51 protein-coding genes and 2 tRNA genes (2 of these 53 only partly in view) are annotated in these 57671 nt (G+C 45.5%); 24 read left to right on the top strand and 29 right to left on the bottom strand.

Going from position 1 to position 57671, the window contains the following annotated elements:
* The 8 genes from NL647_RS17515 to citC form a co-directional block, all read right to left on the bottom strand.
* On the bottom strand, nt 1-17 hold the beginning of the coding sequence (locus tag NL647_RS17515) for a lytic polysaccharide monooxygenase (RefSeq protein WP_253650539.1). Its footprint begins 1495 nt before the window's first position; only the first 17 of its 1512 coding nucleotides appear in the window; it begins with the start codon at nt 15-17; the stop codon falls past the left edge of the window.
* 479 nt (nt 18-496) lie between these two features.
* Nucleotides 497-1324 carry a DUF5718 family protein gene (locus NL647_RS17520; protein WP_253650455.1) on the bottom strand — a complete coding sequence of 276 codons (828 nt, stop codon included), beginning with the start codon at nt 1322-1324 and terminating at the stop codon, nt 497-499.
* Nucleotides 1325-1342: 18 nt separating this feature from the next.
* The gene (gene citG / locus NL647_RS17525) at nt 1343-2302 is read right to left on the bottom strand and encodes a triphosphoribosyl-dephospho-CoA synthase CitG (RefSeq protein WP_253650456.1); all 960 of its coding nucleotides are present in this window, start codon (nt 2300-2302) and stop codon (nt 1343-1345) included.
* On the bottom strand, nt 2283-2819 hold the full coding sequence (gene citX / locus NL647_RS17530; protein ID WP_009702086.1) for a citrate lyase holo-[acyl-carrier protein] synthase: 537 nt from the start codon (nt 2817-2819) through the stop codon (nt 2283-2285). Before citX ends, citG begins: the two co-directional genes overlap by 20 nt.
* Nucleotides 2816-4288 carry a citrate lyase subunit alpha gene (gene citF, locus NL647_RS17535; RefSeq protein WP_253650540.1) on the bottom strand — a complete coding sequence of 491 codons (1473 nt, stop codon included), beginning with the start codon at nt 4286-4288 and terminating at the stop codon, nt 2816-2818. Before citF ends, citX begins: the two co-directional genes overlap by 4 nt.
* Nucleotides 4289-4342: 54 nt before the next feature.
* On the bottom strand, nt 4343-5218 hold the full coding sequence (gene citE, locus NL647_RS17540) for a citrate (pro-3S)-lyase subunit beta (RefSeq protein WP_253650457.1): 876 nt from the start codon (nt 5216-5218) through the stop codon (nt 4343-4345).
* The gene (gene citD / locus NL647_RS17545; protein WP_017190258.1) at nt 5215-5511 is read right to left on the bottom strand and encodes a citrate lyase acyl carrier protein; all 297 of its coding nucleotides are present in this window, start codon (nt 5509-5511) and stop codon (nt 5215-5217) included. The genes citE and citD overlap by 4 nt, the downstream gene beginning before the upstream one ends.
* 41 nt (nt 5512-5552) lie before the next feature.
* Complete coding sequence (gene citC, locus NL647_RS17550) at nt 5553-6611, bottom strand: [citrate (pro-3S)-lyase] ligase (protein WP_367618296.1); 1059 nt, start codon at nt 6609-6611, stop codon at nt 5553-5555.
* Between the two features lie 264 nt (nt 6612-6875).
* Here citC and NL647_RS17555 point away from each other — a divergent pair, with 264 nt between their 5' ends.
* The 6 genes from NL647_RS17555 to NL647_RS17580 all read left to right on the top strand — a co-directional run bounded on the left by NL647_RS17555 (nt 6876) and on the right by NL647_RS17580 (nt 14114).
* Nucleotides 6876-8219, top strand: a complete 1344-nt coding sequence (locus NL647_RS17555) for a 2-hydroxycarboxylate transporter family protein (RefSeq protein ID WP_017190260.1) — start codon at nt 6876-6878, stop codon at nt 8217-8219.
* Nucleotides 8220-8287: 68 nt separating this feature from the next.
* Nucleotides 8288-8539 carry an OadG family protein gene (locus NL647_RS17560; RefSeq protein ID WP_253650459.1) on the top strand — a complete coding sequence of 84 codons (252 nt, stop codon included), beginning with the start codon at nt 8288-8290 and terminating at the stop codon, nt 8537-8539.
* Nucleotides 8540-8550: 11 nt separating this feature from the next.
* Nucleotides 8551-10362 (top strand): sodium-extruding oxaloacetate decarboxylase subunit alpha, encoded by a 1812-nt coding sequence (oadA, locus tag NL647_RS17565; RefSeq protein ID WP_253650460.1) that lies wholly within the window; start codon nt 8551-8553, stop codon nt 10360-10362.
* Nucleotides 10363-10377: 15 nt separating this feature from the next.
* Entirely contained in the window at nt 10378-11679 is a 1302-nt protein-coding gene (locus NL647_RS17570) for a sodium ion-translocating decarboxylase subunit beta (RefSeq protein WP_253650461.1), read from the top strand.
* 112 nt (nt 11680-11791) lie between these two features.
* Entirely contained in the window at nt 11792-13447 is a 1656-nt protein-coding gene (locus NL647_RS17575) for a sensor histidine kinase (RefSeq protein WP_029788091.1), read from the top strand.
* Nucleotides 13434-14114 carry a response regulator gene (locus NL647_RS17580; protein ID WP_005445452.1) on the top strand — a complete coding sequence of 227 codons (681 nt, stop codon included), beginning with the start codon at nt 13434-13436 and terminating at the stop codon, nt 14112-14114. The genes NL647_RS17575 and NL647_RS17580 overlap by 14 nt, the downstream gene beginning before the upstream one ends.
* 81 nt (nt 14115-14195) lie before the next feature.
* Here the strand turns inward: NL647_RS17580 and NL647_RS17585 are convergent, their stop codons facing one another.
* Nucleotides 14196-14465: a hypothetical protein gene (locus NL647_RS17585; RefSeq protein WP_005445453.1), complete on the bottom strand. Its 270-nt coding sequence runs from the start codon at nt 14463-14465 to the stop codon at nt 14196-14198.
* A 555-nt stretch (nt 14466-15020) separates the two neighbouring features.
* On the opposite strand from NL647_RS17585, the gene NL647_RS17590 reads away from it, so the two are divergent.
* Entirely contained in the window at nt 15021-15380 is a 360-nt protein-coding gene (locus NL647_RS17590) for a hypothetical protein (RefSeq protein WP_049535930.1), read from the top strand.
* Between the two features lie 121 nt (nt 15381-15501).
* On the opposite strand, the gene NL647_RS17595 is transcribed toward NL647_RS17590, so the two are convergent.
* Complete coding sequence (locus NL647_RS17595; RefSeq protein ID WP_253650462.1) at nt 15502-16245, bottom strand: hypothetical protein; 744 nt, start codon at nt 16243-16245, stop codon at nt 15502-15504.
* A 615-nt stretch (nt 16246-16860) separates the two neighbouring features.
* Between NL647_RS17595 and NL647_RS17600 the strand changes: the two genes are divergently transcribed.
* Nucleotides 16861-17658 carry a DoxX family protein gene (locus NL647_RS17600; RefSeq protein WP_047516903.1) on the top strand — a complete coding sequence of 266 codons (798 nt, stop codon included), beginning with the start codon at nt 16861-16863 and terminating at the stop codon, nt 17656-17658.
* Between the two features lie 100 nt (nt 17659-17758).
* On the opposite strand, the gene NL647_RS17605 is transcribed toward NL647_RS17600, so the two are convergent.
* The gene (locus tag NL647_RS17605; RefSeq protein WP_009697438.1) at nt 17759-19393 is read right to left on the bottom strand and encodes an ABC transporter substrate-binding protein; all 1635 of its coding nucleotides are present in this window, start codon (nt 19391-19393) and stop codon (nt 17759-17761) included.
* Nucleotides 19394-19760: 367 nt separating this feature from the next.
* Between NL647_RS17605 and NL647_RS17610 the strand changes: the two genes are divergently transcribed.
* Together NL647_RS17610 and NL647_RS17615 are read left to right on the top strand one after the other, a co-directional pair.
* Nucleotides 19761-20870, top strand: a complete 1110-nt coding sequence (locus NL647_RS17610; RefSeq protein WP_253650463.1) for a major royal jelly family protein — start codon at nt 19761-19763, stop codon at nt 20868-20870.
* 112 nt (nt 20871-20982) lie between these two features.
* On the top strand, nt 20983-21348 hold the full coding sequence (locus NL647_RS17615; RefSeq protein WP_005445460.1) for a cupin domain-containing protein: 366 nt from the start codon (nt 20983-20985) through the stop codon (nt 21346-21348).
* 125 nt (nt 21349-21473) lie between these two features.
* On the opposite strand, the gene NL647_RS17620 is transcribed toward NL647_RS17615, so the two are convergent.
* Both NL647_RS17620 and NL647_RS17625 read right to left on the bottom strand, forming a co-directional pair.
* On the bottom strand, nt 21474-21902 hold the full coding sequence (locus tag NL647_RS17620) for an NUDIX hydrolase (protein ID WP_005445461.1): 429 nt from the start codon (nt 21900-21902) through the stop codon (nt 21474-21476).
* Between the two features lie 95 nt (nt 21903-21997).
* Nucleotides 21998-22378 (bottom strand): hypothetical protein, encoded by a 381-nt coding sequence (locus NL647_RS17625; protein WP_017190266.1) that lies wholly within the window; start codon nt 22376-22378, stop codon nt 21998-22000.
* 278 nt (nt 22379-22656) lie between these two features.
* Between NL647_RS17625 and NL647_RS17630 the strand changes: the two genes are divergently transcribed.
* Nucleotides 22657-22995 carry a YceK/YidQ family lipoprotein gene (locus NL647_RS17630; protein ID WP_017190267.1) on the top strand — a complete coding sequence of 113 codons (339 nt, stop codon included), beginning with the start codon at nt 22657-22659 and terminating at the stop codon, nt 22993-22995.
* A gap of 107 nt (nt 22996-23102) precedes the next feature.
* Nucleotides 23103-23825, top strand: coding sequence for a peptidase (locus tag NL647_RS17635; protein WP_017190268.1), 723 nt, complete (start codon nt 23103-23105; stop codon nt 23823-23825).
* Nucleotides 23826-23941: 116 nt separating this feature from the next.
* Here NL647_RS17635 and NL647_RS17640 read toward each other — a convergent pair whose 3' ends face one another.
* The 9 genes from NL647_RS17640 to hppD all read right to left on the bottom strand — a co-directional run bounded on the left by NL647_RS17640 (nt 23942) and on the right by hppD (nt 30903).
* Complete coding sequence (locus tag NL647_RS17640) at nt 23942-24406, bottom strand: hypothetical protein (RefSeq protein WP_253650464.1); 465 nt, start codon at nt 24404-24406, stop codon at nt 23942-23944.
* 834 nt (nt 24407-25240) lie between these two features.
* Nucleotides 25241-25317: transfer RNA gene (locus NL647_RS17645), tRNA-Val, on the bottom strand.
* 46 nt (nt 25318-25363) lie between these two features.
* Nucleotides 25364-25440, bottom strand: a tRNA-Val gene (locus NL647_RS17650).
* 179 nt (nt 25441-25619) lie between these two features.
* Nucleotides 25620-25958, bottom strand: coding sequence for a hypothetical protein (locus tag NL647_RS17655; RefSeq protein WP_009697431.1), 339 nt, complete (start codon nt 25956-25958; stop codon nt 25620-25622).
* Between the two features lie 153 nt (nt 25959-26111).
* Complete coding sequence (locus NL647_RS17660) at nt 26112-26774, bottom strand: DUF2726 domain-containing protein (RefSeq protein WP_009701558.1); 663 nt, start codon at nt 26772-26774, stop codon at nt 26112-26114.
* A gap of 196 nt (nt 26775-26970) precedes the next feature.
* Nucleotides 26971-27639 carry a maleylacetoacetate isomerase gene (gene maiA, locus NL647_RS17665; RefSeq protein ID WP_253650465.1) on the bottom strand — a complete coding sequence of 223 codons (669 nt, stop codon included), beginning with the start codon at nt 27637-27639 and terminating at the stop codon, nt 26971-26973.
* A gap of 20 nt (nt 27640-27659) precedes the next feature.
* Nucleotides 27660-28697, bottom strand: coding sequence for a fumarylacetoacetate hydrolase family protein (locus tag NL647_RS17670; protein ID WP_253650466.1), 1038 nt, complete (start codon nt 28695-28697; stop codon nt 27660-27662).
* Nucleotides 28698-28706: 9 nt separating this feature from the next.
* Nucleotides 28707-29837: a homogentisate 1,2-dioxygenase gene (locus NL647_RS17675; RefSeq protein ID WP_253650467.1), complete on the bottom strand. Its 1131-nt coding sequence runs from the start codon at nt 29835-29837 to the stop codon at nt 28707-28709.
* Nucleotides 29830-30903 carry a 4-hydroxyphenylpyruvate dioxygenase gene (gene hppD / locus NL647_RS17680; RefSeq protein ID WP_005445472.1) on the bottom strand — a complete coding sequence of 358 codons (1074 nt, stop codon included), beginning with the start codon at nt 30901-30903 and terminating at the stop codon, nt 29830-29832. Before hppD ends, NL647_RS17675 begins: the two co-directional genes overlap by 8 nt.
* A 388-nt stretch (nt 30904-31291) precedes the next feature.
* Between hppD and NL647_RS17685 the strand changes: the two genes are divergently transcribed.
* The 9 genes from NL647_RS17685 to NL647_RS17725 all read left to right on the top strand — a co-directional run bounded on the left by NL647_RS17685 (nt 31292) and on the right by NL647_RS17725 (nt 45404).
* Nucleotides 31292-31756 (top strand): TetR family transcriptional regulator, encoded by a 465-nt coding sequence (locus NL647_RS17685; protein ID WP_017818044.1) that lies wholly within the window; start codon nt 31292-31294, stop codon nt 31754-31756.
* 682 nt (nt 31757-32438) lie between these two features.
* Nucleotides 32439-33545 (top strand): M20/M25/M40 family metallo-hydrolase, encoded by a 1107-nt coding sequence (locus NL647_RS17690; RefSeq protein ID WP_005427839.1) that lies wholly within the window; start codon nt 32439-32441, stop codon nt 33543-33545.
* 324 nt (nt 33546-33869) lie between these two features.
* Complete coding sequence (locus tag NL647_RS17695; RefSeq protein WP_049535919.1) at nt 33870-35480, top strand: peptide ABC transporter substrate-binding protein; 1611 nt, start codon at nt 33870-33872, stop codon at nt 35478-35480.
* A gap of 164 nt (nt 35481-35644) precedes the next feature.
* Nucleotides 35645-36565 (top strand): oligopeptide ABC transporter permease OppB, encoded by a 921-nt coding sequence (gene oppB, locus NL647_RS17700; protein WP_009705956.1) that lies wholly within the window; start codon nt 35645-35647, stop codon nt 36563-36565.
* 9 nt (nt 36566-36574) lie between these two features.
* Entirely contained in the window at nt 36575-37507 is a 933-nt protein-coding gene (locus NL647_RS17705) for an ABC transporter permease subunit (protein WP_009697423.1), read from the top strand.
* A gap of 9 nt (nt 37508-37516) precedes the next feature.
* A complete protein-coding gene (locus NL647_RS17710) occupies nt 37517-38500 on the top strand; it encodes an ABC transporter ATP-binding protein (protein WP_253650468.1) in 984 nt (327 codons plus the stop codon).
* Nucleotides 38501-38509: 9 nt separating this feature from the next.
* On the top strand, nt 38510-39505 hold the full coding sequence (locus NL647_RS17715) for an ABC transporter ATP-binding protein (protein WP_253650469.1): 996 nt from the start codon (nt 38510-38512) through the stop codon (nt 39503-39505).
* Nucleotides 39502-41298 (top strand): aminopeptidase P family protein, encoded by a 1797-nt coding sequence (locus NL647_RS17720; protein WP_253650470.1) that lies wholly within the window; start codon nt 39502-39504, stop codon nt 41296-41298. The genes NL647_RS17715 and NL647_RS17720 overlap by 4 nt, the downstream gene beginning before the upstream one ends.
* Nucleotides 41299-41693: 395 nt before the next feature.
* On the top strand, nt 41694-45404 hold the full coding sequence (locus tag NL647_RS17725; RefSeq protein ID WP_253650541.1) for a M66 family metalloprotease: 3711 nt from the start codon (nt 41694-41696) through the stop codon (nt 45402-45404).
* 115 nt (nt 45405-45519) lie between these two features.
* Here NL647_RS17725 and NL647_RS17730 read toward each other — a convergent pair whose 3' ends face one another.
* Complete coding sequence (locus NL647_RS17730) at nt 45520-47964, bottom strand: collagenase (protein ID WP_253650471.1); 2445 nt, start codon at nt 47962-47964, stop codon at nt 45520-45522.
* Nucleotides 47965-48459: 495 nt separating this feature from the next.
* On the opposite strand from NL647_RS17730, the gene NL647_RS17735 reads away from it, so the two are divergent.
* On the top strand, nt 48460-48954 hold the full coding sequence (locus tag NL647_RS17735) for a beta/gamma crystallin-related protein (RefSeq protein ID WP_230544367.1): 495 nt from the start codon (nt 48460-48462) through the stop codon (nt 48952-48954).
* Between the two features lie 74 nt (nt 48955-49028).
* On the opposite strand, the gene NL647_RS17740 is transcribed toward NL647_RS17735, so the two are convergent.
* The 5 genes from NL647_RS17740 to NL647_RS17760 form a co-directional block, all read right to left on the bottom strand.
* On the bottom strand, nt 49029-50288 hold the full coding sequence (locus NL647_RS17740) for a HAMP domain-containing sensor histidine kinase (protein ID WP_253650472.1): 1260 nt from the start codon (nt 50286-50288) through the stop codon (nt 49029-49031).
* Nucleotides 50285-50974: a response regulator transcription factor gene (locus NL647_RS17745; protein WP_253650473.1), complete on the bottom strand. Its 690-nt coding sequence runs from the start codon at nt 50972-50974 to the stop codon at nt 50285-50287. The genes NL647_RS17740 and NL647_RS17745 overlap by 4 nt, the downstream gene beginning before the upstream one ends.
* A gap of 53 nt (nt 50975-51027) precedes the next feature.
* Nucleotides 51028-51510 (bottom strand): winged helix-turn-helix domain-containing protein, encoded by a 483-nt coding sequence (locus NL647_RS17750; protein WP_253650474.1) that lies wholly within the window; start codon nt 51508-51510, stop codon nt 51028-51030.
* Nucleotides 51511-51725: 215 nt separating this feature from the next.
* Complete coding sequence (locus NL647_RS17755; RefSeq protein WP_253650475.1) at nt 51726-54815, bottom strand: multidrug efflux RND transporter permease subunit; 3090 nt, start codon at nt 54813-54815, stop codon at nt 51726-51728.
* A 5-nt stretch (nt 54816-54820) separates the two neighbouring features.
* Nucleotides 54821-55960 (bottom strand): efflux RND transporter periplasmic adaptor subunit, encoded by a 1140-nt coding sequence (locus NL647_RS17760; RefSeq protein WP_239969709.1) that lies wholly within the window; start codon nt 55958-55960, stop codon nt 54821-54823.
* A 224-nt stretch (nt 55961-56184) separates the two neighbouring features.
* Here NL647_RS17760 and NL647_RS17765 point away from each other — a divergent pair, with 224 nt between their 5' ends.
* Together NL647_RS17765 and NL647_RS17770 are read left to right on the top strand one after the other, a co-directional pair.
* Nucleotides 56185-56613, top strand: coding sequence for a hypothetical protein (locus tag NL647_RS17765; RefSeq protein WP_239969710.1), 429 nt, complete (start codon nt 56185-56187; stop codon nt 56611-56613).
* Between the two features lie 9 nt (nt 56614-56622).
* Nucleotides 56623-57297 (top strand): Crp/Fnr family transcriptional regulator, encoded by a 675-nt coding sequence (locus NL647_RS17770; RefSeq protein WP_009705946.1) that lies wholly within the window; start codon nt 56623-56625, stop codon nt 57295-57297.
* 68 nt (nt 57298-57365) lie between these two features.
* Here the strand turns inward: NL647_RS17770 and tsgA are convergent, their stop codons facing one another.
* On the bottom strand, nt 57366-57671 hold the final stretch of the coding sequence (gene tsgA, locus NL647_RS17775) for an MFS transporter TsgA (RefSeq protein ID WP_038890380.1). 861 nt of this gene lie beyond the right edge of the window; the window shows 306 of its 1167 coding nt (coding positions 862-1167); its start codon lies off the right edge, out of view; it ends in the stop codon at nt 57366-57368.

The following is a 57671-nucleotide window of genomic DNA, read 5'->3' on the forward strand; positions in this document are numbered from 1 at the left end:
TTTTCACTCTCTACCATTTTATTATGCAAGTCAGCCACAGCGGATACTTTATAACCACTGTCACCTATTGCGTGTTTATAGTTTTAATCTGGAAACAGTTAAAAAGAATATACGTAAATTTTATCAATGAAAGTTTTGAGGTTATTGATAGGAATTAACATCACAATTTTAAATACCCTGACATTAACTAACCGAATTATCACCAAAGCAATATAACCCTATTTTTCATAAACTTATAAGGATATAAAATTTCAAAACATATTTATAATTAGAGTAATTACGTTATTAAACAAACTTATAATAAACATTAAATGCACTTAACGAATCTGTGATTCACTGTCCACTTTTAAAACTTGAGCAAAATACATTAAATATCAATAAGACAAACACTAATATAAATATTATATATATATCACTCCTTTTATTTCATTCAGCGAATAAGACATTAAAAAGCCCGCTAATTTGCGGGCTTTTTTTGTTCTCTATTGGCTTAAACTTAAAGCACTCTTTGACTCACATAAGAAAAGCCTGTCGCTTCATACTGCGACTTCTGTACCATGCCGAGCACATCTTTTGGTTGGTATAGGTGGCTGTCATACACAACAACCACACTTTCATCGCCTCTTTCCAAGAAATTCTGCTCACCATATTCGGTGTAGCGCGTTGCACCCACTGCGACCACTAGCTGGCTTGGGAGATTTGCTTGTTTGAGTAATGCGTGAATGTTTTCCATCGGACCGCGCTCCACTTGATGATTCATCTGATCACGTATCCAATCCAGCAGATCCGCATAGAAATAGGAGTATTCGTTTACCGCGCAATCTTCCCCGTAGGCGAATACCTGCTCTCCTCGCTTATGAAAGCTCGCGATTCTAAATCTGCCGATATCGCTATCAGGAGTGAGTCGTTCTAGTTCAATAAGTTGCGATGCCAAGCCTTTTGACGCTGCACCCCAATTTTTCTTCTCACTGATTTTATTCGCATCAGGGCGTCGAATCGAACAATCATTAAATGCGCCAAAATGCGTCGGCGTGAGCTGTAAGACCTGACCACCTTCATAAGAAACATCACAGATCAGAGCGAGCTCTGGTTCAATTTGTAAGTTCAAAATATCATTTGGCAACTTGGTCGTATCGGCACTTATTGGATATGTCGACAAATACGGATGTTCGATAAAAGGCACATAAATGGGGAACAATGCTTGGGGCTTGTTAGCGTTCACATCTCCGTAGAGAGCAAAGTCATCAGCCTCACCAGCTTGTTGCAGGTGACCTGCGAAGTTTCCCGCGATACCTAAGATCATCGCATCTTCAAAATTGTGCATACGTTTACTTGTTCCTAATTATTCGTCGTTATTCGTGATGATATGTCTCGTCAAATCATCAATTTCTGCCAGCAACCAAGTCAGCGCGAGCAAATCTGCGCTGCCGCCCGGACTCAGGTTTTTTTCAATAAGCTGGCGGTCAAAATCCAGTAGCTGCTCTTCAAGGTTTGGATTATGCCAACCACCACTCTCAATAAGCTTCGATGCTATGTTCTTCACATAACGCAAACCATGCATCCCACCACGAGATACCACGTTGGTATCTTGATTGTGCACCATTAGCGTGAGCAACGCTTGCCATAATGCTTGTTCTGCGGACGCGCCTTCATACAGCGCTTGTTGGTATGCAGGCAAACTGTAAGTCATGATCGTTTGATAGCCAGACGCCGCCTCACCTCTTGCTCCAGTTAAACCAAATTCTCGATACAGCCGCTCACCATGAGTTTCCTTTTTAGAGTCGGTATTTTTCAGCTCTTGAAATACCATTGACGCACAGCTGCGCTTGATAACTTGGCTAATGTGCAAAGAATCGACCGCAATGCCTTTGCCTTTTAACCAGCCGATCGCACCACACACCAGTCCAAGTCCAAAGATCATCCCTTTGTGCGTATTCACACCACCAGTCGCGGCAAACATTGCGCGTTCAGCTTGAATTCCAACCGGACGCAACACATCCAGTAATGTCTCTGCCGAGTGCGTTGCATGCGCAAGACCAGCGTTAAGAAAGCCATTGAGAAAAGGACGAATTGCACTCGCGCTGGCTTCAAACAGCGGCACATTCATATCTGAGTGAGCACCGTTGCTAATAAGGTCAACAAGCCCCGGTTTTGGGGACAAGTGCACTTCCACCAGCATCGCGTGATACGCTAACTCAGAAACCAAAGAGAACAGATTCACCTTTACAGCAGAGCGATGCGCAACGCTTGGAACACGCTCGATATTTTGGTCGAGCAACAGTTTAAGAGCAACATTCGTCATAACACACCATCGACTCTATGTGAGAAACCAAGGTTTGAAGATCATGTTTACGCGAGCGCGCGCAAATCACGGCATCTTGTTCGCAAATAAGGCATTTTCTTCGCGTCATCCCTTGCCCTTTTCTTGAGATGATCTTTCCATCGACATCAATCACATCTAAATCCATTAACCGACCGAGACGATGGTTATTCTCTATCTCAATCATGGCTCGTTTGAGCGCCATGGCATTCGGTGCTTGGACCGCAAAAATTGCTTCTGGACCTGTGACTTGTCGCAGCAATTGTCGTCCTGCCATTGACCAGCCTTTTTCGAGACAAGTGGCTTGAATCGCTTGCACACCCTGTTCGAAGATTCGCTCCGTGCACTCCGTCATTTTCTGCGGACCTGGCATATTGACGGTAAACGACAGCAAAGGAAGGGAGTGGCGTTTTAACCACTCACCTTGTCGTTTCACACGAGCTTCTTTGTTGCTCAAGACATCATCGAGACCAACTTTCAGCCCATAGCGAATGCTCATTCAGCTTTGACCTTTCTGATGACATCAATCACAGAACCATCGCGATAACGTACATAACCCACCACTTGATCGTCATATTCAATTGGTTCCGCTTTGCCCGTTAATGATTGCGCTCTCGCAACCAAGGCTTCCATATCAAGCACAGGCAGTCCGGCGCTCAACAAACGCTCTTTTACTTCTGGGCGTCGAGGATTCACGGCAATACCATGGTCGGTCACCAACACATCTATCGATTGACCCGGCGTTACCACGTTTAACACTTGCTCTACGACAGTTGGAATACGACCACGCACGAGCGGAGCCACAATCACGGCAAGGTTTGCGCCTGCCGCTGCGTCGCAGTGACCACCAGACGCGCCACGAATCACGCCATCAGACCCCGTGATAACGTTGACATTGAAGTTCACATCAATTTCAAGCGCGCTGAGAATGACCACGTCTAGACGATCAACCACTGCGCCTTTGGAAGATGGGTTAGCGTATTCATTTGCTGAGATTTCAATATGGTTTGGGTTTCGAGCAAGTGAGTCCGCTGCACCAGAGTCAAAACACTGCACGTCGATTAGATTTCGGATCAGCCCTTTCTCGTGCATAGAGACCATGGTTGAGGTAATGCCACCCAGCCCAAACTCAGCGGTAATGCCTCGTTTTTCCATACTATTTTCTAGAAAACGGGTGACGGCAAGCGACGCACCACCAGACCCAGTTTGTAAGCTAAAGTCTTGCTTAAAGTAACCAGAATTAATAATCACATCGGCAGCACGTTTTGCAATAAGCAGTTCACGTGGGTTACTGGTAAGACGCGTTTCACCGCCACCAATTTTGCTCGCATCACCGACTTCTTCGACTTCGACTACGGCATCCACCAAATCTTGTGTGATTGATGCTGGGTGATTTGGATAACCGACGATAGATTCAGTAAGCATGACCACTTTACGCGCGTGTTGAGTATCGATTTTGGCGTAACCCAAAGAGCCGCAGCGAGATTTGCCGTTCATGCCATTTGCATTGCCAAACTCATCGCAACAAGGCACACCGATGAACGCCACATCGATGTTTAGCTCGCCTGATTTAATCAAGTGCACACGTCCTCCATGGGAGTGAATATGCACAGGTTCTTTGAGCAAACCATGAGAAATGGCTTCACCAAGCTCACCGCGAATACCTGATGTGTAAATCTTACTCACTACGCCGTTTTTGATGTGCTCAACAACCGGCGAATGAATACCCGTTAAAGAGCTTGAAGCCAGTGTCAGATCTTTATATCCCATCTGAGCGATAGTATCTAACACCAAGTTAACCACCTTATCGCCACCTCGAAACGCGTGATGGAAAGAGATCGTCATACCGTCTTTAAGCCCAGAATCTAAAATGGCGGAACGCAGATCTGACTTTAGCTTTCTCGACTTTTTAGAGTTTGAATCTTTGAGATGAGGCGTTAACGCATTTGCCTCTGAAAACAGTGACAACGTCTCTGGCAGCAATGCTGGTTTGATGGATTCCATTTGTTTCATGTTCGTGCCCTACTCTTTAATTCCAGATTGCGCTTTTTGTAACGTCCAACGAGCTCGCTCGATAATTGGTCCATCGACCATTTTTCCGTTAAGTGAAACCACACCAAGCCCTTGCTCTTGCGCTTCTTCTGCTGCCTCGATAACTTGAATCGCGTAATCCACCTCTTTTTGAGTCGGTGCAAATACGTTGTGAAGTAGCTCGATTTGCCTTGGGTTAATCAGCGATTTTCCGTCGAAACCTAACGACTTGATGTGTTCCGCTTCGTTGAGGAATCCTTGCTCGTTATTAGCGTCGGAATAAACGGTATCGAACGCCATAATGCCCGCAGCACGCGCAGCTTGCAGAATAGAACAACGGGCGAACAGCAACTCTGTCCCTTCTGGGCTACGTTGCGTTTTTAAGTCCCTGACATAATCTTCAGCACCCAGTGCAATGCCAATTAAACGCGAAGACGATTGAGCAATTTCGATGGCGTTATTCACACCTTGCGCACTTTCGATTGCCGCCATCATTTTAGTGCTGCCAACTTCTCTGCCACATACACGTTCGATGTCTTCAATGCAGCGCTCCATTTCTTGCACATCTTCTGCACTGTCTGTTTTTGGTAGACGAACCACATTGACTCCCGCACGCACAACGGCATGCAGATCTTTCAAACCAAACTCAGACTCTAGTGGGTTCACACGGACTACTGTTTCAATATCTTGATACAAAGGATGTTGCAGCGCGTTAAACACCAACATACGGGCGGTGTCTTTTTCTCTCAGCGCCACAGAGTCTTCCAAATCAAACATGATCGCATCAGGCTGATAAATGAAGGTATCACTTAACATGGCGGCGTTTGCCCCTGGAACAAACAACATGCTACGGCGTAACTTACTCATGATAATTTGCTCCATTGAATGTCATTGCTGTCTGCCGCGCGCATGACTGCAGCCTGAACGCGAGCCTTAATAACACAATCTAGTGCGCCTTTGTCTTCCACTTCTAACGTTGCGGAAGTCACGCCCATCGAATTGAGCACACCATGAATCAACGCTTCGATGGCTTTGCCAAACTGCTTTTTCACTGTGCTATCAAGAGAAATGTCGATATCACCTTCTGGATTGGGTGAGATACGAACTTGCAAGTCACTGGATTCCAGCGTCCCTGCAAAAGCGGGTTTTATTATTTTCATTGAAAGACCTTTAACACCTTGGTTAAAAATTAATTGGGCTGTTAAGCAGCCACTGTTTCTTGGGTAAGACACGGTAAAGCGTCCGTGTGCCTTTGTAGGTAGTCGATAGAGGTTGAGGGTAAAAAGTGAACCAGTTGATCCAATTGCCCTTTCTGCAAGAGTTTTCGCACCGTTGACGCTGAAATCGTGGTGCCAGACGCACACTTACGCTCTATTTCAATAACGCTGATTGGTGCGCCGTTGAGATCCTTGGTGGTTAATCTGTGTTTCATTTGTTGGTTGTAATAATGAGTCACAACACAGTCTGGCTCTGTCCCAACAAATCGGTGTGTAATGCCTAATGCTGGCGCAATATGCTGACGATATAAATTTAGATCAATAGCGGTATGACAATAATCAATCAATCGCTTCTCTTTAATAAAGTAAGTAGGAAACGTTGCTTTAGAAATTATATATTTTGAACCATGATGAATCGTAAGATTAGGAATATGTTTAGTGCCACTTTCAATCATGTTCAAACGATCGTGATAAGCAAAACCTTTACCTTCCTCGCTGACGACAAATAAATGTAGCCAATCACATTGTGACGCCGCCGTTTCAATTAAGTATTGATGCCCTAAAGTAAACGGGTTTGCATTCATCACAATGCTGCCTATTTTATCTCCTTCTTTCTTTTTCTTTCTTAATGAACGTACAAAGTTTCTTAAATTGGTCTGACTATTTTCCATCAAGACTAATTTATCGTCCGCAAAAGAAATGGGGAAAAAACCAGATTCACGAAACCTTTGCATATTCTGAGGCTTGGTAAACAAGAACAGATCAAAGCGCCCCATTTCATAAGCCATCGCGGTCAACTCAGTCATTAATCGCAGAGAAAATCCAGTACCTTGTAAGGCAGGATCAATCGCAATAGATTTTAGTGTTGAACCAGCAAGACCACCGCAAGCAATGATTTGACCTTGAGACTTCGCCACCACAAATCGCTCTACATCAGCGTCAACATCCAAATCATAACAAGTTAGAAACTCGGTAATAGCACCAAACTTCTCGTATTGATTTCGGTTCACTCGGCTAAATGCGTAGGTGTCAAACATGATCATCATCCTCTTTCGTGTTGCCGCCATCATGCGTCACTTGAATTTGAAAAATGATGATCCGTATCGACTATTTTCTTCTACTAAACGTCATTTATGAATTTAATGAATTTAATTACTTAACTATCTGTAAATTAAGTGATTGGATAATTAAAAACTTTAAATTCATAAGTGTGTATATATTCCACAAAGTAAAATGATCACACTCACAGTTAGCTTTTTCATTCAAATTTAAATTACGCCATGTTAAATCAACACGGAATAATAATGATGAACGAAAAGACCCTTTCAATAACTGAAACAAGAAGCCCGGGATTAGACTTATTATCTCAAGTCCGAATCTTTGGCTTACCATTACCGCTATATGCATTTATGTTCGCGGTCATGTTAATTGCACATATGACAGACACCATCCCTGATAATATTGTCGGCGGTTTTGGTTTTATGTTTGTTGTTGGTGCGCTATTTGGCGAACTGGGTAAACGCCTGCCTATTTTTAACAAATACATTGGCGGTGCGCCTGTCATGATCTTCCTTGTCGCAGCTTGGTTTGTTCATGCAGGTTTACTAACCCAAAACGAAATTGACACTGTTACTGCAGTCATGAAGAAGACCGATTTCCTCGACTTGTTCATTGCCGTTCTGATCACTGGCTCGATTTTGGCGGTTAACCGTAAGCTACTGCTTAAATCATTAGTTGGTTACATTCCGACCATTCTTGCAGCCGTTGCAGGTGCTTCAATTCTCGGCATTCTTGGCGGAATGATGTTTGGCATTTCTATCGACAAAATCATGATGCTTTACGTACTGCCTATCATGGGTGGCGGTAACGGTGCAGGTGCGATTCCACTTTCTGAAATCTATGAGTCAGTCACCGGTGGCTCGAAAGAACAGTACTACTCGGTTGCAATTGCAATTTTAACCATCGCCAACATTGTAGCGATTGTCGCAGCAGCCGTTCTAAACAGCATTGGTGAAAAAGTACCGTCTTTGACTGGTAATGGCGAGCTATTGCGTAAGTCTAATTTCGATGTTGAAGAGAGCGAAGCACCAAAAATCACTCCCCGTGAAATCGCGATTGGCTTGATGATGGCGGCATGTATTTACACCTTCTCATCCGCCCTTTCTAAAGAAATACTGCCAGGTTTTGGTGACGTAAAAATCCACACTTTCGCTTACATGGTCATCATCGTTGCGATTGTTAACGCCTGTGGTATCTGCTCTGAAGAAGTGAAAGAAGGCGCAAAACGCTTGTCTTCATTCTTCTCAAAACAATTGCTTTGGGTGCTCATGGTGGGCGTTGGTATCGCTTATACCGACCTTGGCGAAATCATGAATGCACTAACCTTCACGAACTTAATCATCGCAACACTGATCGTTGCTGGCGCAATCATTGGTGCCTCTGTCGGTGGTTGGTTAATGGGCTTTTACCCAATCGAGTCTTCAATCACTGCAGGTCTATGTATGGCAAACCGTGGTGGCTCTGGTGACCTTGAAGTTCTTGCTGCTTCAAACCGCATGAGCTTGCTGTCTTACGCGCAAATCTCATCTCGTCTTGGTGGCGGTATTGTACTGGTCATCGCAAGTGTCGTGTTTGGCATGTTGGGCGGTTAATCCCCTTCTTATTTTGTCAAAGAGCAAAGTCTTCCTTTGCTCTTTGTTTTGTCCAATGGGAGATATTAATGGAAGTTAATTTATTCGCCGAAGGCTTAAACCTCATGACTCTGGGTATGGGTTTTGTCTTCACTTTTCTTGTTTTCTTGGTCTTTGCTGTCAAAGCCATGTCTCGCTTTTTGGGGCGCTTTCATGTCGAACCAACTCCCCCTCCGCAAAAGAAAGTGTATGCTGCCAAACCATCAAACGATGATAACCAACTCGTCGCTGTGATTGCTGCCGCTATTCATCATCAAAAAATCAAACAAAGCTCGCTATAAGAGGAATTCGAATGTCTGAGTCTACTAAACGCATTGGCATCACTGACGTTGTATTACGTGATGCCCACCAGTCGTTATTTGCCACCCGTTTACGCATCGACGATATGCTGCCAATCGCCCAACAGTTAGATGACATCGGCTATTGGTCACTTGAGTGTTGGGGTGGCGCTACGTTTGATAGTTGCATTCGTTTTCTAGGGGAAGATCCTTGGGAAAGACTGCGAGAACTCAAAAAAGCGATGCCAAAAACGCCGTTGCAAATGTTGCTTCGAGGTCAAAATCTATTGGGTTATCGCCATTACGCTGACGACGTCGTTGATAAGTTCATTGAGCGCTCCGTGGTAAACGGCATGGATGTATTCCGTGTATTTGATGCGATGAACGATCCACGAAACATGCAACAAGCGATTGCTGCGGTGAAAAAACAAGGCGCACACGCTCAAGGTACACTCTGTTACACCACTAGCCCTGTTCATAACCTACAAACCTGGGTCGACATCGCACAACAATTGAGTGAACTTGGCGTTGATTCGATCGCAATCAAAGACATGGCGGGCATCCTGACGCCAACCTTAGCCAGTGAGCTGGTTTCAACATTAAAACAGCAAGTGGATGTCGACCTTCACCTGCATTGCCACTCGACCGCTGGCATGGCTGATATGACGTTAATGAAAGCCATTGAAGCTGGTGTTGATCGTGTGGACACTGCGATTTCTTCCATGAGCGGCACTTACGGTCACCCAGCAACAGAATCTCTGGTTGCATCACTTCAAAACACTGAATACGACACAGGTTTGGACATTTCAGCGCTGGAAGCTGTCGCTGCATACTTTAGAGAAGTACGTAAAAAATACGCCGCTTTTGAAGGTCAGTTAAAAGGCTCAGACTCTCGCATAATCGTAGCGCAAGTCCCTGGCGGAATGTTAACCAACATGGAAAGTCAGTTGAAACAGCAAAACGCCGCAGACAAGCTTGATGCCGTGTTAGAAGAGATCCCGAAAGTCAGAAAAGAGCTGGGGTATCTGCCGCTTGTCACGCCAACGTCGCAAATTGTCGGCACACAGTCTGTCATCAATGTCCTTATGGGTGAGCGCTACAAAACCATTACCAAAGAAACCGCTGGTGTCTTGAGAGGCGAGTACGGCAAAACGCCTGCCCCTGTCGACACGGAACTGCAACAGCGTGTGTTAGAAGGTTCAGAACCAATTACTTGCCGCCCTGCCGATAAGTTGGAGCCAGAACTGGAGCACCTGACCACAGAAGTGACCACTCAAGCAAAAGCGCAAAACATTCCGCTCTCCGGCAGCGCCATTGATGATGTACTTACTATCGCGCTTTTCCCACAAGTGGGTTGGAAGTTCCTAGAAAACCGCAACAACCCAGACGCCTTTGAACCCGCACCTTGCAATGAAGCAACAAGAGCAACAGCCCAAGCAAAAACTAACACCAATCCAGAGAAACAAACCATGAATGCTACCTCAGAAAGCGGTGTTTACACCATTACCGTCAACAACCAAAGCTATGTCGTTCAGGTTGACGCAGGTGGCGATATTCAAGCCGTGTCAGCCCCCCAACCTGCACCATCAAAGCCAGTGACAACCGCTCAAGATGCCGAGCCGATGAACGCCCCACTTGCGGGTAACATTTGGAAGATCCACACCAAGCCTGGTGATGAAGTTGAAGAAGGCGATGTGCTACTGATTCTTGAAGCGATGAAGATGGAAACAGAAGTTCGCGCACCACGTTCCGGAAAAATCGCCAGCATTGATGTGTCTGAAGGCGACGCAGTAGATGTAGGCGAACCTTTACTTCAACTGGCGTAACGAGGCATTAGTCACATGGAAAATGTCTTAGCGTTAGTGAATGACTTTGGTTTGTTCCACCTCGAATGGGGACAAGCCATCATGCTTATTGTTGGCTTGATTCTGCTTTATCTCGCCATTGTTAAACAGTTCGAGCCTTTGTTGTTGGTGCCAATCGGTTTTGGTGGGATTCTTGCTAACCTACCTGATGCAGGCTTAGCCTTGTCTGCGGTAGAAAACGCGCTCCATGCTGCAAAACCAGAGGTAATCTCAGCATTTGGCTCTGTGTTGAACATTGCGACGGACTCCGCTGCCGAAGTAAAAACGGCACTTGCAACGGCGACACCAACTCAACTTGCCAATATCCACTTACTCGCGGAAGAGTATCAATACTCAGATGGCATGCTGCACCTATTTTACAGCATTGCAATTGCATCTGGCGCTGGTCCTTTGGTGATATTCATGGGCGTAGGCGCAATGACGGACTTTGGTCCATTGTTAGCCAACCCTAAAACCTTGCTTCTTGGTGCGGCAGCTCAGTTTGGTATCTTCGCAACTGTGCTCGGCGCTCTGGGTTTGAGCTCTATGGGTTTGATGGATTTCAGTGTCGCGCAAGCCGCTGCTGTGGGCATCATTGGTGGCGCAGATGGTCCAACGGCGATTTACGTATCTAGCTTGCTCGCACCAGAGTTACTGGGTGCTATCGCTGTAGCAGCTTACTCTTATATGGCACTTGTACCTTTGATTCAGCCGCCAATCATGCGTGCGCTGACCACAGAATCAGAACGCCAAATCACGATGCAGCAATTGCGTAAAGTAAGCAAGTTAGAAAAGATTTGCTTCCCTTTGCTCCTGTTGATTCTGATTGCCATGTTGCTTCCTTCGGCGACACCGCTACTAGGTATGTTCTGCTTTGGTAACTTAATGCGTGAATGTGGCGTAGTTGAACGTTTATCGGATACTGCTCAAAACGCATTGATCAACGTCGTCACCATCTTTTTGGGTCTTTCTGTGGGTTCCAAGTTGGTTGCCGATAAATTCTTACAGCCGCAAACCATCGGTATTCTCGCACTTGGCATCGTCGCGTTTTGTATTGGCACAATGGCAGGTGTATTGATGGCAAAACTGATGAACCGTTTCACGAGTGAAAAAGTGAATCCACTGATTGGCTCTGCGGGTGTCTCTGCGGTTCCGATGGCAGCAAGGGTGTCAAACAAAGTGGGTCTAGAAGCAAATGCACAGAATTTCCTACTGATGCACGCGATGGGACCAAACGTAGCCGGTGTTATTGGCTCGGCGGTTGCAGCAGGCGTGATGATCAAATATGTGATCGGTTAGACAGTTACACAAGGAACGAGGCTCGATTGGTTATCTTCAATAGATCTCGATCAGGTCTCTTCCTTGTTTCATTTGATAATTTACCCTTCAATCAATAAGAAGCTTACCATTCATGCCAGACCGAACATTTCACGACTACCTCTGCCGTAACCTCTCTTTTAGACAGCGTGTATGGGCGCTGCTTTTTGTGGTTGTTTCGTTTCAATTGCTCCTTATCGGTGGTTATTTCCACCACATCCTTTCTGATACGTTAAACCACCAGGTCAGTGCGCGCGCAGTCATACAAGCTCGTGAAATTGCCAGCGACCCTCAACTGATCGAAGCGGTCTCTTTACGAGATACAGCGCGGGTGCAAAAACAAATTAAGCGCCTACAAGGGATTTCCGATGCCAACTTCATCGTCGTCGGCGATAGTAAGGGCATTCGCTTAGCGCATCCAGACATCAAAAAAGTTGGCTACCCGATGCAAGGTGGAGACAACATACGCGCCCTTCAACAAGGATTGCACTACTACTCAATACGAGAAGGCAGCTTAGGTTTTGCGATACGTGGAAAATCTCCCATTATTTCCTCAACCGGCGAGATCATTGGTGTTGTTTCAGTGGGCTACTTACTGGATACCGTTAGTAATTTACTGCTCCTCTACTCCACGCCGTTTTTCTTTGCCTTATTGATCATTCTAGTTTGCTCATCTTTGGGCGCTTGGTTCTTCTCTCGTCATATCAAAAGTCAGATGTATGGCATGGAACCAGAAGAGATCGCCCTCTCCCTCCGCGTGCAAAACTCGGTGTTTGAAGCGGTTTACGAGGGCATTATTGCGGTCGACAAACAAGGTCGTATCTTGTCGGCAAACCAGAGGGGACTTAAGATTTTGGGAATTGCGCGTAATCTTTCCCACCTCCAAGGTCGAATGGTCAACGAATACGTCACCCCTGCTGACTTTTTCTTGGGAGCAAAGATGGGAGAAGACTCGGAGGAGTCACAGAGACAGCATCAAGTGATTACCTGTAATGGCGAAACCTTGGTCGCGACTCGTGTAAAAATTTGGGAAGACAACCAACACTCTGGCTGGGTCATCAGCTTCAGACCACGCAATGACTTAAGCACGCTTACATCGCAACTTAACCAAGTTCAGCAGCAAACCGACAATTTACGAGTATTGAGCCACGAATACGCAAATAAGCTTTCTACAGTGAGTGGGCTGATTCAAATCGGCGCGTACGAAGAGGCGCTCAGTGCCATAAGGCAAGAAACAGAAACACATCAAAAGCTGATTGATTTCATTTCTCGTACGTTCAACTCCAAAGTGATTGCGGGTCTGTTATTAGGCAAATACAGCCGAGCAAAAGAACTTGGTCTCGCTCTCCATTTTGATCCGTACTGCCACCTGAGCGGTACACCAACCAAACTTACTGATGATGAGTTAGCCGCCATCATAGGTAACCTACTCGACAATGCTTATGAAGCAACGTTGAAAAACCCTGACAGCAACAAATGCATCTCGATACTAATTTCTGACGCCAACGAAACGGAATTGGTGGTCGAGGTTGCTGACAATGGCACTGGAATACCCGATGAAATCGCAGAATCCCTATTTGATAAAGGGATCACCAGCAAATCGCAACCGGGACACGGTATTGGCTTGTATTTAGTCCACCAGCTTGTCAATAACGCTGGCGGTGCAATCCTTGTCGACGATGCCGAACCAACCGGAACAATCTTTTCTTTATTTATTCCTAACGAGAGTTTGAAAGATGGAAATTTATGACGTTTTGATAGTAGAAGATGAATCCAATATCGCGGACTTTCATTCTTACTATCTTCAGCAAACACAACGTTTCAGACCTATCGGAATTGCAAAAAGTATCGCTGAAGCCAGAAAGATGATTCAGTTACTGAAGCCAAAACTGGTCTTATTGGACAACTACTTGCCTGACGGCAAAGGTATCGATTTATTGAAAGACATAACCGCTGCCAAGCAGTCACCAGATGTTATTTTTATCACCGCCGCCAATGACATGGAAACAGTAAGAGAAGGCGTAAGGTGTGGCGTGTTCGACTATCTGCTAAAACCGATCTCTTATGATCGCTTAACCGATTCTTTAGAGCGCTATCTGAAGTACACCAGTTCGTTAAAAGCAAATGACAACATCAATCAACGCCACGTCGACGAACTGTTTAACTTTCAATCCAAATCATCACACATGCAAGCCTTACCCAAGGGGATCGATGAGCTCACGCTCGATAAAGTCACGAATGCCTTTGATGATGGCGAAATTATTTACACGGCAGAGTCTCTAGGCAATGAAGTCGGCATCAGCAAAACAACAGCAAGGCGTTATCTTGAGTTTTTAGCCGCAAAAGGGTTTCTACTTGCTGTGATTCAACATGGTAAAGTTGGTCGCCCTGAAAGGGTTTATCAAAAGAAAATGTAACCTCCCCTTTGCTTAGGAAGAACGCTTTGAAACCCTACGATTCAAAGCGTTCCCTAAACGTCGTTGAAGCAACAACGTAAATCACAAGGTCAGATCCGCGGAGATAATTTCTGTGCCGTCGGAGACTTCCAATCGTTCAAGATTATCACTGTGCGCCTTGCATAATGGCACCACGAAAACCTTACGCTCTTCCCCGTCTTTTCTAACCAGAACACCATAATCATGCTCTGCGGTACAGTTGGCTTCGCAGCAAAGGCGATGCTTAACGGTGCTAAAGTGGCGCCAGTACGCTAGCCACTCTAGTTTTGCTTTTTCCGTAATTAGCTCATCAGATATCTTACTTACTATCATACTCATACCATTTGTTTAGTAGACAGAAGCATTACACCGGATCATCGAGTTTGAGTTTCTAAGCGCGTTCAAAGAAAAGCGCAGATTTAATGCATGATTTAATTTCTATGGTTTTTATTCTCTTTACGCTCCCAAAGGGCACTCTTTGCAAATATAAGGGCCTTGGCTTGTATACTTTGTTGCCGATTCTTGATTTAGAATGACTAGATCTTTAAATCGCCGCGCGTCTACAAACCAAGTCATTTTCGCTGAACCTAGCATCTCGAGGTTACTTGGGTATAGAACACCGATTAAAAACAAAGCGTATTCAAATGTTGATTTCAAAAAAGATCACTAAAAACAATAATATCAACAATGATTTTGTCGATATGCAAAATCTAAGATTCAAATAATAGCAAGTGAAATTTAGTTCAATAAAAATAAATAAAGCAAAATCCAATCAGTGTTATATCTATGGTAAATAAAACATAGAGAATGGCTTATTGACACAAATGTAACAATATGTTTCCATAAAAACATCAAGTTCAACTTTTCATCAAAAGGTGCCTGATAGCCATGGAAAAACTAAGTAAAGAAGAGCTTAATGCGATTGCAACAAGAATGCTGCAAGACCTTATTATGTGTCGGATGCTTGATTTCCCCGAGCAAGGAAAAACAGCAAAGGAAATATCATTACTAACGAGGATCGATATATTCTCTGCATTTAGCATGCTCAACAAGCTAATCGATTGTGGTTTGATAGAAGAAAATAAATATCGGGATGACATTTATTATCGAGCGATCAATATTCCCGAATATTTTCACGTAAGTGTGCATCCCAATATTATTCTTGATTATGCAACAAGAAAAACAGAGCACATAAAGTTCTCTGGCACTTCAAAGCGATTATACAAAAAGCACTATATTTCTGACTGATACGAAGGCTAGTCGTTATCCTAGCAACAACAAAAATGAAGGCTTACCGTGGCAAGCCTTCATCTTGATGATGTTTAGATGAATATTGATTTAAGAGACGTGGTATCGAAAGGACTAACGGCTAGGAGCTAGAGCTAGAGCTAGAGCTAGAGCTAGAAGCCATTTTGTTAATGTAAACGTCCGGCATCAAACAAGACGTGATGTCTGAGTTTTCGTACTCAACACTGTTCATTAGCTTTCCGCCTTGTAGATCAACGTTCTTCACTCCCATTTGTTTAAGGTCGTTGAGTGAGTAGTACCAACCTTCTGTGAGCTTGTTTTTTTGGCAACTTCTGTCTCTTATCTGACCATAAACCGTGATATATGGGTCGACATTGATGTAATTAAAGTACGCCTTTTCTTTGACCCTCAGATGGTTGAGGTAACCTTCATATTGATTCCAATAACCGTTTGGAATGGTTTGTTTCCACAGTTCATCAGATTGTAACGCACCACCGTGCCACCCTATCAAGGCATCCTTTTTAATGGTAATACTATTGGCAGCCGTTAAGACATAGTTTGCGCATGCTGAAAAACATAGACGGCTGACTTCCACATCAAGGTTATTTTCTTTTACAAAGTACCCAAACTCGATACCGGTATCAATCTCGCCTCCAGGACTGGTAATTCTGAGTTTTTTAATCTTCTTATCGCTAGATTTTACTAACCGAATTGCTTTTAAAACATCACCGCCAGAAATGACACCATCATAAACCAAAGTATCACCAACAATGATGACTTTACTCGCGGTTGGAACCATCAATTGTTGTGATGCACAGCCTGACAATATTACTGACAAACCAACAAGAATATACTGACGCTTCATAAACTGTTCTCGTTTTATATTACGATTAAGCCGCAGAAAAACAGCAAAAAGAGACACTTTACATCTTTTTTGCTTAGTCTTTTCATGAGGAAATAAAGACACGAGAAGACAATTCGTTATATCTTCTCCAATTGATTCATAAAAGCACAGTTTGATCTCACAAGATAATATATATCAGATAGTTATGCGATCATGTTCAAACATTAATTGCAGGAAAATATATTTACCCCATTGACACATAAGACATAAATATAGTTAAGCATAGAATCTAATTGAATATATGAATGACATATGCTCAAGTGACTTCAAGATGCAGGGTTCAGAGCATTGTCATTGATTCCCTGTTTACCGAAATTAAGTAATAAAAGTCATTTTTTATCAATAGTCGACAACGTGTTGAATTGAAGGATACTTATTAACATCGGCTTCACGTTCTGCCTCTCCTCTCTTCCACCTTAATTACTCGCTGTCTTGCAGCTGTCACTCGCTTTGTCTGTGTATTGTTCATCTCAGCCAAAGAATGATTTCACTTATTCCCTAATTATCAGAGAGTTAATAAGGCGTATTTTATTGTTCAGGCACTCACTACAAATTCATAAACCTGATGAGGACAGGATGACTGCTCTTACTGGTCACGAGATGGAGAAACTATCAATGAACAATAAAAACAACACGTGGGTCGGGTTACAAATAACGTCTTTAGCGTCACTGGCAGCGATCGTGTTTAAACTCAATACCTACAATGATGTGTGGCTAACCACATCCCTTCTATGCTTTGGCGTATTGACACCTATCCTTGTTTTCGCTCTGAGAAATCGCAACAGACTGTCATTTTTGATGACCATTGCTCCAACCATAATCATCATTCGTATCGGTGATCAAAATGACATTTCATTGGTTGGGTGGTTAACCGCCTTATCGTTGATCCCGTTGCTTGTTCAGTTCATCGGCATTGCGAAAGAGATATACAAAGAAAGCCCAAACGAATTTGCCCTTACCTGTATACGCCTATTTCTCGGATTGAACTTCTTAACCCACGGGACGGAAAAACTGTTTGCAGGAACCCAGATACACAATGGAATGCGAGGTTACTTTGGGCAGGTTGCTGGCTTTGATACGGTCGGTCCTTGGTTCACTGACTTAATGATCTACGTAGGTGGTATAACGGAAATTTCCGTGGCGCTATTGATTGGCTGGGGATTGTTTACACGCATCGGCGTTTTGTGGGCAATTGCGTATTTAATTGCAGCGGAGCTCTTCTCGGGTCACTTCTTCACAGGATATACGTGGGCACTGCCGGGCGGCGGATGGGAATTTCCTTTCTTCTGGGCAATGGCATTATACCCATTCTTGTTTCTGCACAATCAAGGGGCGTTATCTCTAGATAGCATGCTTCGTCGAGTTCGCGCTTAAGCTGGTTTTCTCAGCTTAGCCACCCTTGCCGATTTCCCCCGTCCAAAAAAGAGAGTTTGAGTTTCGCAAATCTCACGAAACTCAAACTCTTATCTAGCGCTTATTTCGCTTTGATGTACAGATCTTTGGTGTAGATCTTATCCTCAGCGTTGCCTTTCGGATAACCACCGAGAAGTGGAGAAACTAAACGAGTCGTCACGTACTGATAGATAGGCGCTAATGGCATGTCTTTCGCCATCTGAGTTTCTGCCGCGTAGTAAAGCTTGGTTCGCTCTTCTTCTGAGGTCGAGTTCAACGCTTTTTCTATGATGTCATCGTACGCTTTGCTCTTATAGTGAACTCCACCATTGACGTTAGAGCCGATCATCAAAGTCAGGAAGGTTGATGCTTCGTTGTAATCCCCACACCACGCGGCGCGCGTAACATCAAAGTTCCCTTCATCACGACTGGCTAAATAAGATTTCCACTCTTGGTTTTCTAAGTGAACTGTCACGCCCAATGTTTTCTTCCACATTGATGAAATGGCAACGGCGAGTTTCTTGTGGTTTTCTGATGTGTTGTACAGCAGATTAATATCTAGAGGATGTTGTTTGTCATAGCCCGCCTCTTTAAGCAGTGCTTTTGCTTTTTCATTACGCTGCTTTTGAGTGAGTTTGCCGTATTCAGGCAACTGAGGGGAAAATCCGGCCGTGATTTCTGGCGTCAGGAAGTACGCAGGCTTTTGTCCCTGCCCGAGGATGGCTTTGGTAATAATGTCTCGGTCAATCGCATAAGACAGCGCTTTACGTACTCGAACATCATCAAACGGTGCACGTTGAGTATTGAACTGATAGTAGTAGCTACATAGATTGCCTTTTATCGACAAGTCCTCAGGGTACTCTTTTTGAAGTCGACGGAAGTGTTCGTTTGGCACTTCGTTGGTCATTTGAATCTCACCTGACAAGAAGCGGTTCATTTCTGACACCTGATCTTCAATAGGCAGATAAGTCACTTTGTTAATGACGGTGTGTACATCATCCCAATACTTTGGATTTCGCTTAAGCACGAGACGCTCGTTGACCACCCATCGGTCTGGCACATATGCACCATTCCCCACAAAGTGTTCTGGCTTGGTCCACTTATCTCCCCACTTCTCTACCGTTGCTTTATGGACTGGCATCATGGTGGTATGAGCGAGCATCTTAACAAAGTATGGTACTTCAGCATCGAGCTCGACCTTAAGGGTATAGTCATCAAGCGCTTGGACACCTAACTGACTGATGTCTTTCTTGCCTTCTATGATGTCTTGCGCGTTTTTCATTTTGGTCGAAGAAAGATACCAAGCGTAAGGTGACGCAGTTTTTGGGTCTACGACTCGACGGAAGCTATAAACAAAATCTTGCGCAGTAACCGGGTCACCATTAGACCATTCTGCGTTGTGTCGTAAATGAAAAACGAAGGTGCGATTGTCCGTTGTTTCCCAAGACTCCGCGACGCCAGGGATGGTTTTACCATCGGCATCTTGCGTTACTAAGCCTTCCAGTAAATCGCGAATCACATTAGATTCTGGAACGCCCTCGGACTTTTGTGGATCAATGGTCGCGACTTCGGTGCCATTACCTCGAACAAACTCCTGCTTTTTAGCCAGCTTTACTCCGTCTGGCACGTTCGCGGCGAACGCAGGTTGAGTAACGGCATAGCCGATGATACTGGTACTGATAAGAAGTGTAATTTTAGTATTGTTATTAATGAACATTGTTGTGCCTGCTTGTTTGCTGTGAAACTTTTTATTAACAACCACTATTCACTACAATATCCCTCTTCAAAAGATAATAATTATTCACAAAATCAGACGCTTTACATCACTTCATCACCACAACTTATCTCTTGCTAATTAGATTCAATAAAATAGTCACGTTGGAGCTTTGAGCTTTGAGCTTTGAGCTTTGAGCTTTGCACTCACGGATTATCAAAAATTATTAGAAAATAAATCAAATACAGAACTGTTTTTAATGGACTATTCCGAGGCTAGGATTTCAATACGCACTGAATGAGACGCTCAACATCTCATTCGAGTCGCCAAAATCCATACATCAAACTGTTCATTTCAAAATGGAAATAAAATGAAAAAGCATCTTTTAACTACCAGCCTCTTCACTGCTGCTGCCGCAATTTCAGCGGTGGCATCCTATTCAACTTACGCTGCGGAAATCGGTTCTCTTGAAGCCGTGACACAATTTAACGACTACCGCGGCGCAGGTGTCACCGTAACACCCGAAGGTCGCTTGATCGTAAGCATGCACCCTTTGGACAATCCCAAATATCGAGTCGTCGAAGTGATGGCGAATGGTACTAAAAGCCCCTTCCCAACCATGGACTGGTCAGACGGACCAGAGGTCGGCGATGTAGGCTTAAGTGCGGTTATTGGCGTTCACTCCGACAGCAAAGGTACGGTCTGGATGCTCGATATGGGCAGCGAAACCTCACCAGCACAATTGGTCTCGTGGGACACGTCTAAAAATAAGTTGAGCAAGCAAATTACAATTAACTCATCTGCGCTAAGAGACAACTCGTTCCTGCAAGATTTTGCCATCGATGAAAAGCACGCGAAGATCTACATCGCTGACATGACCTTTGGCAACTTCATTGGTGCAACGAACCCCGCTATTGTCGTGGTAGATTTAAAAACGGGTCAGTCGACACGTGTATTAGAAAATGCGCCCCAACTTATGCCAGAAGACAGAGATATAGTCATCGAAGCTTCTCTATTGGCATCGAAAACAGAACAAGGTGCCACGAACCACTTACGTTTTGGGTTAAACCCAATCGCTATTGATGACAATAACGAATGGCTCTACTTTGGCGCATTTACTGGCACAAAAATCTATCGAGTTCCGACTTCAGCCCTAGAAAATGCAAATAACACAGATAGTAAGCTGCAGAATAAAATCGAAGTATATGGACCAAAAAGACCCAGCGATGGCATTGCGTATGCGCCAGGGGGTGGCATTTTAGCGACCGATCTCGAACATAGTGGTGTTGGTTTGGTAACCAAAGGCAAATATCAGACACTTATTCAAGACAAAAAGCTATCTTGGCCGGACAGTATGGCAGTCAGCGGCGATTACATTTATGTCACCCAAGACCAGCTTCATCAGCACCCAGCATTCAGTCAAGGTCTCGGTAATGCAAAGGCGCCTTACACCCTGTATCGCTTCAAATATCAACCTTAACGGTCATCTATTACGTGTGAACAATGTTTCTCTTTACATACGGTCAGTAGCGACATAACGTCGAAGGAGATAAAGAGCGTTTCAATCCCAAAAATTCAAGGAGTTATCATCAATGAAGAAGATCAACATTAATGAGAAATTTGGGCTTTTTTCAGAGCAGTGGACACCCAAAATATTAGCTGAGTCGAACGGTCAGCTAGTTAAAATCGCAAAAGGCTCTGGCGAATTAGTTTGGCATAAACATGACAACGAAGATGAACTATTTATCGTCTTTAAGGGTGAACTGACGCTGAAATTACCAGAGCAAGAAGTGGTACTAAAGCCGGGTGAAATGTTTGTTGTACCGAAAGGTGTCGAGCACTGCCCTGTCGCTGAGCCAGACACTCACTTCATGATGATTGAGCCATCCACAACGGCGCATACTGGTGAGCTGAAAAGCGATATTACCGTATCGGTTGAAGAACAAGAGTGGATATAGCGCGATAAAATTAACCACTAGTCATTATATCCCTGCACCTTGAGGTGACTTAGGGATTAGTATCAAAGCTGGTCTAGAGCTCAAAACTAAACCAGCTTTTACCAAAGGGGCAACGCTACGGCTCTCTATTCAGCGCTAGCTTGGAAAAGCACATCTAGTTCGGTTTGTGCTTTTAGCAAATTCTCTAAAGGCAAAAACAGAGGCTCCGGAAGCTTGTCTAAGTCAAACCATTTCCATTGCTTACACTTCTCCGGTTCAGCGACCTGAGGCTCTCCAACCTCACATGAAGCAGCAACAAACAAAGTGACATAGTGCTTACCCTCTTTCTCGAAAACATCATTCGTGAAGCTCAACTTCTTAAAAGACCCAACAACTAAGCCGGTTTCTTCGAGTGTTTCGCGCTTAGCACAATCTTCAATAGATTCACCCCATTCAAGGTGTCCTCCGGGTGTAGCCCAAGTATGAGCCCCGTGTGAGCCAATACGTTCACCAAGTAGCACTCGTCCTTCGCGCACAATCACTGCCGCGACACCTACTCTTACTGCTTTATCCAATCTAATCCCCTTTTTAATTACTGCATAACGCCGCAATACTTTGCTATGTATTTAATACCGATAGAAAAGCATCCTGCTACAACGAGTAATGTTGCCTAAGCGCCTGCCATAACGCTGTTTTGTATCAATGCAAAACCAAAAATCAACAGTCCAAATGCTTGGCAACCTGCCCTAATGCGTATGTAGATTTCTTCGTTATCTCGCTTATCGAAATGGTCGATGATTTCTACCAAACAGTAAATACAGCCAAGTATAAAGGCAGCAAAAGCGATGTATATGGCATCACCGTGTAGCGTTACCTCTGTACGCCTTCCTAAAAACACATATAACTCGCCGGAATAGATGCCATAAGCGCCATACACTACCAGAAAGACGCCGACTACTAAGTTGAGGACTAACTTATGTTTAGGGAACGAGTTAGGAACATGTTTTTCTCCCGCTTTTCTATTTTTCTGTATGAAAAAATCAGTAAACATAGTTATTCCTAAATTAAGTTGGAACGTAAGTGGTATCGCGACGTCAATCGTTGATTAAATTGCCACATTACACATTTCTAGGGAGGTCTGTGGAGAACGATGACAATCTAAGAGCGAAACCTTTCATTTCCCTCTCTCTTAAACGCCACTATGTACCTAAACACTCTAAACCTTGTTGCGTAGCGCATATTATTGAACACAAAAAAGAATATCTACTCGCAATTCATTCTTTTGGGCTATAGATTCAATTTCAACGTTTATGTTTATAAAATATTTAAATGAAAATGAAAAACAATAACTTTAAGAAACTACGAACTGCATTACTTCTTACGCTTACCACTTCAATGATGGGTTGTTCTTCTTTGGATACTCACCTTGTTGGAGGGTATGGAGCGCCGTTTTCAGGAACAACACTGGCAGTCGCGTCCCAACCTTGCGCTTTTAGAAACGACTCGGTGGTCGACTATGTCTTTTACCCTTTGACTTTCATCGACATCCCGCTCTCTTTAGCAGCAGATGTCGTCTTTCTTCCGGTTGATTTAGCAATGGTGTTTACGCCAACGACGGACTATCGATTTGCATTAACACAAGGCTGTGGCACACATAGCATGATCTAAAGTTTGTTGTTAACTCGACAGCTAGCATTTTTATAAAAGCCCTACACATAAGGAACCAGACGCAGATAAACATGTCTATTAATGCGGTTCATTAATCAGGTAAATTTATGTGTGTTAAGTTAACAAAAATGGTTCTCCCTTTTCTATTGCTGCCGGGAGCGCCCGTTTACAGCGCAGAAACAACCAACGTTACACTTGTGGGTGACTCGATTCACTACACCGGTACATTAACCTCCGAAGCAAACGACGCTGTTGTGGAAATCTATGCTGATGCGGCAGTGAAACCAACCACTCTTGTGATCTCAAGTGACGGCGGTGATGTGGAGCTGGGAATGGCCTTAGGTGAATGGGTTTTTGCAAATAAAATAGATATTGAAGTCAACGACTATTGCCTTTCCTCTTGTGCAAACTATGTATTTACCGCAGGCAAAAACAAATATATATCAAACAAAGCAATTATCGGTTTTCACGGAGGCTTAAGCAGTCAGGAGTTTGATACCTCAGATATTGAGGCTTCATTTAAGGACTTACCCAAAAGACAAAGGGAAGAAGAAATTCAAAAAGTCTTACATGAAATGCAAACGTATATTGGCAAAACTAAGGAAAAAGAAGATTCGTTCTTCAAAAAAATCAAAGTAAAACAAGAAATAACAACCCTTGGTCAATCTCCCCGCTACGATAGTTTTTCCGATTCGGATTACTCCGGTTGGACCTATAACCCAAACGATTATTCGAAACTTGGAGTGAAAAACGTTTTTGTTAAACAGCCACCTTGGGAACTCGAACAACTCAAAAAATTTGGAAAAGTTTTTATAGTCGAAGTCGAATAAACTTCTCGCTAAAGCCCTGAAAAATAGCACCGGGAAAACCCGAGAATAAGAGATATCTAGGCTTGATAGTGCATTCAATCAAGCCTAGCTGCGAGATACGCTTCAAACCGCTATTGCTAGGTAGAAATAATCTGTCTCAGCTTACGTTCTTGTCTTAGTGCTTCAAACCAAAAACCACCACAAGTCAACGCGATTCCAAACAAAAACATACCGAGTGGTATGAGCAAAGGTAAGCTAAAAGTATCAACACTCAGAAGAATGTAAATACCGGCACCTCCGGTAACGGCAAGCCAGAACAGCATAAAACCCATCACAAACAAGTTTAACCGCATGGAGACGCTCACCCGAGTACCATCTTTATTCGCCTCTACCTTTCCCTTCATGACAGGTAAAAATGAATTTCTGTAACGAATGTTTCCCACAAGATCGAAGCCCGTTTCGTCTACCTTTCCACAAAATGCTGAAGAGGAACTAGGCTTGAAAAAAGCTCGTTCTGATGTGTTTTCTTGTATTCGCTTTAAAACTTCAGGTGCAGACAAGAACGTATCGATTTGAAACCTATTATAGGGAATTAACTTCATAATGATCTCTATATTGAACATATACCCAAGTGACTTCAAGATGCTGGATTCAGAGCGTTGTCATTGATTCGAGTGCAAGGAAAACAACGAAGCGGAATAGCACGCTCTTTCCAAGTTGTTTGACGTAGCAATCGGGTCAATGACACGCTCCCAGAGGGCCCTCTTTGCAAATAGTAAGGGCCTTTGTTTGTATACTTTGTTGCCGATTCTTGATTTAGACCCACTAAGCCTTCAAATCGCCGCCGCGTCTACAAACCAAGTCATTCTCACTGACCCAAGCATCTCGAGGTTACTTGGGTATTTCATTCAAAACTACTCAAAAATGCCACACGTTGCGAATCAACATTAAAAAACTGTATCCGTTCAAACCTGAGAAATAACGGTTTACTACCCTTATCACATTGAAATAATTGATAATTTCCAGATTTATTATTGAATATTCCAATTGCCGCAAAATAAGTTTGAGCGATTGTGGAGGTAAACCGTTCACCTCCGCTTGACCTTTACCTTGGGTGAAGCCCTAGCCTTTCTTTATCAGGTAATGAGAAAGGGGATTTCTTATGGGCATGTGTCATCACAACGGTTCAGATGTTTCTGAAACCAAGCCAATTTGGCGAATACTACTCATCCTAAGTTCAATCGTTCTATTGCTCGTTTTGTTGTTTGGATAAAAGGCGGGATGGCATGTGAAAGTTGCGTACGTCAGGACACTCGATGAATCACGTACCTGAACATCGAATAGCGGAGAGCTGTGCTTTAGAGGGAAATTAGCGCGATTTGACAAATTTCAGGTAAAGAAAAGCCCACCTAAAAAGGTGGGCGCTTCTTTAAATTTGGTGGGTCCGGGCGAACTCGAATCGCCGACCCCTACCATGTCAAGGTAGTACTCTAACCAACTGAGCTACGGACCCAAATTTTATGTTCGGCATACTTTGGTTTTAGCATGGCTTTAAGGAGTGGTGGGTCCGGGCGAACTCGAATCGCCGACCCCTACCATGTCAAGGTAGTACTCTAACCAACTGAGCTACGGACCCATTCCTTAAGAACGAGAAGGATATTAGCTATATCCCATTGGGGGTGCAAGCATAAATTCACTAACTTTGAATCGTTTGGCGAAAATCTAAACTCAACACCCGTTTTCAGATGATTTTATCGTCAAGGCTCGACCTGAACGGTGTTAAAAGTGTGATCTACTTAACTTTTGTTGTTTGACCTAATTGTCGTAAGGCACTTCACTGAGCATCCAAATTTGCAAAACTTGCGATACGTTTGGACAATCACCAAACAAAATTTGGTATTTAGGCTCAAATGGTTCACCAATAAACGTCGTACGTATCAACTTGCCCGTTTTGAGATCCACTTGAGTACTGACTCGCCCTTTGAAATTTTGAAAAATCGCAAACTGCTCACTGTGGTAAACCATCTGTTCACGATAAAACAAGAAGTGATCCTGAGGTGTATCTGTTAATTGGCATTCAAGTGGTTTGAGTGACTGCTGTGCATGGCTACTGAACGTGAGCAGTAGTGCTGAAAGAATCCATCCATATCGCATAACGCTTCCCTATTCTTCTTTCTTTATCAAAGTATAGGAGCTACCAGAATGGATGCTGCGAAGTGCTCTTCTTTGTTCAACGGTAAAACAAAAAAGGCTTCAACTAATCCAGTTGAAGCCTCTCTCTATTTCACTATCTAGGGAACAAAATGCTTATTCGTCTTCGGTATCAAACACCACATTGTAGTTTTCTGTGTAGGTGCAGTTTGGTTGGCGACTACAAGTAAAGAAGCGTCGACCTTTAAACTCGCCTTGGCTTGCGGTTCTGATGATCATCGGACTGCCACACTTTTTGCAAAAGCGGATTTCTTTGTCCGGCTCAATCAGATCAATGTGTGCTGCCAATAAACGACGTAAACGCCCCACTTGGTAACTGTGTTTTACCGATGCACCAATCAAAGGAAGGTTCGCCGATTTACACACGTGCATCAGCAGTTTTTGGCGCTCGACTTTGCCTTTATGCAATTGCTGACCATTATCAAGCTCAATAATTACACGAGGTTCAAGCGTTCTAGGATCGCAGATAACGTAATCAAAGTAGCTGCGTGAAATTCGGTTACTGGCAATGAAGAACTGCTTCTTATTTTTGACTTCTTTTGGTGCGATCAGCGTCGCCATGTTTACTTTGGCAAACACCACTGCGTGATCACCAACCGCCGCTCTCAAGGCATTAAAAAACGCCCCTTCCTGCCCTTTTAATAGTGGACCTTTCGAACGGTATGGGAAGTCTCGCGTGTCATCGTTTTTGATCACGTACTTTTGAATGATAAAGAAGAAAACAACAAGAAGAACAACAATGATAAAGATGTTGGTCATAGATAAAGTGCGCCCAAAACAACTAGTTGCTCAAAGCCTAAATGGAAATTCTAACCAGAGCAACAAAACCGGTAAATTTTGCGGAGTGATAATAACAGCCGCAAAGCTTTTGAGCACGATTTACGTTAATCAAACAAGAACAAAAACGGGCTCCGTCAAGAGCCCGTTTGTTATTCGTTAAAATATAGAGAAAGTACTAGCTGTTCGCGTCGGGTTGGTTTTCTGGCATGGCATCAATAAACGCTGGCAGTTGATTACATGCTTCTACAATCGAGCTAATTAACGGATAAGGAGTCATATCCACCCCAAAACGTAATGCATTGTACACTTGAGGCACTAAGCAAATATCAACAACAGAGGGAGAGTCAGTCACACTGTAGATACAGTTTCCATGTTGTTGTCGATGCTGATTTAGCTTCTCTTCTAATGCCATAAAGCCTTGGTTAACCCAATGATGAATCCACTCAACTTTCGTCTCTTGATCACACGACATCTGCCCTTCTAGGTACTGCAACACGCGCAAGTTATTGAGTGGGTGGATCTCCATCGCGATATCCTGAGCCATAGCCAAAGCTTGGTAACGAAGTGGCGATGGTTCTGGAACTACTCGAACTTGCGGATATTGCTCATCGAGATACTGAATGATGGCAAGAGATTGGTTGAGTTGAATATCACCATCCACCAGCACTGGCACAAGCTCAGAGGCGTTTAACTCATGGTACTCCGCGCTATGCTGCTCGCCACCATTACGAACCAAGTGGACCGATTTAGACTCGTAACTCAAGGCTTTTAAGTTTAAACAAATGCGAACTCGATAAGCCGCAGAAGACCGCCAATAGCCATAGAGGGTGATGTTATCGCTCATACTTCCCTTACCTCTCACTCTCAGTGTTTTAGGTATTGGCTGACTTGCTGATCAATCGCACCAAAGATCGAGTTGCCATCTGCGTCAAACATCTCTAGCTTGATTGAGTCACCAAACGACATAAAGCTCGTCGACGGTTTGCCATCACGAATGGTTTCAATCATGCGCACTTCTGCAATACATGAGTAGCCTACGCCACCCTCTTCGATAGAGGTTCCGTGCTCCGTGCCTTGTTTGTTCGATACTGTACCCGAGCCAATGATTGCACCTGCAGAAAGTGGACGTGTTTTGCTGGCATGGACAATCAAGTCAGCGAAATCAAACGTCATATCTATGCCTGCATTCGGGCAACCAAATGGGGCATTGTTGTAGGTTGAAACAAGCGGCAGATGCACTTTGTTCTCATACCATGCTTCACCCAGCTCATCTGGCGTTACTGCAACAGGAGAAAACGCTGAAGACGGTTTTGATTGGAAGAAGCCAAAACCTTTTGCCAGCTCTGCCGGAATCAAACCACGCAACGATACATCGTTAACTAGCATGATAAGACGAATTGAATCTTGTGCTTCTGCAATGCTTGCTCCCATCGGCACGTCACCGGTGATCACGGCAACTTCACCTTCGAAGTCAATGCCCCACTCGTCGCTGGCAAATTCGATGTTGTCGCAAGGACCAATAAATGCGTCAGAACCACCTTGATACATCAAAGGGTCGGTCCAGAAGCTTTCTGGCATTTCCGCACCGCGCGCTTTACGCACTAATTCGACGTGATTGACGTAAGCACTGCCATCCGCCCATTGATAGGCGCGAGGCAATGGTGACTCTAGATAGTGGGATTCAAACGCTTCACTTCCTGACACCGAACCATTGTTTAGCGCGTTATAAAGCTCTTCCAATTGTGGAGCGACTTTATTCCAGTTATCCAATGCCACTTGCATGGTTGGTGCTAGATGCATCGCGTGGAAAATTTCGGTTGCCGGAACGCATTGTTTCAAGTCTTTGCTCACGACCATCAACAGACCATCGCGTGTGCCATTTTTCTTGGTTGCTAATTTCATCCTTGCCCCTTACTTCTCTTGCCAGCTATAGACGTATTCTTTGTTTTCAACCTTATCGAGCTCGTCAGAAAACTCTAGCGCGTGGCGTGTATCAATCATCACTGCCACTTCATCGGTAAACTTCTTCTTATATTCCTGACCCGCTTTGAACGCTTTCGGGTGAGGACCGTGGGTAAAGCCTGCCGGATGGAAAGTCACCATGCCTGCTTCGATGTTGTCACGGCTGAAGAAATCCCCTGCGTGGTAGAACAAGACTTCGTCATAATCGTCATTGTTATGATAGAACGGCACCTTCAGAGCACCAGGGTCGCTTTCGATTGGACGTGGCACAAACGTACATACCACGAATCCAGCACCAACAAATGTCGTGTGGGCAGAAGGCGGTAAGTGATAGCGATGCGACATCAAAGGTCGAATATCACGCCAGTTCACTTTCACCACTGCCAAGTCACCGTGCCAACCAATCGCATCAAGCGGGTTGAATGGGTAAGTAATCACACTGACTTTGTCATGGCGCTTCACATGAACTTGGGTTTGCTCTTCTGAGTATTGCGCGCGGAATTCGTCATTAATTGACGGCGTTTCCAGAACCGCCGGGTCAAATACAGCATGATTACCCACCATGCCTTTTTCTGGCAAAGAATAAGCGGCATCGGTGTTTTCAATCAACAGAACAAACATTGGCTCACTTGGTTCTAATCGCCAACTGGTTGAGCGTGGAATCATTACGTAATCACCTTCGCTCACTTTGAGATGACCATAGTCGCAATAAAGATCTGCCGTGCCTTGATGGATGAACAACAGCTCATCGCCATCGGCGTTACGCACCAAGAAGTCCATCTTCTCATCCATACGCCATACACGGATCTTACAGTTGGCGTTGTGTAGAAGATGCGGCACTGCCCAAGGCGAAATCTGACTCGCCGTTTCGACTAGGTTGAAATCGAAAGCTCGCGGGCGTAAATCGCCTTCCCACTCAGACCAACCTGTCGGTGCGTGTTGATGATGAAAGTGTGCCGCAGGACCGAAGAATCCACTTCGACCTGCTTCACGTTCGTAAATTGCCTCTTCCGGGAAATCAGCATGTGCTTGCTTGGAGCACACTCCCTCCCGATGAGGGAATGTGATCCATTTATGCATCGCTTAGTACTCCTCGGCGGATTTGGTCTTCTTCAATCGATTCAAACAAGGCTTTGAAGTTACCCTCGCCAAAGCCCTCGTTGCCTTTACGTTGAATGATTTCAAAGAACACCGGACCAATAACGGTCTGGGTGAAGATTTGCAGCAAGATGCCATCTTTCGTTGGCGCACCATCAATCAGGACTTGTAGATCACGCAGTTTGCTTACGTCTTCGCCGTGCCCTTTCACACGCTCGTCGACTTTCTCGTAGTACGTATCTGGTGTCGGCATAAAGTCCATGCCACGATCACGCAGTGTTTGAACGGTTTGGTAGATGTCATCGGTGGTCATCGCGATGTGCTGAATACCTTCACCGTTGTACTCACGGATAAACTCTTCAATCTGGGATTTGTCGTCAGAAGACTCATTGATTGGAATGCGGATCTTGCCACACGGCGCGGTCATTGCGCGGCTAACAAGCCCTGTCAGCTTACCTTCAATGTCAAAATAACGAATCTCGCGGAAGTTACCAATGCGCTCGTAGAATCCAGACCACACGTCCATGTTGCCTTGCTTCACGTTATGGGTCAGATGGTCGATTTCGTACATACCAACGTCCGCTTTCGCTAGGCGCTCGTCTGCATCGTCATAGAAACGGAAGTCAACATCGTAAATGCTCTGTTTGCCGTAACGATCCACGAAGTACAGAAGACTCTCACCAATGCCGTAAATCGCCGGAATACTCAGCTCCATCGGACCGATTTCTGTTTTGTACTCTTCACCGCCGTTATCCAGCGCTTGCTTGAGTGCTACGTTCGCGTCTTTCACACGAAATGCCATGCCACAAACGGAAGGACCGTGAACTTTAGCAAAGCCTTCTGCCTGACTGTGCGGCTGAGCATTAACGATAAAGCTGATGTCACCTTGTCGGTACAGCCAAGCCTCTTTAGAACGGTGTTTTGCGATCTCTGCAAAACCCAACGAAACAAACAGCGCTTTCAGTTGTTCGATACCTTCGCTATCCGCCGCTGTGTATTCCACAAATTCGAATCCATCCGTGCCTAATGGGTTGTAGGTGTCCACCATGACTTTCTCCTTATGTCATTGTTGTGTTTGAACATGCGTTCTCGTTCGATATTTCTAACTTGGCGCAGGAGGAGAAAAATTGGAATACACGAATGGAAATCTGACTTTACGCAGTTTTAGTCATTGATTGTAAAATTTATGTTACAGCAAATTTGAACATCGCAAACGTTTACGGCAACCATAAGGAAAGCACGTTATATCAATGTATTATCATATCTCTCATCAATTTACACACTCCATCCAAATGTAAATAGTTTGTTACCATGGCTAAATTTATGGGCAGTAACGCGCATTTATCATGCAAACAACGTCAATATTAGTTTGTTTATATGGAATGGCAGACGATAAGTGTTAGTATGATTTTTTAATCACAATACTGGCAATAGTTATGGCACGCCGAACACACGAAGATACCCAGATCACCATCAACACCATTCTCGATGTGGCAACAGAGCAGTTGATCACGCTTGGTTACGAGAAAATGTCTTACACAACGTTGAGTGAACAAACAGGTATATCGAGGACGGGGATAAGCCACCACTTTGCAAAGAAAGCCGACATCCCGCGTGCCCTGCAAGGTAGACTACTTAAGATGATGATGGATAAACTCGACCTCTCTAACAACGAAGTCGCTTTTATCCAAAGTTGGAAAACTCGCTTAGAAGACGCCGAGTTCATGGCGATTTGGCGTTTGGCATTCTTGATGACAGTTTGTGAACATCACACACCTTATCTCTGTGACTTCCAAAGTCAGGTAGAAGCGGTTACCTCTTTTAAGCTAAGCAAAGACAGTCAACGCACTATTGAATGGCTGATCGGATTAACCCTATTGACTCTTCACAGTGACAAATAGAAAAGAATCATCAAAAAAGCCGAGCACCCTGCCCGGCTTTCTTGTTTTTGTTTTTTTAGTTATCAAGAATAATCCGTTAATAGAATTCTAATTAAAGCGACCGAACCCTTTGCAGAGTTCGGTCTATCCAGAAAGGCAGTGCGAGAGGACATGAATAAACAGAGATTGTATTAATCCACATTTGTGATATTGCTTCAATAAATAGACGGTAAATTACAATCCACTCTACAGATATATTGGTAACTTTTCATCAGTTACAAAAATAGCTCGACTCTGTACATAAATGCAGCATCAATTCTGTTGAATCATAGACTTTCCATCTCTCATTAAATTCGTCAAAAGCTCATACTATACCCAAGTAACCTCGAGATGCTTGGTTCAGCGAGAATGACTTGGTTTGTAGACACGGCGGCGATTTGAAGGCTTCGTGGGTCTAAACATTGATTGACTAAGTAAACTCGCTTTTAACTCGCTTTCGCATATTTCTACATTCATTGTGTACTTTCGTGACCGCCGCATCAGATCCGGTAATTAGCAGGTCAGAATAATGTCAGGCAGAGGCGTTTTTTGATTCAAGACAGCTTTCACTCGGATTAGCTGTGTAATAAGAGGTGTTCTGTTCCCTTTCGGGCTCGCACTCTATACCGCTGCGGTCTCGACCAAGAAAGAAAGAGACATCCAAATGACACAAATTAATCAAGAACGTCTAGTTGAACATTTCTGCCAACTGGTTCGCATCGACAGCGAATCTATGAATGAAAAACAAATTGCAGAAACTCTGGCTGAGCAACTGGGCGAACTAGGCTTTACGGTTCACAAACTACCAGTACCAGAACACATTTCTAACGGCTTCAACGTGTACGCACGTCTAGAAGGCAAGAAAGAAGGCTCTATCCTAATGAGCTGCCACATGGATACAGTAACGCCTGGTATCGGCATTGAGCCGATCATCGAAGATGGCATCATTCGCTCTAAAGGCAATACGATCCTTGGTGGTGACGACAAATCAGGCATCGCAGCAATTATGGAAGCGGTTCGCTGCATCCAAGCCGAAAACCTAGAGCACAAAACGTTAGAGCTTGCTTTCACTGTGCATGAAGAAGGCGGTCTGTTCGGCTCTGAGTACTTCGACATGACACACGTAACGTCTAAAGAAGCGATCGTACTGGATACAGGCGGTCCTATCGGCACTATCGTGACTGCGGCACCTGGTCAGCAAAAAATCGTTGCGACAATCAAAGGTCGCCCAGCACACGCGGGTCTAGCACCTGAAGAAGGCATCAGTGCAATCATGGTAGCGGCAGATGCAATCAACCAGATGAAGCTGCTTCGTATCGACGAAGAAACCACCGCAAACATCGGTATGGTAAACGGCGGTCAAGCGACAAACATCGTGATGCCGGAACTAAAAATCGTTGCTGAAGCACGCTCTCTAAACGGTGAGAAGCTAGAAGCGCAAGTGAACCATATGATCTCTACCTTCGAGTCAGTATGTGAAAAACACGGCGCAGAAGTTGAAATCGAATCAAGCCGCGCATACGACGCATTTGTTATCGAAGAAGACAATGCTCACGTATCAGCAATCAAAGCGGCATTCGCTGACATGGGCATCGATGCATTTACAAAAGGCACTGGTGGCGGTAGCGACGCAAACAACTTCAACAAGAAAGGTCTAACAACGGTAAACCTTTCTACTGGTATGGCGAAAGTACACACCACTGAAGAATTCATTGCCGTTGACGACATGGTAAAAATCACTGAGTTCGTTAAGCACTTCCTAGTGAAATAATCTAGAGAATAGAGCGCAACTTACGCTGAATGTGAAACGCTAATGCAGATCCCCTTCTTGCTTCGTGCATGAAGGGGATTTTTCGTTTCTATCCGCTTTATTCTCCTCACTCTCTTCATTCTCTTTGACCTGCCTTCTTGACTGATAACCTGACTGTGCCAAGTCGGTATAAATTCATGGATTGAAATTCTATTGGCTCACTTTTTGAGACCAAAAAGCTCAGCTTTCAACACCCTGTTACAGGTATGTTAAAACTCGATTGTCTGAACAATTTATACAATATACATTCAACTCACCTTCAAGGATGAATCGAGTGAGGAAAGGATGAAACTACCCAAGCTACTTTTGTTGGCATCTATCATGAGCCCAATGTTTGCCGCTCCGACTTACGCCGTGCCGTACCCATCGGGCGTGACACTCGCCGAAGCACAAGAGATCACGCTTAATAACGGTGCAGAAGTGACGTCTATCGATCCGGCGAAGCAAGCAGCTGAGCCCGCATTTAACCTTGGTCGAGACTTGTTCGAAGGGTTAACCATTCAAGACAAACAAGGAAAAACCATTCCCGGCGTTGCGAAATCTTGGTCGGTGAACGACAACAATACGGTCTACACCTTTCAGCTTCGTGATGCAAAATGGTCGAATGGTGACAATGTCACTGCACAAGACTTTGTCTACAGTTGGCAGCGCCTACTCGACCCCAATACGGCTTCCCCTTACGCTTGGTTTGCCGCGATTCCAAACATCCAAAACTCACAAGCGATTATGAAAGGCGAAGCAACACCGCAAACACTTGGCGTAAAAGCACTGGACGAAAAAACCTTCCAAGTGACGCTTGAAAAGCCAATTCCATTTTTTATCAAGCTGCTTAGTCATCCGGTTCTTGCTCCAGTGCATCAAGCCACGGTTGAAAAATACGGCAGCAACTGGACGCAACCAAAACACATTGTTACTAATGGCGCGTTTACCGTTTCTGAGTGGAAGGTAAACGAAAAAATGGTGATGGTGAAAAATCCATATTATTGGGACGCAAGCAACGTCGTGTTGGATAAAATCACGTGGCTGCCGATTGGTGATGCCAATGTTGTGCTCAATCGCTATTTAGCGGGGGAAATAGACCAAGTGATGTCGATTCCTTCTGCGCAAAAGAAAAAGCTGATCACCAAGCTGCCACAAGAAGTCGCAGACACCAGTGCGTCACTTGGCTCGACGTTTTATTACCTCAACACCCAGCAGGGGCCAACCAAAGACCTGCGTGTTCGACAAGCCCTATCCTATGCCATTGATCGCAAGATCTTAACCGATGCGATCTTAAGAAACGGAGGTATCCCAATGTTTACCTTGGTGCCGCCACAAACCGATGGCTTTCAATCACACACCCCAGAATACGCGACATGGACAACAAATCAGCGTATCGACAAAGCCAAACGCTTATTGGCACAAGCTGGCTATAACAAAGCGAATCCACTCAAACTCACTTTCACTGTTCCTACCTTCTCTAAAGACGTGAAAATGGCAACAGCAATGGCAGGCATGTGGAAAAGCCGCTTAGGCGCGCAAATCACCATTAAACAACTCGAGCCTAAAGTGTTCTACGCATTAAAAGAGCCAACTGAAATCACTCGTGGCGGCTGGACCGCAGACTACAACGAAGCTTCAACATGGCTCGATATCTTCGTCTCCAATGGCGAGTACAACGATTCACGCTACAACAACCCCAAATATGATGAGTTGATGTCGCGTTCTAAAACCATGAATGATCCCTCAAAGCTGTATCTACAAGCAGAAAGCATGCTGATTGAAGATATGGCGATTATCCCGGTTTACCGTCCAGGCAACGATCAATATTTGATCAAGCCTTATGTTGGTGGCTACGAGCGTACTAACCCCGAGTCCTCGTACTACCGCAAGAATGTCTATGTGAAAGTCCACTAATGGCATGCTTTCGGCCTGAGTCGGCTCGGTAACACGCACTGACATTGCGAGTACATGGCATATCGTGTCGAACTTCTCTTCTCTCGGTGATGAGCTCAGGCCAATTTTTTTCTCTTTCTCGACGTGACGACATGTGACGTCGAATGACCAAAGGATGATGGATCATGATTTGGTACATTCTCAAACGATTAGCCATCGCGATTCCGACGTTGTTGTTTATCGCTTTGGTCTCTTTTTGGTTGATGCATATCGCACCCGGTGGACCGTTTGACATGGAGCGTCCTATGCCGGAAGTGGTTCGCGCTAACATCGAAGCCAAATTTCACCTCGACGAACCATTTTTGGTTCAGTTCTGGATTTATATTACCAACTTCGCTCAAGGCGATTTAGGACCAAGCTTTGTCTATCAAGACTTTACGGTGACTCAGTTGGTCGCTCAATCTTGGCCGGTCTCTGCCCTACTTGGCGTTCTGTCTTTTTGTATCTCCGTACCACTTGGTATGTTGCTCGGCACCATTGCTGCGTTAAAACGCAATAGCCGCTTAGATTACGGGTTGATGACCCTTTCTATGACGGGTGTTGTTGTGCCTGCTTTCGTCCTCGCGCCAATATTGGTGACGATATTTGCGATTCATTTAGGTTGGCTGCCTGCCGGTGGTTGGGAAGGAGGACAACTCGCTTTTCTCGTACTACCAGTGCTAAGCCTTGCGATTGGCTCTATCGCCAGTATTGCTCGTGTTATGCGCGGCGCCATGATTGAAACACTGAATCAACCTTATATTCGTACTGCAAAAGCCAAAGGGTTATCGACTGCATACATCTTGTTCCACCATGCACTGCGACCGTCATTGATCCCCGTCGTCGCCATGCTGGGTCCAGCTTTTGTCTCGGTTGTCACAGGCTCGGTCATCATCGATATCTTTTTTGGTACTGGCGGTATGGGTCAACACTTTGTCTCCGGCGCACTGAATCGCGATTACGGCTTAGTCATGGGTATTACTCTCATCGTTGCTTCACTGACGATCTTTTTCAATCTTGTGGTCGACTTGCTCTACACCGTTATCGACCCGCGTATCCGAGTTTAGGAGCCGAGCATGTTATCGATTAAAAAGCTGGATACTCAATCCTTACAAGACCGAGTTGTTCACAATATCGAAGCCGTAGAAGGTCGCAGTCTATGGCAAGACGCGTGGACTCGCTTTCGCAAAAATCGCGCGGCAATGACCTCCGTTTACGTGCTCGCGTTCATCATCTTGTGTATCACCTTTGGTCCTTCACTTGCTGCCTTTGGACATGATGAGATTGATTGGAACATCCTTGCTGACCCGTACGAGTTAGGGAAACCCTCTTTGAGCAGCGGGCACTATTTTGGTACCGACGATCTAGGACAAGACCTATTTGCCCGTACGATGCAAGGTGGTCGCCTGTCGATTTTGGTTGGCTTTGTTGGTGCCTTGGTTGCCGTTGTGATTGGCACTATTTGGGGCAGTATTTCCGGCTATCTTGGTGGTGTGGTAGACAGCGTAATGATGCGCATCATCGAAGTGCTCGACTCAGTGCCATTTATGTTCATGGTCATCCTGTTCGTGACCTTATTTGGCAACAACATCTATCTGATCTTTATCGTGATTGGCATGGTGTCGTGGCTGGGTATTGCCCGAGTGGTAAGGGGCGTAACCTTCGGTATCAAAAAGCGCGAATTTATTGAAGCAGCGCATTCTATCGGCGTATCTAAATTCACCATTGTGCGTCGTCATGTGCTGCCAAACGTGCTTGGGATCGTGATGGTCTACTCCTCCTTAATGGTGCCCGGCTTCATCATGTTTGAATCCTTCTTGAGCTTCTTAGGCTTAGGTGTTCAACCGCCAGACACCAGTTGGGGAATCTTGATTTCAGAAGGCGCAAAAACCATCGACGTGGCATTGTGGATGCTACTTTTCCCATCGCTGTTTTTGGTCGCAACCCTGTTTTGTTTTAACTTCATCGGCGATGGCTTACGCGACGCCCTTGACCCGAAAGATCGATAAGGACTTCCCATGCTATCAATTGAAAACATGAACGTGCGCTTCGATACGCCAGACGGACAAGTGCAAGCGGTCAGCAACCTCTCCTACGCGATTCAAGCGGGAGAAACGCTAGGCATCGTTGGCGAGTCCGGCTCAGGCAAAAGCCAATCGGTGTTTGCGCTAATGGGGCTAACAGCTGATAACGGTAACGTCTCGGGCGAGGCGCGTTTTCATGGCGAGAACTTACTCGCGATGTCGAAGAAGCAACTAAACCGCATTCGCGCAGAGAAAATCGGCATGATCTTTCAAGATCCGATGACCTCTCTTAACCCATTTATGAAGATTGGCAAACAGCTCAGTGAAGTGCTGATGGTGCACAAAGGAATGAGCCGAAAACAAGCCATTGCAGAATCCATTCAGATGCTAGATGCAGTGCGGATTCCTTCTCCGGAAACCCGCATGAACCAATATCCACACGAGCTTTCTGGCGGCATGCGCCAACGTGTGATGATTGCCATGGCGTTGCTGTGTAAACCGGAACTGCTTATTGCCGATGAGCCCACAACCGCCCTCGACGTGACAGTACAAGCGCAAATCCTGACGCTATTGCGTGAGTTACAACAGGAGTTCAACACTGCCATCTTGCTCATCACTCACGATATGGGCGTGGTCGCTGAAATGTGTGACCGAGTTTTAGTCATGTACGGCGGACAGAAAATGGAACAAGCCGATACGGACACGTTATTCACCCAGCCAGCTCACCCGTATACTCGAGGGCTTCTAAAGGCGATCCCATCGATTACCGAAGACATGCCTCGTTTGCCAACCATTGCCGGTAACCCACCGAGCGCCCTGATCAATCACAAGGGCTGCCCGTTTAGAGAACGCTGTGACTATCGTGAACCACGTTGCCAAACACAAACACCTCGGTTCGCTCCCCTTAACGGACGCCAATCCATCGCCTGTCATGTAAAAGCGCAAGGCAGTATTTCTCTTATTCATCAATCGGCTTAAGGAAACGTTATGACCCAGCAAGAAGTGTTATTGTCTGCCCGCGACCTGAAAGTCCACTTTCCAGTATCGCGCCATATCATTCCTAGTCAAAGAAAGATCGTCAAAGCGGTGAATGGCATTGACTTAGATGTGTACCGAGGCGAAACCCTTGGCATTGTCGGCGAATCCGGCTGCGGCAAATCCACATTGGCGCGCGCCCTACTTCGTTTGGTTGAACCGACACACGGCGCCCTGACATGGAAAGGTGAGGATATGCGTGGCTTTGGCAAAAACGCACTCGCCCTTCGTCGTCGCGAATTCCAGATGATATTTCAAGACCCATCAGCCAGCTTAAACCCGCGCTTAACCATTTCAGAATGCATTGCCGAACCACTACTAACGCACGAACCAAGGTTGAAACGCGCCGAAGTCGAAAAACGAGTCATCGCCATGATGGACAAAGTAGGACTGCTCGCAAGCCAGCGTAACCGCTATCCGCATGAGTTTTCTGGTGGTCAGTGTCAACGTGTCGGCATCGCACGTGCGTTGATTCTTAATCCCGACTTGGTGGTGTGTGATGAACCCGTGAGCGCACTTGATGTGTCCATTCAGGCGCAAGTGATCAATCTACTCGATGACCTCAAACAAGAAATGGGACTGACACTGGTAATGATTGCCCACGACCTCAGCGTGGTACGTCATATTAGTGATCGTGTAATGGTGATGTATCTGGGTAAGCCGATGGAAGTCGGACGTTACGACCAAGTATTTGATGATGCGCAGCACCCTTATACCAAAGCGCTGCTTTCTGCTGTGCCAATCGCCAACCCTCAATTAGCACGCAACCGCGAGATCCAATTGCTGCCCGGCGATCTCCCTTCCCCGCTCAGCCCTCCGAGCGGTTGCGTCTTTCGAACCCGATGCCCAGAAGCGACCCAACTCTGCGGACAGCAAAGCCCTGCAAAAATCGGCTCTGAGCAACATCATATCTATTGTTCAAACATGATTTCAGGAAGTCTTTCATGAATACAACAAACTCGGTAAATCAACGCCTTTCATCGCTGCGAGATGCGATGGCAACTTATAACGTTGCAGCCTACATCGTAACAAACAACGATCCTCACAATAGCGAATACTCTGCGGATCATTGGGCTGGTCGAACATGGATTTCTGGTTTTACCGGCTCGGCAGGTAACGTTGTTATCACTACTCAGGGCGGTGGATTATGGACCGATGGTCGTTACTACATTCAAGCTGAAGAACAGCTTCATGGTACTGGGCTCAACCTATTTAAGGCGCGTCAGCCAGAGACGCCAAGCATTCCAAAATGGTTAGCCAGCACGTTAGAAGCCAACAGTACCATCGCGGTAGATGGACGCTCTATCAGCTATGCATTTTACCAAGAACTCAAACAAGCGCTTGAGCCTAAAAACATCCAGATTATCCTCGACCTCGACTTACTGACACCAATCTGGCATGACCGTCCTAGCAGACCAGCTGAAAAGATCTTTGAGCACCCTGTCGCCTTTGCCGGCATAGACACTAGGCAAAAGCTGACAGACCTTCGTTCTTGGCTTGGCGACAACCACGTTGACAGTTTATTGGTGTCCACGTTAGACGATGTAATGTGGACACTAAATATTCGCGGCGCAGATACTCCTTACTGCCCAGTATCTGAAGCGTATCTTGTTGTGGAGCAAACGCGCGCTACCGCATTTATCGACAAAGCGAAGTTACCAGCTGAGATAGAAAAACAACTCAACGAGCAAGGTGTCAGCGTTCGTCATTACGACTACGTGAGCCAATATTTGAATCAGCAATGTGAAGGGCTTTCTCTTGCGTTTAACCCAAGCTACACCGACAGTTTATTGGTCAGTGCAATTGAGCAAAACGTTTCACTAAAGCCAATGGCTTGCCCGGTCACCGACATGAAAGCCAGCAAAAACCCGACCGAGCTAGCCAATCTCGAACAATCATTGAAGGACGATGGTGTGGCAGTTGTCAGGTTCATGAGTTGGTTAGAAGACCAAGTCCCAAGTGGGCTTGTTACTGAATTGTCTGCTGAGGCGCAGTTAAAAAGTTATCGTCGTCAAACTCGCCATTATGTGAGCGACAGTTTTCGCACCATCGCAGGCTTTGCTGCCCATGGTGCCAAAATGCACTACGCCGCTGATGAAGAAAGCAATGCCGTCATCAACGAGACCAACTTCTTTCTTGTCGACTCTGGCGGTCAATACCTTGGCGGCACTACAGATATCACCCGTACTTTCCATTTCGGGTCACCGACCATTAAACAGCGCAAAGATTACACCTTAGTGCTCAAAGCGGTCATCCGACTGACTCAGACTCGATTTATGAAAGGCTCTACGGGTGCCAATCTCGACATCATGGCTCGCGGTGTGTTGTGGCAGCATGGTATCGATTATAAATGCGGCACGGGACATGGCGTTGGTATTTGCTTAAATGTTCATGAGGGTCCACAAAACTTTTCGCAAAGCCATCGCGAAGTGGAACTGAAACCAGGCATGGTGATCACCAACGAGCCGGGCGTGTATCGCGAAGGTGAATACGGCGTTCGTATCGAGAACATCATGAAAGTCGTAGAAGTCGAGCAAAACGAATTTGGCACATTTTACGGTTTTGAGACCATTACCCTCGCCCCAATTGCCACCAGCATGCTCGATGTCGCCTTACTTAGCCAAGACGAAGTGGATTGGTTAAACCACTATCACACCCAGGTTTACAAAGCGCTCAGCCCATCATTAGATGCGCATGACAAAACTTGGTTACAAGGTGCAACCCAGATGGTTGAAAAATAGCGTTTTATCTATCTCCAATTTCATTTTCATTTCAAACTCTTGTTAATTTCAAATAACTTAGTTTGATTGCCAGTCCTCGGGCTGGCTTTTTTCATTTAAAGTCTAACCTATTATAAAATAAAGGCATTTTATTAAATTACTATATAAAGAACCCTATTTTGTATAGATAGATAAATACGAATTTGGACATAAGATATCAATTCGATTTCGTGATCAAATCAGAGCTGGAAGCAGAGTCACAAGTCCGATTTATCCCACCTATTTAAAACTCAAATCCCATCAGATAATCAAATTTATCATCCGTTCATATTGAAATGGGTGATGCAACTCCCCTAAGTGCCGAGCTTCTGGCGGCATGTTTAATGTCTATTCCATTGGCAAAAGTAGAGTCTCATATGAAGAAAAATACGCTCGCTTGGCTGATCTCTTCACTCCTAGGAAGTACAGCCGCTTTCGCAAACGCGAACCACGACCTAACCTTGGTCGAAATCGGAAATCAAACCTTTGAACGCATTGAAATGCTCAAGCAGTTAGCAGACAAAGGTCAAGACACCTATCAACGTGATGGCAAAACCTATCTAAATTTCCAAGGACATGAATACTGGGTTAACTTCGATAACTACCCTAAGTTTCCTTTTATGTTTGGAGAGCAAGACCAAGCTTATCGCAACGTAGTGGACTTCGTCGGTCCGGAATGGGAATTTATTTGGTATAACGGTGGTTTCTACCTGATCCACAAAGAGTTTGGTGTGATGAACCCAGACGACACAGGTTGCTACGTAGAATATATCCCTGCTGCCCGAGGCTCTAAGGGTCCAAATGGCGAATACATTTGGCAGTCAGATATGATTCAAAACATCGAGACTTCTGACTGTGATGACCTATCTGCGCCAAGCATCAATGCATTGAACGTAGCCAGCGTTTCAGATCTAGGTGTTCAGCTAAAATGGGCTACGCAAAACGCGAATGACAACGTGGTTTTGACGTTGACCGAATCAGGTTCAGAGCCCGTTCGTTATGACAACGTTCAATCTGGCTTGTTCATTGGCAGCCTGAAACCAGACACTCGGTACACGGCGGAGCTTTCTTCGTGCAATGCGATTGATTGTATCGAGCCACAAAAGATTGAGTTCACGACAAGTGCCGCACGCCTTGCTTACGCAGATGAATTGCCGCTAGTAAATCACTTGAATGGCGATTTGACTGGCTCTATCCATTTTGCTCAAACCCATACGACCACCGCCCCGAATCAAAACGATGTTAACCTGTTCCCTGACTTGGTGATCGACCGTGAAGCTCTGCTTTTATTCACGCCAGAAGACAAAAACGTTCAACAAGTTTGGGTAGAACTGAGCTTTGAAGGCACAGTAATCACTCGCCTTCCAATGCTGCCACCAAGCGCGCTTGCGGCTTCTGATCAGCCAGATAATGGACGTTCTAAAGTGGTATTCTCCCATCACGCGTGGTCACTGCCGCTGCAATGGGATTGGGTGAAGCCAGGCTTGTCACTGCGCTTAACCGATAACACTGATCGACAAGGCGACTTAGCAGCTAATGAACTTGTCTTTGGCGGCGCGCCGGAGCTTATCATTCAAAACATCGACATGGGTATGCTCACGGCGCCGCGTGATGGCAACACCATGATCAAAAACATGGCAAAACTCAGCGCCGATTACTTCCAGAAAATCCCAGCATCTAAACTGGTGATGGCGGATTACACTGCCGCTTATTTCCCGAAAGTGACGCTGCCAAACGGTAAGGTTTACACCACAAGCTCAGACGGTGAAGGTGGCTGGCACGGCGGTGACATGCGTGAAGCCATTGGTAAAGCACTGGTATCTACAGGTGTGAATAACGCGAATGTCGGCATTACTGATAGTGCTGGTTATTCGCAAGCTTACAATAAACGCTTCAATCACATTACCGCGCACACCAACCGCGGCGTGTACACCAACGGCATTATTGATCATGGCGGCAGTGGCGGCGGTGGCATCGTGACGTTAACAGCGACAACCGGTAACGAATGGTCACACGAACTGGGTCATAACTATGGTCTGGGTCACTACCCTTGGTATGCTTCTACGCACGATTTGGAATCTGGTTGGGGTTGGGATGCTCTGCATCGCCGCTTTATCGGTAACTTACACTGGACAGGTGAAGCCACAACTAACGATGTGGGTGGTGAAGTGGTGCCACCATTTGCGGGTGAATTCCGCTTTATGCGTGACGCTCAAGCCGGTGGCGAAGCCGCACTATTGGGCACCATTAGTCATTACACGTTAGAGCACCCTTCTCAGTCTCGCCGTGTACAAACTTGGCTCAATAACGGCTTTAACGTCGATTTAAACAGCTCGACTGGTTATGTTCGTTGGAATCAAGAAAGCCAAAGTTACGAAGAAGCACAAACCGACACACCAGTACCTAGCGCGGCAGGCGTGCCTGTTGTCACTATGTTGGGCATTTACGATCCGCGTAACGAACTTGCAAGCCAAGTTTACCCGCTGATTTACTCCAACTACGGCAACGTGTTTGAGCTGCCTTCTGCACCAGACGTAACTTACCATCCGGAAGGTTGGCAAGCGGTGTCCTCTTTGTCTGACGAGCAAATTCAACAAGATTTGTGGCAGACGATGAAGGTCAACAACCAGCAGGCTCGTATTTGTCAGTTCACCTACACGGCAAGCAACGGCGAAAGTGCAAACTTCGTTGGTACAGTCAGTGCAGATATGGCGCGTTGTGAAAGCAGCGAAGACATGTACTGGAACATCAATGGTCAGCGTGAGCACATGATTTCTCAAGATCATGACTACTCACTGCTGTCTAAATACGGAGAAGGTGCTGTGACTTACACGCCGAACGCCGAAATTGGCGAAGTGCCACTTTGCGTGCTTGATAAATCTGGCACGAGCCATGATGGTGCAGGCTACTTTACCTCTTCCCACTGCCAGCAGTTTAGTGGCGTGAAACACAACAACGGTGCAGATTGGCGTTACGCGCGACATCAAGGTGGAATGTATCAGCCAAGTATGATCTCTCAACGTAGCTGCGCAGTTACTGTGGAGCGCCAAGATGGCTCAGTACAGAACATTGCGGTGGCAAGTAGCCGATTAAACGACTCACAAAGCAATAAGTTCCACTTTAACCTAGAGCAACTGCCACTACCGACTCGTGTCACCTTAAGTTGTACTGACGTGAATGGTGAACAAGTGCTAGATAGCTTGATCCCTGATCAAAACCCAGCGATCGATAAGCTTGTTGGTCCTATCTTTGTTGGTCAGGAGCACGGTTACAAACAATACGTTGATGAACAAGTCATGTTTGCCGACAACGCAGCGTTAAACCGCATCGACTTTGGCTTTGTGGCTGACTTCGACAAGTTCGTAGCAGACAACTACGGAGCGGGTGTGCTGAACAATGGTGAGACAAGCGCAGAACGCCGCGCTGGTGCACTTTACGTGTACCCTAACCCAGTCACCGGCACTCGCGATTACTTCCTAATGCGTGATATCTCTGCGGCGGATTTCCCAACCAACCAAGCAGACAATGAAGGCTGGAAGTACCTAGGCTCAGCGGAAAACCATGTCCAGTTTGGTTTTAACCCACTGAAAGTCGATCGTAGTAACATCGACAATGCACAGCGTATTGCCAACTACTTCAATCAACCGCAGTTGCTAACGTGGGAACAAGCGAGTTCAACGGCATGGGGGCAATCTGAGAACGCTATTTTCATTGATACCGATGAAAGTGGTGAGCGCCGTTACTTTATGCAAAAACGTCCGGGAGTGAACAGCGCGTTGCCAGTTCAAAACACCTCTGACGCTGATTGGCGCTTTATTGGTAGCGATACGGATATTGAACAGTACATTGCTGAGCTCAACAGTGACCTAGCTAAGTTTGAAGCCGAAATCTTAAACTGGCACAAGCAAGATCGCATGGGAGTTTGGGGCGAGAACAACAACACGGGAACGATAAACGATATTTACGTGTACCACTTCCGTGGTGGTTACCATTACTACCGCCTCATTGACGGCAAGTACTGGTACTTCCCTTGGCCAACGGAGGCGAACCCAAACAACGCTGATTGGCAGTACTTGGGGCACTTCTAAGCCTTAACCGATATTCAATATGAATAAAAACGCCCAGCACAATGTAAACTCGTGCTGGGCGTTTCATTTTCTGTTGTTACTAGGACCAGTTGATCTTAATTAACAGAAACAATGTTTACTGACGACAACCTGAGGTATCAAAGTCCACTACAATCGCGGCATTTTCAAACTCACCAGAGACTTTAACATACCCCCAGTAATTGCGCTGATTGGACAAGGTAATACACTCAGCATTACCCGCATTGTCTGACCACGCATGGTGATTTGAACCGTTTGGCCAACCATCATTGCTGTACTCAATTTTCAGGTCGCCTATCCCATTTGCCGTGGTGATTGCCATGCTGGTGTGCTCATTGACCGCTGGGATACTCAACCAAATGGTTTGTTGCGTCGCCAAACACGCCGCTTGTCCCACAGTTAAGCGTCCACCACTGATTTTACTTTGCACTGCACAATCTTGTGGTAGCGCATCAGAACCGCCCTGCGCCGTAATAGTAAGACTGTGTGTCGTGCTTGCGGTTAGCCCATCATTATCAGTCACGGTTAAGCTGATCGTGTACTGCCCTTCACTGCCATATTGGTGCGACGGCTGGGTTTGTGTGCTGGTCGTGCCATCACCGAAGTCCCACAAGACGCTGACGATCTTCCCGTTTGCATCCGTGCTGTTTTCACTGCTAAATGTAATGCTTTCACCGACTTTGCCCTCACTGTTTGCGGTTATGACTGCATTAGGAGCATCACCAGAAACAAGCGCTTGTTGCCACTGTTCAAACTCGCTCTGGTATAAGATTGCCCACTGATTAATGGTTGCTTTGTAATTTGCCCAGTTACCCCGACGAGTTTCTATCAGCATTTGATTTACGTCGTCTTTATGTCGCTCAAACATGAATCGAACCGCCAAGTAACCCCAGCGATAAATTCTATCGACATCAAAGCCATCATAACTGGTCTCAAAGATCTCGCTGAGCGTAAACGTTGACCCATCTTTGATGGTGTCTATCGCAGCTTGGTTATCGTTCTCCTTCGACACATATTCGGCAATGCCCTCACTCCACCACACGATTCTTTCAGTTGGATGACCGAAGCCACCATAAAGGTCAAACCGTCCATCAAGGTAATGAACATACTCGTGCTCTAGGTTCCACACAAAGTGATCCGGATTGGCGTAAGGCGCTTCATAAGCAACAAAATTAGGGATGTTCCCCGGCGTTGCTGGATCGCCCTCAAGGTACATTCCCCCATTGTTGGTACTGATGTTAAAAATCGGTCCAGCGTATTTGCCGTAATCATCGCTTGAATCAAAGATATTGACCTGTAACTGCGTGTTGTAGTCATCCGCAACAGGCTGTCTTCCTGTCTCAAGTGAAGTGTGGAAATACCCCTCTTCGTACCCCATCTTCGAACAAGCCGCGACGTGCTGATCTTGCGTCATGTTCTGCGACAAAATACGAATGGTAGGACTACATGTGTACGATTGAGAAAGCACCAAACCTTTCAACTGGGACTCAAAGTTACAAATTCCATAGTCACTACAATCCGCGTAATAAGAGACCGTATCGGCAGCGCCAAGCCAAATGGCATCGCCTCTACCGTACATCTCGTATTGAGCAAAGATCTCGGTCAGTTTGCTTTTCACTGTACTGGAAGCACTACCGGAATATTTGGTTAATCGTCCTAACTCACGACCAGCATTCGCTGCCATAAACTCATCACTAGCACCGATAGCTGACGAGCGCAGTGCAAAATCCCCTAGTGCTTTAACAAGCTCAGTCTGATTACCGATGGTTTGCACAAATTGCTCATTCCACTGACCACCAAACAAAATGGTAAATACGCCATTCACTGCATTACGCATGTACCAGTTCTGAGCGTATTGACTGTCCCAGCGAGTGAGCCACTGCGTAACCTGTGGTAGATAGGCATGCTGGAGTCCTGCACTGTCCATAGTGATAATGACTTCGCTGAGCACCTTGCCATGTGGGTCACTGTTCTCATAGAAGTTCGCATTGTTAACGAAGGCATCGACGGCTTCTTTTACTGCAGGGGTCACCCAAGAAAGAAACGAGACCTTGCTGTTGTAAAACTCAGCGTAATAACCTGCTCGCAAATACAGGAACAAAGCTTCAAGCTCATCACTGCCGCCCCCAGCGTAGGCTTTCGCTAAATTGGTCGTGTGCTTTGCAATGTTGTACATGTGCCCAGATTCGAACGCCGCTTCTTGTATTCGACTCTCGGCTGAGAAAAGCGCATTAACACAACTTGCTCCTTGGGTTTTGATCGCGTTGAGCACATCGTTGCTACTGTTCGCAGTGAAAGCTTCTACATCACACACGTTTGCTGCCTGCTCCGCAGACCGAGTAGAAAGGGTACGAAGGGTCGGTTTCGGTTGCTGGGGAAGCAGCTTAGTTGGTGCATAATCTGGCAACGCTCTATCATTACCGTTTTGATGAGCGTGATGTTGATATATTTCTGTGACTTGCTGCGATGGCTCACTTAAAGCAAGCGCATTCGTACTAGCAAAGAAGGTCGCTATTGCGACGGTGAGATTTTTTAGTTCCATCTTTATTCTTCTATATGATGAGTTCCTTAAATGCCGTTACCACTTAGGCATCACCATTTACTCTTCTCACGACAAAGAGCACTCTCATATAAAGCGCCTTGAGCTTTAAAAGAAACAATTCATTAACAATCAAACGCTTTGGTCTCAGTTTCTAGTACTCAATCTGCCAGAAGACGAACTTTATAAAATTCACTTGCTTGATAAGGATTTCTCACCTATTGCGCTTTTTCACCAGGATCACTTAACGACGTGACTTACCATAAATGGTTTCACTTTCGTTAAGCTTTCTGGCTACCTTTCTTTCCTCTCAGAAATGCACTTGTCAATAAATCGCCGAAATAATGAGCAACAACATACGCTTGTGTAATTTTAAGGTGAATTTTCAAGCCATAACGCTCCGTTCTCATTACCTAAACACAAAGTTGTGGTATTCATTCTGCGATTATTTGATCGACTTAAATTAGGATTATCAATATGACTTTGGTTAAGAGATTTATGTTAGGAACATTGCTGTTTTTACCGTCGCTTAGCTATGGCGGTGATTTTGTTTACGTTTGCTCTCTAAAACCTTTTATGGATACATTTTCTCAAGCAGGTCGAACTGAAGCAGAGGCAAGACAGAACGTACGAAGCAGTTGTGAAAAGCAATATGGGGAAGGCAGTATCTTTTGTAAAACGTCTGATGCGAAATGCGAAGGCTCCTCTCTTCGCGGCAGTAGTGATAGTGATGTGAGTGATAATGCGTCAGCCGTGATTTATCAGTATCGACACCAAACAGGTCCATCACTGATGCTTAGCCATGACATTTCCGACCTCAGTATGTACAAATTCGATGACAAAATGAGCTCGTTTTCTATCCCTCGCGGATGGCGTGTCCGTTTCTATGTCGATAAAAACTTCCGAGGTGATTACTACACCCGCGATCATGGCTCATACAATGCCGATGGCTTTGAAGATAAGATCAGTTCAATCAAGATCATTTCTCGTTAAGCTTCCACGTTTGTACTTTGCTTAAAACAGCCCCTCGGTAAATCGAGGGGTTGTATTATCAAAAAGCGTCGAACTTAATTTGGAAGAAAATCAATAAAGACATCATGACCATTATCAATGGCTCGGTTTTTATACAGCCAATTGTTCTGCTTGATGATTCGTTCAGTCAATTCAAGCCCTAAGCCAAAACCGAGATTGTTCTCTTCTGCATCTTGAGTTGCGCTTTGATTGAATATCACCACCGAGCTGCCGTCTTGCTTTACTTGCACAAAACCATCTGCCGTGTGTTGGAAAGCGTTGCGAACCAGATTGGTGCAAACCATTCGCGCTAACGGTTCAACCAATAACACTTGTTGTCGATCAGTAATAATATCGACGGTTACTTGCTTGCCTTGCAGCAAATAGGACAATTCATCAATGATTTGGGCTAATAAATCTCCCAACACCACTTCTTTGGCTGGGATTTGAGGCGCGTTACCTCGATTGAGCCACAGTATTGCTTCTGTTAAGTCGGTCATCGTCGCATTTGCACGCGATATCCGTCTGAGCACCTCCTGTTGTTTTTCCACCTCAACTTGCTTTTCACACATCTTCTTTAGCAGTTCGGTATTGGTTTTGGTGACCGCAATAGGTGTTCTTAGCTCATGACTCGCGTAGGCAAGAAATTTCTTCTCACGCTCAACACTTTGCTGCACTGACTCCATGCTTGATTTAACGATATTCGCCAGCACGTTGAGCTCGCTGTAGTGAAAATCTGGAATAGGCTGGCTAAGCTGATCCGTCGTCATGTTCTTTGCCCAATTCTTTAACTGTTCAACAGGTGTTGTGACCTTGCGAAAGATGATGATCAAAACCAAATAGAACAGCAATATCGCCACCAACGCGGTAGAAAAAATAATGAAGAAGTGAGGAAACTCATCATCAACGGGGAACTGCTCAGAGCTGTCGTAGAAAGACACTGAGACATATTTCAGCATGCCATTATGCTGCACTTTCATCGCAAACAATGCCATTTTGGGTGGCGAGAAGATCGAACCATCAACAAAATAGTTGGTAAGTGTATTCGTTTCCAAGCTATCACGAGGAATATTCTCACGCACATCTTGGGGCAGATCGCGCCAACGTGAAGCAATGGTAAAGTCGCTGATTTTTACTGGTTCTCCAGGTTGGGTCTCTATAGAGATCGCGTGAGAGAACATCGAGTCTCTTAGTGCGATGTCCATGCCGGAGAAAAAGTAGTGCATAGTTAAAACGGACAACACCACGATTGTCGTAACGCCTGTGAGTAATACCGCAAAAAAACTGTATAAACGGATACTGGGTCTGATCTTCACGACACATCTCCTTCTGAGATTACAAAGCCTTGCTTCACCACGGTCTTAATGAGCTTTTTCTGGTGTCTTTGGTCGACGCGCTGACGCAGGTTAAACATGTGAACTTTAAGGCTGTTGCTGTCGGGCTGTTCTTCACCCCAAATTTTGTACATCAACTGCTCACGAGTGACAGGATTTGGGCTCTCACGCATCAGCACTTCTAATATCTTAAAAGAAATCGGAGACAGTAAAACGGACTGCCCTGCTCGATTCACAGTCTTCTTTTGTACATCGATGGTCAGATCGGCAATGGTTAACTTGGTGTTTTGCGCACTACGTCGTTTAGATAAGGCAATAGTTCGGGCAATCAACTCTTCCATCGCAAAAGGTTTGATAAGGTAGTCATCTGCCCCGCGCGAAAATCCCGCAAGTTTGTCGCTCAGCGAGTCTAATGCTGTGAGCATGATGATTGGCGTTTCCAACCCTTGCTCTCGCAGTCTTTCACACACATCTAAGCCGTTCATTCTTGGCAAATTGATATCCAAAATGATCACGTCATAGTCGGTTTTTTCAATCATCTGCAAGCATGCCACGCCGTTCGCCACATGGTCGCAATGGATGTCTTCCAAGGCGAGATAGTCAATCACAGCGCTCGCAAGGTCGTGATCATCCTCTACGATGAGAAGCTGTAAGTGATTGGATGACATGAAATCCCCTTAAATGTTGTTTAGTTGGTGGAATGAACGTTTTGGACTGTGTTTTACCATATCGCAAAAGCGTCCCTAATTTTACTTAACCAACTTTTGGTATTTTGATAAAACTCGACCGCATAAGTGGTCTCTTCACGATGCAAAGAAGGCATCTCGATTTGTGTTTGCTGTTTAGGGCTCTCTTCAACAATGAGCTTGTCTGGAGGCAAACACTCGACAGAAGCGATGAAACGGTAACCGCACTTAGGCACAGTAAGAATATACTCAGACTTTTGACGATTGTCGCACAAGGTCCTTCTTAGCGTTGCAATGGCTTGGGTCAAACTCGCTTCAGTGACTTTAACGTCATTATCCGTCCAAATTCTATCAAACAGAATTTGCCTCGATAGAGTTTGGTTTGGGTGTTCAATCATCATACTAAGTAACTGATTGCTGTTTTTGCCAAGCACTTTTGTCTCTTCTTCTTGCTCGGTATCCACAATGGTGCCATCAAGAAAAGAGTAAACAAATCGACTACCGATAAGAACCGTCACGCTACCACTCTCCATGCTCGTTATTATTTTCGCTTTTTTCGAGAGTGGATACTAAAAAGGGTCAGGTTAAGGTTGGGTTAAGACGACTTTAACTGAACGCAAAAAGGGGCGAATTCACTCGACCCTATTATTTTTGAATCGCCTAGCGTAGTAATGCCTTGTTAGACACGAGCTTGCTTTGGCATCGCTCCTACTTGGCTAACCATTGACGCGACTTAACGCTTAGTTTTGGTTAGCTTGTTCACAAACACAAAGAAGGTCGGCACAAACAACAAGGCTAATAACGTCCCTGATACCATGCCACCAAATACGCCTGTACCGAGTGAGTTCTGTATCTCTGAGCTTGCCCCACTTGCGAACATCAGTGGCACAATACCAAAGGTAAATGCCAGAGAGGTCATCAAGATTGGTCGTAATCTCAATTTCGCCGCTTGAATTGCTGCTTCAGCAACCGATAATCCTAGCTTGCGTTGTTGGTTGGCAAACTCAACAATCAATATCGCGTTTTTAGCCGATAAACCGATCAGGGCAATTAAACCCACTTTAAAGAACATATCGTTTTGCAGCCCACTTAGTGATACCGCCCACGCTGAGCCCAATAGCCCAAGCGGTGCGACCAAGACAACCGCAATTGGTATGGTCCAGCTCTCATATAACGCGGCAAGCACTAAAAACACCACCAGCAAAGAGAACAGCAACAAGATCTCCACTTCAGATTCTGCCTGACGTTCTTGTTTGGATAAGTTGGTCCATTCAATACTAACGCTGTCATCGACTTGGCTAGCGACTTCTAACACTGCGTTCATTACCTGTCCGGAGCTGTAGTTCTGAGCCGCCATCGCAGAAGTGTCCGCCGCTTGCATACCATTATATCGCGTCAGCTGTTGCGGCATGGACTGCCAATCGGCTTTGATCAGCTCGGATAAGTAGACCAATTTTCCACTGCTGTTTTTCACCGCAATGCCCAAAACATCTTCGATGTTCATGCGGTATTTCTGGTCCGCCTGCACAATCACCTTCTGCATCCGCCCATGGTTTGGAAAATCATTGACGTAGTTTGACCCCATAGCGGTGCTCAGAGTTTCGCTAATGTCAGAGAACGAAACACCCAACGTCATTGCCTTTTCACGGTCAATATCTAACGCTAGCCCTACCGTATAAGGAGTTGCGTTATAAAACAGCCCTTTCACTTCTGGTCGAGCCGTCAATGCTTGGTTGAACTTCTGTTTCAGTTGTTCAAAATCGGCTGCACTTCTATTTGCTCGGTCTTGCAGTTGAAAGCTAACACCATTAGTTGCGCCCAACCCTTGGATTGCAGGAGGTAAAGCGGCAAACACCACACCGTCATTAGAGTGCTCACTCATGTACGCGTTAAATGCATTGGCAATGTCCGCACTCGAACGCTCACGCTTATCCCACTCAACTAAGTCTGTAATCATGAGTGCAGAGCCGGAGCCGGAACCCGCAAAACTAAAGCCCAAGACTACGTTGGAAGCGCGCACTTCTGGCTGAGCTAATAAGAACTTTTCAGCAATCGAAACCACTTCTAAGGTTCTTTCTCGGCTCGCATCGGCTGGCAGTTGGATCGACGAAAAGAAGTAACCTTGATCTTCTTCTGGGAAGAAAGTGCTGTTGAGTTGCTGGAACATGTACACCGCACCCACCGATAACACGAGGTAAATCCCCATCATGCGCATCGTTTTATTGGTTGTCTTCGCCACCAACGAGCCATAACGCTGGGTGGAGGATTCAATCGCGCGGTTAAACCAACCCAATAAACCCGTACGCTTGTGCGCATCTTCCTTAATGGGTTTTAACATGGTCGCACACAGCGCTGGCGTCAGGGTTAGCGCCAAAAATGCAGAGAACAAAATCGCAACAGCGATCGACAGCGCAAACTGCTGATAGATTTGCCCAGATGTCCCCGAAGCGAAAGAGATTGGCACAAACACTGCCACCATGACCGCCGTTACCCCAATTACGGCACCGGAGATTTCTTTCATCGCTTTTTTAGTCGCTTCTAAAGGCGATAGTCCTTCTTTTGCCATCAAGCGTTCGACGTTTTCCACCACAATGATCGCATCATCCACAATGATACCGATCGATAGAACAATCCCGAACATAGTGAAAACATTAATCGAAAAGCCCATCAACTTCATGATCACGAACGCCCCGCACAAGGCTATCGGCGCAACAATGGCGGGGATAAAGGTGTAAGTAAATCGCTGCAAAAATAGGTACATCACGATAAACACCAAGATCATCGCTTCAACCAACGTCTTAACCACTTTCTGAATGGAGATTTTTGCAAATGGTGCTGCATCACCCGACGCCATGTAGTCGATATCTTCAGGAAAGGTTTTCTTGAGCTCCTTCATCCGCGCATGAATGCGGTTCGACGTCGCCACGGCATTCGCGCCCGACATCATCTTAATCCCGATACTTGCCGACGATTTGCTATTAATGCGACTGCCAAAGTTATAGCTTTCTTGCCCCAATTCAACGCGCGCCACATCTTTAAGTCGCAGTTGTTTACCATCGGTCGAAGAGCGCAAAATGATGTTCTCAAACTCTTTGACGTTTTTGAGCTGTCCCGACGCGGTCAACGGCGTTACGGTTTTCTGCCCTACTTTTGCAGGCTCTTGCCCTACTTGCCCCGAAGCGATTTGTACGTTTTGCGCGCTGATGGCGCCCGTCACGTCAGACATGGTAAGGTCATAAGAAACTAGCTTTTGTGGATCGACCCATATACGCATCGCGTGCTCGGCAGAGTAAACCGTCACTTTACCAACCCCAGGTATACGCTTGATTTCATCGGTCACATTGCGCGCTAAAAAGTCACTCAATGCCCCTTCTGTCATCTTGCCTGATTTGGAGTACACGCTTAAATACATCAGATCGGAGCTTGAACTCGACTCAACATTCAAACCACTTTGTCTTACGTCTTGAGGTAAACGAGGCTCAACGGTTTTTATTTTGTTCTGCACCGCAATTTGCGCCAGTTCAGGGTCCGTCCCGTAGGCAAACTTCACGCTGATCTGCCCATTACCAGTCGAATCTGAGCTGGATGTAAACGATTCAATGCCATCAGTACCAAACAACTCACGTTCGATGATCGAAATAACGGTGTCATTGATGGTTTCCGGCGAGGCTCCTTGGTAGCTAAAAAAGACGTCAACCTGAGGCTGACTCACCGACGGAAATCGCTCCACTGCGAGCTGAGTAATCGACACTAAACCCAAAAGTGTAATAAGGATGCCGATCACCCACGCAAAGATGGGGCGGCGAATAAAAAAGTGCGACATAGTGATTACCCATTCAACTGCTTAGTATTGTCGTGCCATTCCATTGTTTCGATACTGGTACCGGGAAAAGCGTTCTCACCACCAACGACCACCACTTGCTCTCCTTCATTGACACCACTGGTCACTAGGGTCATGCCGCCAGTATTACCATCGGTCGTTACAAGCCGCTCTTCCAATTGCCCATTTTTCACCACCAACAAGTAAGCCTCGCCCGTCGATTTGTGTTTCACGGCTAAATTGGGAATAGCAAAACCCTCAACTTCGCCAACGGGGATCTGTGCTCGTACAAATTGCCCAACCAATAATCCGCGTGATGTGTTGTCTACGACGGCACGTAATGTCACGTTGCTGGTTTCTTCATCCACATACACAGCGGAATAGACCACCTTACCGGAGAGGATCTGACCGCTGGGCGATATCACTTTTAAGCTGCGATCGGATTGATGGATGTCATCGGTTAAGCGAGAAGCCATAGACGCCGGCACTTGGACATCGAGATACACTTGATCAACCTTACGAATCACCGCTAGCGGCGACGAGTCACTCGGCTTGACCAACGCACCTTCAGTGATCAACTCTTCACCTATCACACCGTCAATTGGAGCGGTTACGACGGTACGCTCTAAATCGAGTTTGGCTTTATTAAGCTGCGCTTTGCGGCTCATCCATTGCCCTTTCGCTGTACCAACACTAAAACGCGCATCATCTAAGTTCTGCTGACTGGCAAAATCGGTCTCACTGAGCTTTTTCAATCGCTCATATTGCGCTTGTGCTTTTTTATAAGCGTTTTCAGCTTCAACCACGTTAGCACGCTGGGTTTCGACTTCAATTTGGTAGGAGTCAGCATCGATTTGATATAAGGGTGTGCCTTTCTTCACAAAGTCCCCTTGGGTGAATAACCTTGCTTCGATGATCCCCTCGACTTGAGGGCGGATTTGAGCAATTTTGATGGGATTTACGCGCCCTTGCACTTGCTCATACAACGCCGTAGTCGTGGATTTGGCAACAACAGTAGAGAGTTTTACAACCTGAGCAAATGCTGCCGGACCTTCTTGACTGGCTTCTTCAGAAGCGGAAGATGGATTGCACCCTGTGGTTATAAGAGCGGCGGCAATCATCACCGCAACCAAAGACTTTCTGTACATGTTTCTTTCTCACAATCAGATGACACGTTTTCGTCACTTAACTTGAATTCGCTCACAAGGATGGAGCAGTGTGAGAACGGAAATTAGCAGCGGCTTGGTTAAGACAGGGTTAAGAGACCAAGCAATATCAGGCAATAACGTAGAGAGGGCGACATGCGTGTGACTTTTCGAATACCTTAAACGCAGTTACACTACGCCCTCTTTTCCTTTTCTGACACATTCCCATGACTGACGCTGATATCGAGCTGCAACACCTTTGGTTAGAAGTCCAAGCTGAGCGCTGGCAGAACCTGTCACGCTTTTTGTTTAGCTATTACTGCTACAAACACAACCTCGTGAGTAAAACCAATAAAGTGTGTTGGGAAACTGCCCGTGCATCACTACCTTGCTCTAAGACGATTACCGAGCGCAAACATGCGGTTATCGAACCATTGATACCGGAAGATACGGTCGTTGGACTATTAAAAACCATCAGCAAAGATGGCGATATGAGCTTTGAAATAATGACGAGTACACTCGACACGTTTTTGCGCTATGTTGTGATCAGCAAACAAGAAAAATCCCAGCTTAAACCCAACATGCCAGCAAGCTGGTATCAGCAAGAGAGCAAGCCATTAATGGCACGTTTTGAACTCGCGGGTATTGTCATTTAAGGTACGTCGATGCAATTACAAACCCTAGGTAAAGGACGCTTTGAGGCGCAATGGAGTGAAGATAAACATCTCATCGAAAAAACGATCCGAGATTGCATCTGTACGCGCCGAATTTTTGATGAAAATGAAAAGCTCCTCACCCAAGGTGAGCATGTCGAGAACTTATATTTGGTCGATTCGGGGCGCATTTCCATGGGCGTCACGGCAAGAAATGGCAAAACCTTTCTGCTTGGTACGCTTGAGTGTGAACAACAAGTCTTTGGTGAAATGGAGTTCTTTACTGGCTACCGCTGCCAAATGGACATTGCTCCGGTAGAACCGGTTGAAGTTGCGATTATTGACGCGCAAAAGCTGCAAAAATGCTTGTTAGAACAGCCTCGACTGTCGCTTTACTTTGCCAGCGCCATCGCGATTGATTACCAAGATACGGTGGAGATTCTTTCTCGCCGATTACTCTACCCAATCACCTATAACGTGGCATACGACATCTATCATCAGTATTTAAATGATCTGCCAGTGGATGGTTTCCAAAAGAACTATTTGGAAGCGGAACGATTTGCCACCTCAGACCGTGTGTATCGTCGCGCAGTGAAAGAACTAGAGAACAAAGGCTTTATCGCTAAAGAAAAGAAAGGATTACGTATTCTCGACTTGGACGGACTGCGTAATTTTGTTGAAGAATAGTTTAATTCTTCACTTATAAACGAGAAAAGGTCTGCATGGCGCAGACCTTTTTAGTTCGCTCGCTTTCATTAAGCGGTTTGTATTTGGTTAGCTGTCTTCAGCTTCATAGACGCGAGCAGCATAACGACGACCACTGCGTAGATAACAGGAATAGCGTACATCACGGTTTGCAGACCAACCACGCTTTCCATTACCGAACTGATGGCTGGGCTAAACATCGCACCTGCACTACCGCTGATTAAGATGTAAGACACGTTCTTACTGGTTGCATTACGCACAAAGGATACACCATAAGCGATGAAAGCATTGTAAAGCGCAGCACAAGCAAAGCCGTAACCGTAAGTCAGGTATGACAGCCATTCAAGTTTATCCGT

This window comes from Vibrio sp. Y29_XK_CS5 (genome assembly GCF_024181835.1).
GTDB classification, from domain to species: Bacteria; Pseudomonadota; Gammaproteobacteria; order Enterobacterales; family Vibrionaceae; genus Vibrio; species Vibrio harveyi.

Coding starts and splice junctions, on each gene's coding strand:
- NL647_RS17520 (WP_253650455.1), bottom strand. CDS start 1,324: ATGCACAATTTTGAAGATGCGATGATCTTAGGTATCGCGGGAAACTTC.
- citG (WP_253650456.1), bottom strand. CDS start 2,302: ATGACGAATGTTGCTCTTAAACTGTTGCTCGACCAAAATATCGAGCGT.
- citX (WP_009702086.1), bottom strand. CDS start 2,819: ATGAGCATTCGCTATGGGCTGAAAGTTGGTCTCGATGATGTCTTGAGC.
- citE (WP_253650457.1), bottom strand. CDS start 5,218: ATGAGTAAGTTACGCCGTAGCATGTTGTTTGTTCCAGGGGCAAACGCC.
- citD (WP_017190258.1), bottom strand. CDS start 5,511: ATGAAAATAATAAAACCCGCTTTTGCAGGGACGCTGGAATCCAGTGAC.
- citC (WP_367618296.1), bottom strand. CDS start 6,611: ATGATCATGTTTGACACCTACGCATTTAGCCGAGTGAACCGAAATCAA.
- NL647_RS17555 (WP_017190260.1), top strand. CDS start 6,876: ATGAACGAAAAGACCCTTTCAATAACTGAAACAAGAAGCCCGGGATTA.
- NL647_RS17560 (WP_253650459.1), top strand. CDS start 8,288: ATGGAAGTTAATTTATTCGCCGAAGGCTTAAACCTCATGACTCTGGGT.
- oadA (WP_253650460.1), top strand. CDS start 8,551: ATGTCTGAGTCTACTAAACGCATTGGCATCACTGACGTTGTATTACGT.
- NL647_RS17570 (WP_253650461.1), top strand. CDS start 10,378: ATGGAAAATGTCTTAGCGTTAGTGAATGACTTTGGTTTGTTCCACCTC.
- NL647_RS17575 (WP_029788091.1), top strand. CDS start 11,792: ATGCCAGACCGAACATTTCACGACTACCTCTGCCGTAACCTCTCTTTT.
- NL647_RS17580 (WP_005445452.1), top strand. CDS start 13,434: ATGGAAATTTATGACGTTTTGATAGTAGAAGATGAATCCAATATCGCG.
- NL647_RS17585 (WP_005445453.1), bottom strand. CDS start 14,465: ATGATAGTAAGTAAGATATCTGATGAGCTAATTACGGAAAAAGCAAAA.
- NL647_RS17590 (WP_049535930.1), top strand. CDS start 15,021: ATGGAAAAACTAAGTAAAGAAGAGCTTAATGCGATTGCAACAAGAATG.
- NL647_RS17595 (WP_253650462.1), bottom strand. CDS start 16,245: ATGAAGCGTCAGTATATTCTTGTTGGTTTGTCAGTAATATTGTCAGGC.
- NL647_RS17600 (WP_047516903.1), top strand. CDS start 16,861: ATGACTGCTCTTACTGGTCACGAGATGGAGAAACTATCAATGAACAAT.
- NL647_RS17605 (WP_009697438.1), bottom strand. CDS start 19,393: ATGTTCATTAATAACAATACTAAAATTACACTTCTTATCAGTACCAGT.
- NL647_RS17610 (WP_253650463.1), top strand. CDS start 19,761: ATGAAAAAGCATCTTTTAACTACCAGCCTCTTCACTGCTGCTGCCGCA.
- NL647_RS17615 (WP_005445460.1), top strand. CDS start 20,983: ATGAAGAAGATCAACATTAATGAGAAATTTGGGCTTTTTTCAGAGCAG.
- NL647_RS17625 (WP_017190266.1), bottom strand. CDS start 22,378: ATGTTTACTGATTTTTTCATACAGAAAAATAGAAAAGCGGGAGAAAAA.
- NL647_RS17630 (WP_017190267.1), top strand. CDS start 22,657: ATGAAAATGAAAAACAATAACTTTAAGAAACTACGAACTGCATTACTT.
- NL647_RS17635 (WP_017190268.1), top strand. CDS start 23,103: ATGTGTGTTAAGTTAACAAAAATGGTTCTCCCTTTTCTATTGCTGCCG.
- NL647_RS17640 (WP_253650464.1), bottom strand. CDS start 24,406: ATGAAGTTAATTCCCTATAATAGGTTTCAAATCGATACGTTCTTGTCT.
- NL647_RS17655 (WP_009697431.1), bottom strand. CDS start 25,958: ATGCGATATGGATGGATTCTTTCAGCACTACTGCTCACGTTCAGTAGC.
- NL647_RS17660 (WP_009701558.1), bottom strand. CDS start 26,774: ATGACCAACATCTTTATCATTGTTGTTCTTCTTGTTGTTTTCTTCTTT.
- maiA (WP_253650465.1), bottom strand. CDS start 27,639: ATGAGCGATAACATCACCCTCTATGGCTATTGGCGGTCTTCTGCGGCT.
- NL647_RS17670 (WP_253650466.1), bottom strand. CDS start 28,697: ATGAAATTAGCAACCAAGAAAAATGGCACACGCGATGGTCTGTTGATG.
- NL647_RS17675 (WP_253650467.1), bottom strand. CDS start 29,837: ATGCATAAATGGATCACATTCCCTCATCGGGAGGGAGTGTGCTCCAAG.
- hppD (WP_005445472.1), bottom strand. CDS start 30,903: ATGGTGGACACCTACAACCCATTAGGCACGGATGGATTCGAATTTGTG.
- NL647_RS17685 (WP_017818044.1), top strand. CDS start 31,292: ATGGCACGCCGAACACACGAAGATACCCAGATCACCATCAACACCATT.
- NL647_RS17690 (WP_005427839.1), top strand. CDS start 32,439: ATGACACAAATTAATCAAGAACGTCTAGTTGAACATTTCTGCCAACTG.
- NL647_RS17695 (WP_049535919.1), top strand. CDS start 33,870: ATGAAACTACCCAAGCTACTTTTGTTGGCATCTATCATGAGCCCAATG.
- oppB (WP_009705956.1), top strand. CDS start 35,645: ATGATTTGGTACATTCTCAAACGATTAGCCATCGCGATTCCGACGTTG.
- NL647_RS17705 (WP_009697423.1), top strand. CDS start 36,575: ATGTTATCGATTAAAAAGCTGGATACTCAATCCTTACAAGACCGAGTT.
- NL647_RS17710 (WP_253650468.1), top strand. CDS start 37,517: ATGCTATCAATTGAAAACATGAACGTGCGCTTCGATACGCCAGACGGA.
- NL647_RS17715 (WP_253650469.1), top strand. CDS start 38,510: ATGACCCAGCAAGAAGTGTTATTGTCTGCCCGCGACCTGAAAGTCCAC.
- NL647_RS17720 (WP_253650470.1), top strand. CDS start 39,502: ATGAATACAACAAACTCGGTAAATCAACGCCTTTCATCGCTGCGAGAT.
- NL647_RS17725 (WP_253650541.1), top strand. CDS start 41,694: ATGAAGAAAAATACGCTCGCTTGGCTGATCTCTTCACTCCTAGGAAGT.
- NL647_RS17730 (WP_253650471.1), bottom strand. CDS start 47,964: ATGGAACTAAAAAATCTCACCGTCGCAATAGCGACCTTCTTTGCTAGT.
- NL647_RS17735 (WP_230544367.1), top strand. CDS start 48,460: ATGTTAGGAACATTGCTGTTTTTACCGTCGCTTAGCTATGGCGGTGAT.
- NL647_RS17745 (WP_253650473.1), bottom strand. CDS start 50,974: ATGTCATCCAATCACTTACAGCTTCTCATCGTAGAGGATGATCACGAC.
- NL647_RS17755 (WP_253650475.1), bottom strand. CDS start 54,815: ATGTCGCACTTTTTTATTCGCCGCCCCATCTTTGCGTGGGTGATCGGC.
- NL647_RS17760 (WP_239969709.1), bottom strand. CDS start 55,960: ATGTACAGAAAGTCTTTGGTTGCGGTGATGATTGCCGCCGCTCTTATA.
- NL647_RS17765 (WP_239969710.1), top strand. CDS start 56,185: ATGACTGACGCTGATATCGAGCTGCAACACCTTTGGTTAGAAGTCCAA.
- NL647_RS17770 (WP_009705946.1), top strand. CDS start 56,623: ATGCAATTACAAACCCTAGGTAAAGGACGCTTTGAGGCGCAATGGAGT.